Raw genomic sequence first — 57671 nt, forward strand, 5'->3', positions numbered from 1 at the left:
CGGTGAGATCGTATTGGCGGGCCACCTCAGCTGCTGTGGTCTTGCCCTTGAAGATGTCCATGACCACGGAGGCCTTGCGCTTCGCGGTCCATCGCTTGATGGGGTTGTCGTCAGTCATTTTGTCCTCCTGATGGCTGCACTATAGCCTGTGCAGTTCGGGAGGGGGTCACTTCAGATGCGTTCACGAAGTGTTGAAATCAACTTTTTTGGGGCCCACATCCAAGTTGCAAGGGCAATGATGATGTAAAGCAGCCATGACGGCAGCATCACAAGAGTCTTTGCAATTAAGGCCGCAAGATCACCCTTATAGGCCAACTTAGGTACACGACTTGTTATTTTTACAAACTTAATGGGACCCGTCGTGTCGAGAATTTTCAGCCCCGTTTGGCCGAAGGTAGCAGCAAGTAGAATAGTTTTCTTTCCTAATGTTCCGGCTCTTTGCGCAATGTCGATAGCAGTGTTACCGCCAATTCTATAAAGTGTGGCGCTGTCCCGACCAAATATCTCTGTGAATCTCGCTGCTCGGTGTAGGTCATTAGCGTCCTTGGTTTTACTTAGTAGGTTCAACCCACCTCGCGTTCTGGCGAGGCTGTTAATATTTTCAAGCATACCGCCAAGCTGGCCGAGGCTTCTCGATTGCCGTGCACTAACTGCAGCCTTTATGATTTCATCGCCTAACCAAGAAGGCAGTTTTCCAAGCCTTCGAGCGGCCTTAAGAGTTAGTATGCTACTCTTAGCAACGGTAGTTCCTGCGAGTGCGGGGACCCCGGCGCCTACGGTCGCAGCGGCTCCCAATCCGCTTACAATTTGTGCAGATGAAGCTAAAATGCCTAAGGAGGCCAGAGCCACCATTATCTCATCCACATCTTCGCCCTGTGCGTAATTAACACCTTGATTGACCAGGTCACGAGCGTCTCCAATCACTATAAAGTCGGATGCAACACTGACAGCTTGACCAATGGTTTCGTCACTTGTTCCTTGAAAGAGTCCCTCACTAACTTTGCTCAACTGGTAGCGCCAGTGACTGCGGTGTTCGTTGATTGCCTGGTAGAGTAACTGAGCGTCAGGGTTCTCGCTAACATAGTCATACTGCATAAAAAAACTCAGATATTCGCCGGCTTCCGCATAACGCTCGTCCATGACCATGTTACGGGTTTCTGGAAGAGGATCTATTCGTTGAAGTGCGATAACAGAAAGAGTTTTCTGTTGCCAGATAGTGCTAGCCGACACCAGCGCAAGTAGAAGAAATATTATTTTCAAACTAACTCTCACCATGGACCGATCAACCCTTATATAACAAGCAAACTTCAACATTCATTTCAAATCAAAAAAGTCATCATATAGCAGGAGGACGCCTCATTCTTTAAGTCCTTTTCTGCGTTACTTTTATTCAGCCGAACACATATTAAGTATTATTCAAATCATCCAGCCTCTTCACCAAATCCTCCGCCCTAAGATGCGTATACCACCGGAGCATCTGCATGGATTTGTGGCCGCTGATCGCAGCGACCTCCTGATCGGATAGCCCTGCTTCTACTAATCGACTGACAGCTTCATATCTTAAGTCATGAAAGCGAAAATCATCGAGCCTGGCCTGCTTCTTGGTCTGGTTCCAGAGCTGGGTGTAGGCGTAGGGGCCGCGCTTTCCGTCTCGGCCAGGCTCACCGAAGAACACCAGATCGCAACCGAGTGGGCGCACCGGGTTATTCAGCGCCTGCTTGAACACCTCGGTGGCGACCTGGGTTAGCGGTACCAGGCGAGCTTCGTTGTTCTTGGTGTCGGTGAGGCGCACCACACGGCGTTTCACGTCGACCTGGGAGCGCGTGAGGGTCAGGATTTCCGACGAGCGCATGCCCGTCTCCAAGGCAATTCTGGCAATCCAGGCCAGAATAGGGTTGCTGTGCTGCCGTAGTACGGCGAACAGGCGTCGCATTTTACAAGAACTTTGTCGTCAGGGCTCAGGCGCCACTTCTATCTCGCTGACGCTTAGCTCTCGACCTTACCAGAAGATCTCGTAGGTCAGGCCGAAGTCACGTTCCTGGATGACCACTGTGTAGAGATGGCCTGGCTCTCCAAAAGGCCAAGCAAGCTCCAAGCGCAAGATATTGGCGCTGATAGGCTGGCCACGATGACCAAGGCTGTTCAGGCGGGTGTCACAGAAGTTGGCAATCAGCTCCGGCGTTAGGGCCGCGAGGGAGTACTTGCCCCAGTGCTCGATGAGCGTACTGGCCTTGTGGCGCTCGCTCTTCTGAGCTTTTCACAAGAGCTAAGTGGCTTCTTGGGGGGAGAACATCGGCTAGGACGCTGATCTGAATGGTGGGCCCAGTAGGACTTGAACCTACGACCAAGGGATTATGAGTTCTCTTTTAAAACAATAAGTTACTGACAAAAAAGGAAAAGCAACCGTAATCAAGCGAAAGGTACAGTTCTTTGGAATCAGTAAGTTAGCGAAGATTAAGGATAGCACACGAAGCTGGAGTGTGTACCTCTGCTGTACCTTTTCAGGGCTGGTGCGAGTGGATGCATGGCACACCATCTGTGCTATCCTGTGATCACCATGTAACACATGAGGATGGTGTCATGAGCGATGCTACCTTCACCTTTCGGGTCGATGAAGGCCTGAAAGCAGAATTTGCCAGTGCAGCCAAGGCCCACGACCGCACTGGAGCACAGCTTCTGCGCGACTTTATGCGTAACTATGTGGCGCAGCAGCAGGAGGCGCAGGGTTATGACGCTTGGCTGATTGCCAAGGTGGAGCAATCACGGGCTTCTGCCAATGCAGGCAACATGATCCCTGCCGCCGATGTTGAAGCCAGGTTTGCTGCCCGCCGTGCGGCTACCCGTGCTCGTCTGGCGAAATCTAAATGATGGAGCTGGCCTGGACGCCTGAGGCGATGCAGGATCGTGACGACATTTACGAGTACATAGAGCCAGAGAATCCGCTGGCAGCCTTGACGCTGGATGAACTGTTTTCAGAGAAGGCGGCACAGCTGGTAGGCCACCCTGACAGTGGACGGCCTGGCCGTGCTCCTGGATCCCGAGAGCTGGTTGTTCACCCCAGCTATATGTTGGTCTATGACGTTGTGGGGATTCAGGTGCGGGTACTGAGTGTGGTGCACACAGCTCGCCAGTGGCCGCCTTCTCTGGGATAAAAACTAACAGAGAACCATGCTGGGCTCATGGGTTTCTCTCCTTATAACAACGAATGGGAACGACAGGGAGCCGTCAATGCATCGCGTTAGCTGCATTCATATTGAGAATTTCAGAGCTTGCCGAAATGTCACCTTGCCGCTGGACAGCTATACCCCGCTGGTAGGGCAGAACAATGCCGGGAAGTCCACGATACTGGAAGCCATTCGCTGGGTGTTGAAGCCAAGCAATCTAAAGTCCTCCGATTTTTATGACGAGGATAAACCTGTCTCCGTTGCAGCCTGTATTGATGGTATTGATTCCGAAGTACTGGATCGGATTCCCCATGACAGGCATCGTCAGGCAATTGAGCCTTACTGCAGGGATGGAAGGCTCTGGATTCGGGTCACCGCAGCCAACACTAGGTCTAAGGACCAGGAAGTCTGGAGTGTGGATGAATGCCCACAAGATGGCGTTCCCGAGCACTGGCAGGCCTACCCTACCGGACTCCCTCAAGCCGTCTCCGCCTTGTTACCTGAGCCGCTTCATGTGTTGGCCATGCATGATATTGGTGAAGATCTAGGCAAGGCCAAAACCGGAACAACGATCAAAGGGCTGCTGGATGAGATCATGAAGCCTTTGTTGGCGGCCCATGATGAGTTGAGCACCGCGCTCGACACCATTCGCAACGTACTGACCACAGATGGTGATCAGCGCTCCGATCACTTGCAGCAATTCGACACCAGTGCCACCGATGCGCTGGAAAATTTCTTCCCTGGTCTGGCGTTGGATCTGGATTTGCAGGTGGTAGACATTAAGGAGTTCTTCAAGGCGGGAGACTTGCACGTCACCGATACGGTCAGCGGTGACCGGCGCCGTTTTGATCAGATGGGTACTGGTGCCCAGCGTGCCATACAAATGGCCTTGATTCGCTATTTGGCGGATGTGCGTCGCGCTGAGGATGATCAGCTTTCCCGCCGACTGCTGCTGATTGATGAGCCAGAACTGTACTTGCATCCTCAAGGTGTGCGGCGGCTGCGCGAGGCCTTGAAGACGCTTTCAAGCGCAGGTTTTCAGGTGGTGTTTTCCACCCACTCCCCGCTTATGTTGAGCCGTGACAATGCGCCCAATACCGTGATTGTGGGTAATACGGTAGATGATGGTGTCACCGCTCGCAAGCCACTGAGTCAAGCTGTCCAGGACGCCATTGAAGACGCTGAGAGCCAGTCTCAAACCCTGTTTGAGCTGGGAAACCTGGTGGACATCTATTTTGCCGACCGGGTAGTTCTCTGCGAAGGGAAAACGGATCGAAGGCTGTTGCCACTGGCCTACGAGCGGCTTTACCAGCGTTCCCCCGACCTAGATCACATTGCGTTTGTTTCCGTTGGTGGTTGCAACAGCTTTGCCAAGGCGTTGTTCGTGCTGAGTGCGATGGATATTCGTGCTTGTGCCATAGCTGATCTGGACTTTGCCTATACCCACGCCAGACGAAGCGACCTACTGGAGCGTGATGGGGCTGATTTAACCGCCGCAAAGGCAGCCCTCAATCGGCTGCAACCCGAGCATGGTTTTACCCTGAATGGCAACGGGCTACCACAAAAGTGCAACCAGTGGAGCGCAGCGGATATTTGGGCCTGCTTTGCATTGGATGAGGAAGGCCAAGGCATTGCCCAAGGCAGCCATGAAGCGCTGAAAGCATCTCGGGTTTGGGCCTGGCCGCAAGGCTGCATCGAGCAGGTAACCGGCGCGGACGACAAAGGCGAAGACGCCATTATGGAACAGGAACAGCAGTTGCGTGTCATGAGCGCCGCAGAAATAGAACAGCAGATGCCCGCTTTCAAGGCGTGCTTCGATTGGATCAGGAGTCTTTAATGCCCACACTAGAATTTAAGGGTAAGCAGTTTGTCTATTCCCACCACCTTGGCGTGCCATTCCGTGAATTACAGGTGGTGCCGAACAAGTCCCTGCCCGCCGAAGGCAAAAAGCCTTCGCTGGATGACAACCTGATCATTCATGGCGATAACCTGGAAGCGCTCAAGGCGCTATTGCCCACCCATGCGGGCAAGGTGGATTGCATCTTTATCGACCCGCCCTACAACACCGGCAACGAAGGCTGGTGCTACAACGACAATGTACGCTCGCCGCTGATGAAGGAGTGGCTGAAGAAGTCGGCAAATCCGGTGGATAAGGAAGACTTGGAGCGGCATGACAAGTGGTTGTGTATGATGTGGCCGCGTATCAATCTTCTCCGAGAGTTACTATCGGATGATGGTAGTATTTGGATGACATTGGATGATAACGAGATCCACAGGGCTCGCGTATTGTTTGATGAGATCTTCGGAGAAGATAACTTTATATGTTGTGCTGCGTGGGAAAAGACTTATACACCCAAAAGTAACGGGCGTGTAATAAGCACGGACCATGATCATGTGCTCGCGTATTGCAAATCTGATAAGTTTATCGATCATGGCTGGAACTATCTGGACCGTAATGAAGAGCAACAAGGACGGTTCAAGAATCCTGATAATGATCCTAACGGGCCGTGGCGGACGTACCCACTAGATGTTCGAACAGAGAACAATGAGCGCCGTGAAAAGTATCGCTATCCAGTAACGCTTCCATCAGGACGAGTTGTTCGACCTGCTAAGGGTAGGCATTGGTCTCTTCCAGAGAAAGCTTTTGAAAAGCAGCGGGAAGATGGAGAGATATACTTTGGTAAAAATGGCGATGCCATGCCCACTAAGAAAGTGTATCTTGACAAGGATGAAGATAAAGGGGTGATAGCTCGCACTTGGTGGCCATACCAAGATGTTAAGGGAAACCAAGACGCGAAGAAACAGCTTCTGGCAATAATGGGAGACGGGAGCGATTTCATAACGCCAAAGCCATACCAGCTTATTCATAGAGTGCTAGAAATCTCGTCTGATCGTGATTCTATAGTTTTAGATTCCTTTGCAGGTTCAGGAACAACCGCTCATGCAGTACTTGAAGCAAATAAGAAAGACAGTGGCAACCGCCGCTTTATCTTAGTCGAGTGTGAAGATTACGCAGATACCCTCACCGCAGAGCGCGTACGCCGGGTAATCAAGGGCTACCCCTATACCGGCACCCAACGTGAGGAACTACACAGGGAAAATATCACCTGGAGTACCTTCGAGAAAAAGCAATCCAAGGTGCTAGATCATATTGCCTCCATCGAAAACCTGCATGGTCACGAGTACGACAAGATCAAAAAACAGATCAAGGATGGAGTACTCACCGTGACAGGCGAGCGCCGGGTGGAGAAGGCCGCGCCTGGGCTGAGTGGCAGCTTTACCTACTGCACCCTGGGCGAGCCCATTGATATTGAAAGCCTGTTGACCGGCAAGGATATGCCTGGTTTCGAGGCGCTGGCCCGCTATGTGTTCTACACCGCCACCGGGCAGTCACTGGAGAAAGTCGGCCAACCCGCGCCCGATGGTTTGATTGGCGAGACCAAGCTGTTCCGGGTGCACCTGTTCTACCAGCCTGACAAGGAGTGGCTGCGCTCCAATGAGTCGGCATTGAATGCCGAACGGGTGGTGGCTATTGAGCAAGGCAACAAGGGTGGCAAGCGTGCCATTGTCTTTGCGGTGGCCAAGTTCATGAGCCAAAAGGAGCTCACCTCCCGGCGCATCGAGTTCTGCCAGTTGCCCTATGCCGTTCACCGGATTCTGGGGGACTGAGCATGGAGCTGAAGGAATACCAGCAAGGCGTACTCGGCAAGCTGGATCGCTACCTCACGGTGCTGGCCGAGCAGCGCGAAGAGGCGGAAGACTTCGTCGAGTTCCAGAAGAGTAAGGGTAAGGCCGCTACGTTGGGTGATTACTGCCGAGAGACTTGGGATCAACTCAATACCGAGCGGTTGTTACCCTACCTCTACCAGAATGACAATCCGGTGGTGGCTCCCTACTTGTCGCGCCATGACGGGCTGGGTGGCTCGATTCCCAATATCTGCCTAAAGGTGCCCACGGGCGGCGGCAAGACGCTGCTGGCCACGGCGGCGCTTGAACGGGTGCAGACCGATTATTTCAAACGCCAGACGGGGCTGGTGCTGTGGGTAGTGCCATCGGAGGCGATTTATCGGCAAACCTGGAAGCAGTTAGCCAACCGGGAGCACCCTTACCGGCAGATGCTGGAACGTGCTTCCGGCGGGCGGGTGAAGCTATTGGAAAAGGGCGACGCTTTTACTCTCAAGGATGTGGAGGGCCAGTTATGTGTCATGCTGCTGATGCTGCCCTCGGCAGCCCGCAAGTCCAAGGAAACACTGCGGCTGTTCCGCGACAGCGGCCGCTTCACCTCTTTCTTCCCGCTGGAAGACGACAATGAAGCTATCGAGGCCCTGCTGCAACAGGTGCCCAACCTGGATCAGAATGACCTAGCTGATCTGGGATACGGTGACGGCGTTGTGCCGGGTTCCGTCTCAGTCAAGCAAAGTCTGGGCAATGTCTTGCGGCTGGTGCGCCCGGTGGTGGTTATTGACGAAGGTCACAAGGCCTATTCCGATACTGCCCGCGATACCCTGGCGGGCTTTAACCCGCGCTTTATCCTGGAACTCTCCGCAACGCCTAATACCAACGGTAAGCATCAATCCAATGTGCTAGTGAATGTGCCGGGAGCTGACCTCAAAGACGAGGAAATGATCAAGCTGCCGATCAATGTGATCAACGAGGGCAAGGGCGGCTGGAAGCACACGCTGTCTCTGGCTCATACCAAACAGCAGGAACTGGAACAGGCAGGGCTGGCGTTCCAGAACGAATCTGGCCGCTATATTCGCCCCATCGTGCTGGTTCGTGTGGAGCGTACCGGCAAGGAGCAGCGTGACGCCGGGTTTGTGCACGCCGAGGATGCCCGCGAATACCTACGTGACCAACTCGGAGTGAAGGACGGGCATATCCGCCTCAAGACCTCCAGCGATGATGAGCTAGCAGATGAAGACCTGCTTTCACCCACCTCGCCGGTACGCTTCATTATCACCAAAGACGCGCTGCGGGAAGGTTGGGACTGCCCCTTTGCTTATGTGTTGGCGGTCTTGTCCCGTACCACTGCCACCACGGCACTGACCCAGATGATCGGGCGCGTATTGCGTCAGCCTCATGCTCGGGCAACTGGGGTAGAAGTACTGGACGAGTGTTACGTCTTCACCTTCGATCAGGATGTGACAGAAGCCGTCAATGGTGTGCGCAAGGGGCTGGAAGATGAAGGCATGGCTGACCTGGCTTCCAGCGTCAAGGCCGTTGATCCAAACAGTGGGCAGGCCCGCAATATGCGCCGGGAGACCATCAACCGGAATAGTAAATTTTCCGGGCTGCCACCGATCTTCTTGCCACGTGTTTTGCATCAGGACGTCAGTATCCCAGACAGCTATCGCCCCCTGGATTATGAGAGAGATGTGCTAGGTGCCCTGGATTGGGAGGCCTTGCAGTTTCTGGCCGCTGACAAGGCCGCTATGGATAGCGACAAGCTGCAACGCACGGTAGCCCGTGTCACCCTCGACCGGAAAGCGAAAGATGCCGGGCAAACGGTGTTTGATCTGGAACAGGAAGAGATTGACGTAATACCAGAGGAAGGACTGGATGCTCCCTATCTAGTACGCCAGTTGTTGGATGTAGTACCTAATCCCTGGCAGGGCATGCGTTTGCTGGATGAAACCCTGGCCGCCTTGCGTGCCAAGGGTGTCACCGATGAACAGATATATGTCAATCGGCTCGATCTGGTGCAGTCCATGAAGGCAGATTTACGTGAGCAGGTAAACGCGATGGCGGAATCCTTGTTCCGCGCGAAGCTGGAAAGCGGCGAGATTGCCTTGCGGCTGGTATCGTCCAACGACCCGGCATTGAACTGGCAAATTGCCGAGACGTTGGAAATCGATGTATCCGATGTTGACCCACTGCTATACCGAAAAAATGGCGAACCACTGGAAAAGAGCCTGTTCGAGAAGGTCTATCAAAAGGAATTCAATGACCTGGAAAAGAACACAGCTTGGTATCTAGATGAAAACCAGTGCGTACACTGGTGGCACCGTATTGCCGTGAACCAGCGCTCCTATGGCTTGCAGGGCTGGCAGCGTCACCGGGTCTACCCAGACTTACTGGCCTGTGTGCATGGCACCGAAAATGGCAAATTCCGTTTCTCTGTGCTGGAAACCAAGGGCGACCACCTGAAAGGCAATGATGATACCGAGTACAAGCACAAGCTGTTTGAGCTGCTGACCCGTTATGCCGATGTAACCGCAGAGGTGGGCCAGCTTGAGCTTGAAGATCAGGGGGAGCCAGTTCGATTCCAGATGGTGATGGAAGGGGACTGGAAACAGACGGTCTCCGAGGCTTTAGGGTGATTCAGGAGTTTCGTCGGCTAAAATTCCATCGGCTCGGGTCGGTAGCCTGTCGCTGTGAATCTTAGCCGCTAAAACCATACCTCAATCGCCGGTTGCGGCGGGGCTTGGTGCATGAAGACGCTGGTTATGAAGCGGTGGAGAGAACTGCTCGTTGCGTTGTACAGACAACTTGCCTGCCAGTCCTCATCTACTATCGTTCGTCTTGATGATCCTGCGCCCTGCCCTCCTCTCTCCCCTGGCGCGTTTGGGCACGACGTTGTAACCGCGCCACGACCTTCTCCTGGAGCTCGTGGCGCTTGGTCTTCATCGACGGCATGGAACCCACAAAAGCCACGATGCGCTTGGCTAGCTTCTGATCCTCCGGGTCGTGGCTCTGGTTGAGGTCCTTCGCCGCCATCAGCCAGGCCTTGCGGACATAGGTCTGGCGCTCCTTGATACGATCCTCCCAGGGCCGCGGCTTCAGTGCTTTTCCGGCCCGCTGGTCGCGGAAGTCCTCGAGAACCTCCCGGACCTTCGCCTGGTCCACCTCTGGCGTCTGGCCTTTCTCGCGAATGTGGTGCACTGCTTGGCTGCCCCCCCTCTTGATCACGCCACGAGTGGCGCGTGGCGTCGCCTCGGCCTCCACCCCTCGGCGCTCCAGCTCGGCCGCGAAGGCCTCCCGCCACTTCTGCGGGTCGCCCTTCTTCACATTCAGCCGGCGCCCGTCATAGCCCAGACTCTTCACCGTCAGGTGGACGTGGGGGCTGTCCGTGTCGGTGTGCAGCGCCATGACATACTGATGATTCTGGCCAAACTGTCGTTTGGCGAACGCTCGAACGGCTTTCTTCACGTCACGCGGCTCAGTGCCGGCCGGCATGGACATGATGATGTTGGTGGTATCGCGGGTGTTCTTCCGGCGCTTGCCCTTATCCTGCGACCAGTCCTTGGCCAGGGCCCGTACCTCGTCTTTCCCATGGATCACGTCGCCGCGCTCGTCCTCGAGCTCCAGATTGCCGTTGCGGCTGATATAGTCCAGGTGGGACTGGACATGATCGGCTCCCTTGGCATTACCGGTGATCTTCACCATGACCTCAGGCGCATAGTTCACCACTCGCCGGGCACGCGCACGGTTGCCGGATCGTCCACCCTTGCTCTTGAGCGGGCCTTCCAGCAGGTCAGCAATCGTGTCGTCAGCCAGACTACCCATCTTTCCTCCTTCGGGTGGCCTTTAATGTGGCTTTCGCTTCCACCCCGCACCGTTCCAGCTCGGCCGCGAAGTCCTCCCGCCACTTCTGCGGGTCGCCCTTCGCCACATGCAACCGACGCCCATCATTGCCAAGATTCCGTACCGTGAGTTGGACATGCGGATTGTCGTTGTCCGTGTGCAGTGCCATGGCATACTGATAATTCTGACCAAACTGCCGCTTGGCGAACGCCTGGGAGGCCCTTTTTAGAGCCTGCGGCTCGGTTCCGGCCGGCATCGACAGAACGATATTGGTGGTATAACGAGAGTTCTTGCGCTGCCGACCTTGAAACCTCGACCAGTCTTTAGCCAAATCACGTACCATATCTTCCGTGAAAGAGAACTGGCCGCTTTCGTCCTCAAGCTCCACGGCTCCGTTCTTACTGATGCGAAGCAAATCGCTCTCAACTTGGTCCGCATCGTATGCATTACTGACTATCCGCACGATGACTTCCGGCTTATCCATCATCCCTCCATCGATTCATGTTCCTGGACAGCAGACTGGCCACCTGGTCCTTGTGCTGCTCAATTCTCTCGGCCAGCGCCTCGATGGCCTCCCGCTTAAGCTTGTCGCTCTCACGAAATTCGATGTTCAAAACCTTGACGACCTGGTTCAGATTTTTACCAATGGCACGCAATTCCCTGTTTGACTCCCGCAAGACGGCCACCTCGGCGTCCGTCAGCACGGGCTCTTGATACAGTTCAGCCATAACCATCGCCGTGATCCAACTGGTCCGGGTGGGATAGCCCTCCTCTTGAGCACGTTGTGCTAGCCAGCGTTCCTGAGTGGGCGATAGGCGGATGGTGAGCTTTCTCGATCTAGCTTCGTCCTCCTGATCGTCTGCCATTACAGTCGCAGCTCTACCGGCAACGCGCTGAATCATTCGCCGTAACATGTCCGCCTCTCGCAGGCCGTTAGCTTTGCAGAACTGCGTCCAGGTTTTCTTCTCAATTTCTGTCAGGCGTGCTTCGACTCTCGGCATAGTCCAGTTCTCTCCACCGCTGAGAGGCGGGCTAGGCAAGTTTGCCGGCATATGCCAGCACTTGCCGAATCCTGCCCTAGCCCTAAACCCATACTTTCTTTTCGTACGTAAGAAAAATGGCGGCTCCTCGGGCGAGGCTAGCAACTACAGGGATACGCGTTAGGCTTCGCCATTAGTAATACGCACGGACCCTTGAACACCTTTGGAACATTCAGAAATTTCGTGCGCACGAAAAGCTGCATGTGCTATTGGCTGCGTTGCCATCCTCAATCCCAAGGGCTTCGCCATTAGTAATACGCACGGACCTGTCTCAAACCTGCTCGTCGCTCAGGGCTGAGCCAGAGGCTTCGCCATTAGACATAGGGGAGGGACTTTGAACACTTTCGGTTGATCCGGCTCCCGGTGGTGAAGCTTCGGTTTCAGCACGCTCGCGCCGACGCCTAGCCATTTCAGCTTTCATCCAATGGCCGGCGTCACGCATCTCGGCCCGCAGGTCCTCGATCTCTTCGGGTGTCAAACGGTGATAGCTCATGATTGTCTCTCCCATGACGCATCTCGCCGCAACTGTGGATAGATCGCCGTGCGCCATCGCCATTGAAGGACGCACACGGCAATTCCCGCCGTGCAGACAAGCAGTGTTTTGATCGCATGAATATCACCAGCCAATGCATTCGAGACCACTCCAGGGAGTGCGGGTATCAAGGCCACAACCAGCAAGGCACCAATGAGTAACAGCACGCCAGATAGTCCCAGCTCTCCTAGACGTTTGATGCGCATCCAACGCGCACGCCAGGTGGCAAACCATTGTGATGGCATGTTCATCCTCCGGTTATCACATTGCCGGCACCAAAGCGCTTCTGATACGCCCGATAAGCCGATTTGGCGCCACGATACGGTGCTGCTGCAGCATTACCTGCGATACGCGTATCACGCTGGACACCACGGTATTGACGCCTGATCGCCGAGGGACGCATCGCGGACATAGCGGAACCTAGAGCGCCCTGAGTTGCCAATGCCACGCCACCGCCCAATGCAGAAGCAATGGCCGGCACCTGCTTCAGCACCAGGATGCCAAGGGCAAAAAAAGCAATCAGATACGCACTTGTGGTCATACTGGCCATGCTGCCTGCCGAGGACTCCACGATGTTCATAAACGCTTCGCTGACATCGATGACCATGCGTCCAATGGCTGAGCCCAAAACCAGCAGCATGCCGAAATTGATCACCATGCCCAGCCAGCTCTCGAAAAAGCGTTGGGTGCTGTTAAACAGCAGGCCGATGATGAAGAGTGGGCCGATCGCCAGCAGCACCGTCGTCGCCACCTTGCTGGCCAGCAGGAGAAACGCCACTACGATGGCAACACCACCACCAAACACCATGATCAGAATCGCCACCAGATACATGCCGAAATCACCACTCATCACCCCCGCTTTATCCCAGGCCTGATCAGCTACGGCGAGAACTCGGGAGAACAGGCTATCCAAAATGGCCGCTGCACCTCCATTGGAACCCGTTATGACTGCTGCTACCTTTTCCGGGCCATGAGCCAGCACGTCCACCACGACGCCCATATAGGTGCCGACCGTCAGCCCCAGCGTCATGATGAAGCCGATGCGAAGGATGCGAAAAACGCCCTCCTGCAAGGGCTCACTGACCTTGCCAAACATCATCAAATAGCCCCAGATAGCAATCCAGACGATCAACATGCTGGTAAACATTGGAGTGATGTAAGCGATGAGGTCGGTAGCCGTGTTGATGATGTACTGGTCCAGTGCCTGATCAACGACAGAGAGCATGCCTTCAAACAGGTTCATGAGTCCTCCTTGCTCTTGAGGCTAGACAGGTCGAGCTCGAAGGACTCACCGCTAGACAATGCCCGTTCCGCCTGGAGAGCATTAATGCAATTCGGCGTATCCTGGAGTTCGCCAGGGTTGTTGCCGCACGTCTCCAGAGTCACCTTGCGCTCGTCGTCATGCGCTTTGTACCAGTCCACGGTCTGCACCGGGCCAGTATCCGGGGCGTCATCCAAGCACCCGGCCTGCGCAACGCTGACTAGAACCACAACGGCAATATTTCGTGCGCACGAAATTTTCCTGGTATTCATAAAGCCTCCTCACCAATCAAGCTCGAGAGGTTCCCCTGATGACGCGACACGCATCTGCTGAACCCGTTGAGCATGAAGCGCCTGGCTGGCCTCGGCCTGAGAGCGGAGCATGGTCAGCTTGACCATTTCGTTCTCCAGCATGACTTCCTCGGCGCCGATACGGGCCTGGAGGTCCAGAATGTCTTTCTGGTCCGGGCTGTTGTTGACCTCAGCCACCAAGCCGGTCAGCTCGCTGAAACGCTCCTGAGCCTGTTCCAGGGACTTTTCGGATTGACCCAGCCAGGTCGCCGTGCTCTGGTTGCCACTGTCGTACAGATCCGCCACGTCACCGGACAGGCCGTGTTCGTTCGCGCTCCTGATGCCGGCGGCGCTCAGTACCTGGTTAGGATCGACGTTCACGGCGGTGTCATAGGCCGAGTCGATGACGTTGCCCAGGCCTCGAACCCCGCTCATGCTGTCCAGCTCCTTGTTGGCTGTTTCGAGCTGGCTTTTCAGTTGCTCGATTTGGGTAAGCATGTGCTGAACCTGTAAAATCTGCTGGGTCAGGCTCGACACGTCGATAACGGGAATCCCGCCTGCCATGGCTGGCTGCGATAGGCCGATGGTGGCCGCGAGGGCAACACCAGCGATTTTTCGTGCGCACGAAATTTTATTGCTCATGATCAGACCTCCTTTTGGCGATTCTGGCGGGTCGCCTTAGCCTCCAAACGCCGTTTTGTTCTCTGAAGCGCGATCGTCTGTTTCTCAAAGTCCAGACTTCTCAAATCAATGGATTCCATCACTTCCTTCATCTCCTCAATGCAGGCGAAAAAGTCTTCTGGTAGGGCCTTCAACTCTTCGGTTAGAAAATCACAAGCGTAACTGGCAATAATCATTAGAGTTTGAATTTCACTCTGGATAGTATGCTGCTCTACTGCGTGTACCCGGCATAGCCGAGATATGCCGTTCTCGATAACAGAGGTTGTGATATACTGGTCATTGGCCATAGTTGTTACCCGTGCTGGTCAGTTGTGGTTAGGCGTGGCCGGGGCCATCACCCCCGTCCCACGCCGTTTCACGAGTAGTGTAAGCGCAAAAGCTTCTTCGTATTTCATCAAACGCATCTTTCCCAGTCTTGTAGCTGCCATAATGCCTAGCATTGAAATCCGCCTTTTGCTGACCTCGCCGCTCAGCTTCAGCCCGTCTTTTTTGCATCTCACGCAAGTCAATCTTTTCGGATTCAGAAATTCGGCTATTATTTTTTGCTGTATTCTTAGATGTAGTCTCTGTAATAGATTTTCCCTTTTGGCGATTCAGCGGTGCAGCTTTTGGCTTGCCAGAATGGCCATAAGGCAAGCCAGTATCTCCCAAAGGGGTAAACTGGCTAATACCGCTTTCTGCCAAAGGCTTATCTGCAATTTTTTCTACCAGCAGCTTCAATAAATTCTCGCAATTTATGCGATACCATACCTTGGCTGGAACGTCTTTCCTTTCTTCTTCTAAAATTCCAAGCTCGACCAAAAACTTTCTAGCGTTGGCTTGTTGTTTTGGTGACAACCCTGTCTCATATTCCCAACTATCTTCTCCACGCTGCTTTTTATAAAACCATCCTTCCCGCTCCTTTGCCTTATCATTATCAGCCCAATAAAACGCTTGACTCAGAAAAACCGCGCCAGTTACAGACAACCCCGTAAGCAACGTAAAATCTGGATAATAAGCAATCAGCCTGCCCAATATGCTATTAATATCCAAAGGACTTACCTCATCTTCACTATCACTTGGCCCCTTATATTTCTGGAGCTCTTGCAAACGCTCACAATTAACGCGATACCATACTTTAGCAGGCAAATCTCTTCTTTTTTCTTCTAGAACCCCTAGCCCTACCAGCGCCTTCCTCGCGCTCACCTGCTGCTTTAGCGACAGCCCAGTTTCAGCTTCCCAGCTATCATAGCCACGCTGTTTTTTATAAAACCAGCCTTCTCGGCTTTCAGACTTTGGATTATTGCCCCAATAAAATGCTTGGCTAAGGAACACAGCGCCAGGGACTGACACACCTGGCAGAAAGGCATAAGAAGTGTTGTATGCTATTACCCTACCTAAGACCTTTTTAACATCTGACGGAGTAACACGTGCCATATGAAGACCTGAATAAGAAAGCTAATATCAGTATTGACAAGCTTTTCTAGAAATTAGTGAGCAATCACCCTGAATAACCAATAGGCGCATCTTCGATATGATCTAAATGCAGCACTTCTTTCACCTGCAACGTACGAAAATAAACTCGACGACCTACTTTAACCATTGTCGGCTTCAGCTTTCTCGACACCTCGGTATCGCTATACAGGGAGACACGCACACCATCTGGAGAGCGACCTAGAAGGTCCGCTAGGTCAGATATGCTCATCAAAAGGCCGAATCGACCAACAAGGTAATCATCTACAGTCATAGCTAGCACCCATCAATCGTACATCGGTGAAAGTGATACTAACCAATTCAAAAAATAGCTCAAGCCAGCAAGTTACAATTATAAGTCGATATACTACACCTTGATTTTCAAGGTATAGAACTTTGATTAATCCGGGTGCGAATAAATTTGACAAAAAATATACGAATCAAGTAGTTAACAAAAAAACACAGTCCGATGCAAACTTCTCAAGGCCGGATCCCAGGCTTCCGAAAGCCTGCATAATAAGAATAATAATATGATTATTATTCTTATTACTTCGCACCCTTCTCGGATCATATTCTGGTTTGGCTCGCAACCGGATTATCCTTGAGCCTTCGGCTACTCATTTTATATTCCATATTCTGTACAATACGAAATACGATACAAAATACAGTACAGAATACGTTATTAAGCTTTTTATCATTCCTTCCCGTGCAAGAATGAGCTTAGAGCTGTCCCTGGGCAGAGCAGGAAGTGATTGACAGGAGAGATATCGCTACTAAGCAGCCAAGATATTTGGCGCTTATCTTCAAATTCTGTCTAGCTTTGCAACCAAGTCCTCCGCCCTCAGGTGCGTATATCGCCTCAGCATCTGCATCGACTTGTGACCACTGATCGCAGCGACCTCCTGGTCAGACAGCCCGGCCTCTACCAGCCGGCTGACGGCTTCATGGCGTAGATCGTGAAAGCGGAAGTCATCAAGCCCAGCCTGCTTCTTCGCCTGGTTCCAGAGCTTGGTGTAGGCGTAAGGACCGCGTTTCCCGTCTCGGCCAGGCTCACCGAAGAACACCAGGTGACAGTCGAGCGGCCGCACCGGGTTGTTCAGCGCTTGCTTGAACACTTCTGTGGCGGCCTGAGTCAGCGGTACCAGGCGGGCTTCGTTGTTCTTGGTGTCGGTGAGTCGCACCACGCGGCGTTTCACATCGACCTGGGAGCGTGTGAGGGTCAGGATCTCCGACGAGCGCATGCCCGTCTCCAGAGCGATTCTGGCGATCCAGGCCAACATGGGATTGCTGTGCTGCCGAAGCACGGCGAACAGGCGCTTTTCCTCGTCGGCGCTCAAGCGCCGGTCGCGCCCTTCTCCAGGACTGGGTTTGCGGATGTTTTGGACGGGGTTGTAGGTCAGGCCGAGGCCCCATTCCTGGATGGCCACGGTGTAGAGATGGCCGAGCAAGGCGAGCTCCAGGCGCACGGTATTGGCGCTGATCGGTTGGCCACGATGACCAATGCTGTTCAGGCGGGTGTCACGGAAGTTGGCAATCAACTCCGGCGTCAGGGCCGCGAGAGAGTACTTGCCCAGGTGCTCAATCAGCGTGTTGGCCTTGTGGCGTTCGCTCTTTTGGGTGCTGGGCTTCTTGGTAGGGGTGACGTCGGCAAGGTAGCGCCTGAGCGCAGCTTCGAGGGTCATGCGCTCCGAGGCGCTGCGCTGGATAAAGACGCCACGCACCATTTCGTCTTCGGTGCGGCGTGCCCAATCTTGAGCGTCACGCTTGGTGCGGAAGGTCTTGGCGGTGGCAGGCCAGCCGGTCTTGCGGATGACGGCTTTCCAACTACCGGCTGGGGTCTTGACGATGGTGGCCATGAAAGTCTCCAGGGGACTGAAGGATCGGCACTGTACCGAAACTGTACCCTTGGGCTATGGGACTCACCAGAGAGAAATCGTAAGTTGCTGATTTTGATGGTGGGCCCAGTAGGACTTGAACCTACGACCAAGGGATTATGAGTCCCCTGCTCTAACCAACTGAGCTATAGGCCCTTATCAGCGCGGACGTATGATAGCGAATGCGGCGGCCGTAGGCCAGCGGGTTTCAGGTGGACGCTTGCCACTGGTCAGTATGGCGGTCTCCGAGGCGTTTCGGCTGCGCCCTTCCTCACATCACAGCCCTTGTCGCATCATCGCTTGGGCGCCTCAAGAACCGGTTTGGCGACTGGCTGTACCGCTGGCGTACCCGCGGCGCCCTTCTCCTTTCACCGATTTCCCCGCGCCCTTTCTTCCCGCGCCCATTCTGACGCGCCTTTTTCCCACACATCTACTCACGCGGTATTGCTCTTCGCCCTCTATCGCTGAGTGACGCTCTCCAGGGCTGTCCAGCCGTCGCCTCTGTGTCCCGCTCTGCTTCTGTGCGATGTGGCGCTGTGCGGTGCCTGGATGGCTTCGCATCTACTGCACCAGCCCAAGGATGGTGTAGGGGGCCTCGCAGCAGCGGCGTTCGTCGCGTTCGCTGACACTGTGCAGGTCGTAGTTGCGGTCGTTGTCGTAGGCGACGAACAGGCGTTCGTGGTCAAGCACGGCGAGGCCTTCGGCCTTGTGTTCGAACTCGAGCACCTTGTCGTTCTCGTCGCGCACCAGGGTGGGTGTCCTGCCCTGGCGGAAGTCGTGCAGCGACATCACCCACAAATAGCCGCCGATGACCTCGTCGTCGCCCTCTTCGGTCTCGAAGCTGGTCAGCAGGTAGAGCTGGCCGTGGTAGGGATCGTACTCAAGGCTAGACAGGCCACAGACGTGGTCCACGCCGTCGTACTCGCCGGGGTCGAAGCTGAAGACGTCATGCAGGGCATCGACGAATTCCAGGTTGTCATCGTCGTTGATGATGTAGTGGGCACCGATGACCCGGCGCACATAGTCGAAGTCATCGTGGGCCTTGCCCTGCTCGCGGATGCCGAACAACAGCAGGCCATCGCCACGCTCGCCGGGAATCGCGGCCAGACCCTCGATCTTGTAGTAGGGCTCGCCTACGGCTGCGTCCATCTTGCGCCGAAACTCGAGTGATCCTTCCACGCCGTCGCGGGGGTCGGGGTCCACCACCTGGACCCGGTCAGGCTCGTGAAGGGGCCAGATCAGCAGGTGGTTATAGGCGTTGAGATCGTGGGTCTCGTCGTCGATGCGATCAAAGCCGGTGGTGGCGATCATATGGCGCCCATCGGTGGTCAGGGCGAAGTCTTCATACTTCACCGCTTCCTTGATGGTCTGCTGGGTCAGGTAGTCGATGCGGTTTTCGTCGGGACCATCGGCGGTCAACGGCAGGCTGAAAGCGGCGGAACGCTCGTGACCGGGGATCGGCTTGTCGCTGGCCATCAGCAGTCGCTCGCCATCGTAGGCCACCGCAGAAATCTCGGCGTTGACCAGCTCGCCCTGGTCGTCACGCAGCCCGGGAGGAAAGCAGTGGATCGTGCCCTGCTTGAGGATCTTTACCCGTGTCATCAAGCCTCCTGATCTTCGTGTAGTGGAGGCATCCAGCCTACGCCTTGTGCCCCCTGGTCGGCGAGGGGGGGAGTTTGACTTGCACGAACCACAATCTTTAATACGAACGCTTCGCATTATTTCCACAATTCGCTATATTGCTTGCGCCAGCAGCGACAGCTGCCCCTTCGATGCCTGCTGGCCGGTTGCGATGAAGCCCGAAGAGGCTTTCACGCGTTGTTTCGCCGACACGCCTAATGGCGGCGGTGTTTCTTATTCAGCGATCCTTTCATGCACTCCAGACACCCTCTTTCCCACGCCATTCGCTTCCCCCTCGCCTGCGACTCAGCATCACCGCGCACGCCCTGCCGCTCCGGCTACGCAGCGCTGCTGCTAAGCCTGGCAACACCTGCTACGGCCCTGGCACAAAACGACACTTCCGTTGCCGCGACCACTACGCAAGCGGAGGTTACCGCCGACACCATGGTGGTGGTCGGCTCGCGAACGCCCAAATCGATCAGTGAGATTCCCGGTGCCGTCTGGGTCGTTGACCAGCAACAGCTGAACACCCAGATCGCCACTGGCGCGGACCTGAAAACGGCCCTTGGTCGTCTGGTGCCCGGTCTGGACCTGGCCCCTCAGGGGCGCACCAACTACGGCCAGAACATGCGTGGCCGTAGCGTTCAGGTGCTGATCGACGGGGTCTCGCTGAACAGCTCTCGTGGTCTCTCGCGCCAGTTCGATGCGATTGACCCCTTCAACATAGAGCGCGTAGAGGTGCTGTCCGGCGCCAGCAGCCTGTATGGCGGAGGTGCCACCGGCGGCATCATCAACATCGTCACCAAGAAGGGGGAAGGTCCCGGGCGCCACTTTTCCACCGCCACCAGCGTGACCAGCGGCTTCAATGACAGCGACGATGCCGATTTTCGTCTCGCCCAGGACATCAGCGGCGGCAACGAGCAGATTCAAGGTCGTCTGGCGGTGGCGTATCAGGACAACGGCCGTTTCTACGACGGTCGCGGTGACGAGATCTTCCCGGATATCGCCCAGACCGACCTGCAGGACAATCGCTCCATCGACATCATGGGCAGCGTTGATGTCAGGCTGGCGCCACAACAGACGCTGACGCTAGGGGCTCAGCTCTACCGCTCCGCCTATGAAGGGGGTCGTGGCCTGTATTTCCCCAACCTGACCCTGGGCAACCTGGACGGTGCCGAGATCCGTGACGGCTACTCATCGGACCGGGACCCGGCGACCGACCGTCGCATGGTCAACCTGCAGTATCATCACGCTGACCTGCTGGGCCAGGACTTCTACCTGCAGGCCTTCTATCGGGAGGAGGAAGCCAGCTTCAACGCCTTCCCCTACGCGACATCTGAGGGCATCGAGTTTCGTACCTCCAAGCAGAACACCGACCTTGGCGGCATCAAGGCGTTATTTGACGCCGACCTGAGCGACAGCGTGTCACTGACCTATGGGGTCGACATGGACCGGGAGTCCTTCGACGCCAACCAGATGCTCTTTGATATCGCTGCGTCCAACGCCAGTGGCGGGCTGACTCAGCAGCGCAGTGACGTGGTCCCCCGCTACCCCAGCTATGAGGTGGATGGCTATGCAGGCTTCGCCCAGGGGGATTGGCGGGTAACCGAGGGGCTGACCCTGTCTGCGGGGGTTCGTCAGCAGCACATGGATGTCGAGGTCGACGACTTCAATGGCATCCCCGGCGGCGAGAATGACTACGACGCGACGCTGCTCAATGCCAGCGCGCTGTACGACTATGGCAATGGTCACCAGAACTGGATTCAGTTCAGTCAAGGCTTCGAGCTGCCCGATCCTGCCAAGTATTACGGCAAGAGCGCTGACGTCAGCGTCGACGACAACCCGCTGGATGCCATCAAGACGGATCAGGTAGAGCTGGGATGGCGCTTCAACAACGCCGACTGGAGCACCCAGGCAGCGCTTTACTATGCGTGGTCTGACAAGGCGGTGGAAAACGCCGAAGACCTGTCCGTCAGCGTGGTTGAGGAAAACAAGCGTGACTACGGTCTTGAGGCTGCAGTCACTCGCTACCTGGACGGGGGCTTCGAAGTCGGCGGCACCCTGCACCTGGTCCGCTCGGAACAGGAAGACGACGACGGACAGTGGAACAAGCGTGACGCCCGCTACGCCTCGCTGTCATCGGCGACGGCCTTCGTTGGATGGAACGATATGGCCGCGGGTCGCAGCGCGCGCCTGCAGGCCAACCATGCCCACAACCTGGAAGATGACAACGACCGTCAAATCGATGGCTATACCACGGTGGACCTGGCCCTGGCTCAGGACATCGACATCGGCCGCCTGACCCTTGGCATCGACAACCTTCTCGACGAAGAATACTCCACGGTCTGGGGTCAGCGCGCCGCGATGTTCTACTCTCCCTACTATGGTCCAGAGTACCTGTATGACTACCAGGGTCGGGGACGCACCTTTACCCTGGGTTGGACGATGGATTTCTAAGACCTACCATCGGGCCGTGTCCTGACACCCATCCAGATTACCTGCGCCAGGCCTTTGGGTCTGGCGCCTTTGTTTGCCCAACAGAGTGCGGCGCCCCCGGTTGCTGACGGCAACGCCTTATTTGATAATGAATTGCATTTGCCTTTGCGACATGGCATGATCATCGCCCCTCGATGCTCACGCTTTATCACTACGGTGAGACGCTTCATGTCCACGCTTCGCCCCTCGGCACCGTCTTCTTCTCGCTCGCCCACCGCGCTGTCCTCTCGCGCTGGCACAGCTGACGAGAACCAGGATGCCCTGGGTGATGACGCGTCACCGCCGCGGGCCACTGGCGACGATACCGTAAAGGTCACGCCAGGAGGTGCCTGGGTACTGGCCAGCGTGCTGCTGGGCACCTTTACCGTGAGCCTCAACAACAGTGCGCTCAACCTCGCGGTAGCAGAGCTGATGGTGACCTTCGAGGCCAGCGCCAGCCAGGTGAACTGGGTCATCACGCTGTTCATGATCAGCATGGCCATGAGCATGCCCCTCACCGGCTACCTGGCCGACCGCTTCGGCCGCCGCACGATCTACTTGCTGGGGCTGTCGGGATTTCTGGCGGGGTCCCTGCTCGGAGCCATGGCCGACAGCCTGTCGGGCATCATCATGGCGCGCGCCCTTCAGGGCACCGCTGCCGGCCTGATGATCCCGCTGTCCCTGGCGTTGATCTTTGCCGCCTACCCGCCTGAGCAGCGGGGCCGAATCAGCGGTATATGGGGCTTTGCCGTCATGATTGCGCCTGCCATCGGTCCCACGGTGGGTGGTCTTTTGCTGGAGCTGACCCACTGGCGTGCGTTGTTTCTGATGAACCTTCCCTTTGCACTGCTCGGCCTGGCTTTGGGCTGGCGCTGCCTGCGGCGTGAAGCGCCCAATCGTCAGCGTCGCTTCGACTTGCCGGGCTTCGTACTGATCACCTTGGGCATGGGCGCGGTGCTTGCTGCTCTGGGACGGGTCGAGACCCTTGAAGACCTGCTGTCCATTGGTGTGGCGGTGCCGCTGACCGCGGGAATCGCCTGCCTGGTGGCCTTTGTCCTGGTGGAGCAACGTACCACGGCACCTTTGCTGGCACTGTCGTTATTTCGCCACTCGGCCTACCGCTTGAGCGTGGTGCTGGCCTGCCTGCAATCGATCATTCTGTTTGGCTGCGTCCTGCTGACGCCACTGTGGATGCAGCAGGTGCTAGGTGCCAGTCCTTTCGTCACCGGACTGGTGTTTCTGGCCACCGCCCTTACCGCCTCACTGTGCTCGCCCCAGGCCGGCCGCATGATCGACCGTTACCCGCCGCAATGGTGTCTGCTGGTGGGGCTCGGCGTGACCGCGATCAGCCTGATGGGACTCGCCCTGATGTCACCGGCTGCGCCGGTGTGGCTGGTCGGGGCCTGGATGGGACTTCGCGGAATCGGCCTTGCCTGCGGCTACCTGCCTGCCACGACTGTCGGCGTACGCGCGCTACCTGACGCCGAGATGACCCAGGCCTCCGCCATGAATAATATGGCCCGACGCCTGGTCGCATCGCTGGGGCTGGTGGCGCTGTCGCTTTACTACGATGCCCGAGTCGACCAGCTCGCCGGCAGTGACGCCAGTGTTGGCGCCAGTGCCCAGGCCCTGAGTGAAGCCTTCACCGCGCTCGCCCTGATCGCCCTGCTGTGCCTGCCGCTAGCCTGGCGGCTGGGCCGGGCAACACGCCATCACACTGCCCACATGCTTACGTGACGGATCCACCCCATGATGCCCTCTCCCACGTTACGCCCATCATCGCACCCGCCAGCGCCATCGCCCCCAAGGCCCTTGCGCCCGAAGTCCTTGCGCCCCCGCGCAGCGCCTTCGGCGCTGCGCGAGCTGCTAAAGCTGCTGGCGTTGCTGTCGGGCGCTCTGCTGTTTGCCACCATCTCACTGCTGGCCGGCATGCTGCTGTTTGCTGAAACGGCTCGTGGGGACACGGCGCCACCTCCAGCCACATCTCCGCGTCTGGTCACGCTCTACCAGGGCGCGACCGACAGTGCCGTGGCACTAGGCCTGACCCCGATTGGAGTGGTCGACGCCTGGATGGAGAAGCCCACCTACCGCTATCTGCGACCGGCGCTGAATGGGGTGGAGCATGTGGGCCTGGAAACCCAGCCCAATCTCGAGAAGATCGCCTGGCTCGACCCTGACGTCATTATTGGCACGCGTTTTCGCCACGAGCGGGTTCGCCCGCTGCTGGAACGTATCGCCCCAACCCGCTTCGCGGCCAACGTCTATGACTTCAGGTATTCCCTTGACGAGGTAGCACAAGCCACCGGCCGCGAGGCCGAGGCCCGCGAGCTGATGACCTGCTGGAATGCCCGCATCGCCGACCTGCGTCAGCGGCTGGCGCAGCGCCTGGGCGATGATTGGCCGCAGAAGGCGGCCGTGGTCCGCTTCAAGAGTGATCATCTGCGCCTGTATTCCACCGGCTTTGCCGGAAGCATTCTCGGCGAGATCGGCTTCGAGCAGCCCGATGCGGCCAGCGACCAGGGCTGGGGCATCAAGCTGACCAGCGAAGAGAATATCCCGACGCTGGATGCCGATGTCATCTTCGTGCTGCTGGAAGACGACCCGGCCATCCTGGCCACCTACCGTCACTGGACCGCGCATCCCCTGTGGCAGCGCCTGAAGGCAGCACAGGCGGGACGGGTGTATGAGGTCAATACGGTCAACTGGATCATGGGTGGCGGTATTCTGGCGGCCAACGCCATGCTCGATGACCTGTACCGTCACTATTTTCCCCAGCTTGCATCGTCTGAGTCCGCCGCTTCCGCATCCCGCTCACTGCCGCTGGCCGCTGACTCGACGCCGCTGGCGGCTCGCATGTCCCAACAGGCGCCTGTCGGCCCCAACGACTGCCAGCTGGCCTTCGCATCTGACGCCAGAGCCGCTGCCAAAACCCACAGCTCCACTCGCGCTACTGACGACCAGCAGGATTCTTGATGCTTGACCGCACCACCACCCGTTCGGCAGGACTCGTGCTCGGCATCCTGTTGTGGCTTGCGGCCTTCGCCGCGAGCGTGACGCTGGGCACCACCGACATCACCCTGAGCGATGTCTGGCAGGCGCTGAGCGCTTACGACGGAGGCCGAATCGACCACATCATCATCGTCTCCGAGCGTCTGCCACGGGCCGTCATTGCGACCCTGACCGGCTCAAGCCTGGCCATCGCCGGGGTGCTGATGCAGACCATGACCCGCAACCCGTTGGCCTCGCCTGGCATCCTTGGCATCAATGCCGGCGCCATGTTCTTCGTGGTCGTGGCGGTATCGCTGCTGCCGCTGCATGCCCCAGGGCAGTATGTCTGGGCGGCGCTGCTGGGGGCGCTGGTAGCCGCCTTGCTGGTGCTGGCGCTCAGCCGAGGACGCCGCGGTGAACTGTCTCCGCTGCGGGTGGTGCTGGCCGGGGTTGCCGTCAGCGCCATGTTTCTATCCTTCAGCCAGGGCCTGCTGATCCTCGACCAGCAGAGCTTCGAGAGCGTGCTGTACTGGTTGGCGGGGTCCGTCTCGGGTCGCGAGCTCGATCTGGTGGTGCCCCTGCTGCCCCTGTTCATTTTGGCGCTGGCCATCACCGCGGTTCTGTCACGTCATGCCAATGCGCTGCTGCTGGGCGACGAGATGGTCACCGGCCTCGGCATGCGCGTGGGTACGCTAAAGCTGCTGCTCGGCCTTTGCGTGATCCTGCTGGCGGGAAGCTCCGTCGCCCTGGCCGGCATGATCGGCTTCGTCGGGCTGATCGTGCCGCACATGGCTCGCGGTCTGATTGGCATCGACCATCGCTGGCTGTTGCCCGCCTGTGGCGTGCTGGGTGCGACCCTGCTGCTGGCCGCCGATATCGCCTCGCGGTTTCTGATGCCACCCCAGGAGGTGCCGGTCGGGGTGATGACGGCACTGCTCGGCACGCCTTTCTTCATCTATCTGGCGCGCAGACGGCAGGTGGCGACATGACCCAGGGACACAACACCTTGTCGACACCCGCCGCCAATCACCGCGCGAACGCCAGCGTCAACAGCAGCAGTTCCCTGACCTCACCGGGCGGCTCTTCGCCACGGGAGCGCACAGCACGATATCGCTTCCTGTGGGTGGTCACCCTACTCGGGCTGGCGCTGCTCGCCAGCATGGGGATGTCGTTGTCTCTGGGCAGTTTCCCCACGTCGCCGCCCAAGGTGCTCGGCGCCCTGGTGGCACCGGCAGACAGCGACGTCGGCTTTATCATCTGGGAGCTTCGGCTGCCACGCATCCTGCTGGCGGTGCTGGCGGGCGCCGCGCTGGCCTGCGCCGGCGCGATCCTCCAGGGCATCGTCAGAAACCCCTTGGCCTCACCGGACGTGATCGGCATAACCAGCGGCGCAGCGCTGGCGGCCGTGATCTTCCTGGCAGGCCTTCTCGGTTCGCTGAGCATCAATCTGCTGCCGCTGGCGGCACTCACAGGGGCCGTGTTGGCCACCCTGCTGGTGGTGTCCCTGGCCTGGCGAGCGGGGCTTGAACCTTCTCGCGTCGTGCTGGTGGGCATCGGCCTTTCAGCGGCCATGGGCGCTGCCACTACGCTGTTGATCGTGATCAGCGACGATGCCTCGGCGCTGCACGCCTACGTCTGGCTGACCGGCAGCCTGTACGCCGCCCAATGGCAGGACGTGCTGTCGCTGCTGCCGTGGCTGTTGATCGCCCTACCGGCCAGTCTCGCGTTGGCTCGACATATGGATGCCCTGGCGCTGGGTGACAGCGTCGCCCTGGGGCTTGGGGTCAACGTGCAACAGAGCCGCCTGATCCTGCTGGCGCTGAGCGTGGCCCTGGCCGGTGCCGCGGTCGCCTTCGTCGGCGGACTCAGCTTTGTCGGGCTGGTCGCCCCACACCTGGCGGCTCGCCTGGTAGGACGCAGCCTGGCGCGCCTGGTACCAACGGCCGCGCTGTGTGGCGCCCTGATCGTGCTACATGCCGACCTGCTGGGACGGGTGGCCTTTCTGCCCAAGGACCTGCCGGCCGGTATCTTCGTTTCTGCCGTCGGCGCCCCGTTCTTCGTCTATCTGCTCTATCGCCACCGGCAGTAGCCTGAGGTGCTGCTTGAAGTGCTGATCAAGCCCAGCGGGACTGCCGGGTCGAGGCGTAATCACGTCAGCACTGGTGTCTTGCTGATACCGTCTTGTTCAAACAGCCTCGTCTTTCAATAAGGAGACCAGCATGTTTTACATCGCGCCGCGACAGCAGCGCTTCAGTGACGAACAGATCGAACGCCTGGGCAGCCTGTCGACCTCCACCCTGGGCCACTTCAGCGACCTCGGCGCTATCGCGTCGCTGCAGCCGATTCAACGTCCCATTCGCCTGTTAGGCACGGCGCTGACGGTCAAGATCCCGCATATCGATGGCAGCATCATCCGCGAAGCATTGATCCAGGCAGAGCCCGGCGACGTGCTGGTGATCGACGTGGGCAGCGACCACCAGCGCGCCTGCTGGGGGGAGTTTCGCGCCTATGCGGCGCTCAAGAAGGGACTTGCCGGGGTCGTCACCAATGGCGCCATTACCGACTGGGACGCCCTCTCCCGCCTATCGCTGCCGGTCTACGCCAGGGGGACCAGCCCGCTGACCACCCGCTCGCTGTCGTTGGAGGGTGAGATCAACACCACCGTCGCCATTGACGGCGTCACCATCGAACCCGGCGACCTGATTCTCGGCGATGACGACGGCCTGTTCGTGCTGCCGCCCCATCGCGCCGACGCACTGGCGGAGCGCGCCCTGGCCAAGCAAGCCGAAGAAGCCAGCCGCCGCGAGGCGATGTTGCGCGAGCACCCCGACTGGCTGCGCTGAATATCCCCTGTCACAGCCCCTGTCCCTGTCATAGCCCCTGTCATAGTCCCTGTCTTGCGCACAAAAAACGGCGGCATCGGTATTCACCGATGCCGCCGCGTACTTTCTTACGCTAGATCAGGCTTGCTGCAGCGTCCTCTGGTGGTCGGCTTCGGCAGCGGTACTGACACCCTGTTCGACACTGGCGTTGGCCTCGGCTGTCTGATGCGTCGGCTCCCCCTGGCAGGCGCGTAGCGGGTTGACGGTCTCGCTGACGCCGAAGGGCATGCTGCCGGGGCCGCCGGCCCGCTCGATGATCGGTGCGATCAGGCGCTTGTAGGGCCAGCTTTCGCGCTCGAACAGCACCGCCTTCAATCGACGACGCTCACCGTCTTCGAAGGGAACGGCGTCGAGCACGCCGTCCAGCACCGCGCAGAGATCCTGCCACAGGGCCCGACTCGACAGGCCGAAATGCCCCGCCACGGTGTCGATGATGGCGCGCAGGTTCACCTGGACGGCCAGGGTCTGAAGCCAGAACACCAGGGCCTCCTGAGTGTCGTGGTAGAGGGTATTGGCGTGTCCCTTCTTGATCCGGTAGCACGGGTCCTGCATGCCGTGACGCTCGAGCTGACCGACGTGGATGCGCAGCGAGTCATGGTCCCTGAGCAGCAGCCCTTCGACCTGGCCATCACGCACCACCAGCACGGCATTCTGACCATGGACCTCCGCCAGCATCCCGAGACGCAACATGCGCAGGTTGATCTCGAAGAAGCGCGAACACAGCTCGCCAAACAGGACTCTGGCGCTTTCGGTCCCGTGTTCCATGCCTCGCTGGTCCATCCAGTCGCTGAACAGGTGGTGGGCGCTTGCCGAGTTCTCGCTCGGCAGTGGCGTCCCCAGGGTCGCCATGGGCACCAGCTGCACATCACGCTGGGCCAGCAGCTCCCGCGGATAGCTGCGCACCATGGCGCTGAGATGACGCGGGGCTTCCTCAAACAGGCTGGCATCTTCGGGCATGTAGGCCCACCACTTGCCCTCGTCACACAGGTGCAGGGCACTCGCCAGCACCGGGTCACGCTGCCTGGCCTGGGCCAGCAGCCTGGCGCTGAGATCACCATTGATCATCTTCACGGCGGGCAGGTAGCGCGAGGCGCCCAGGGAATGAATGGCCATAGGCAGCTTCAGGCTGTGCTCGGAGCAGCGGGTGGACAGCAGCGAGCGCAGTGATGACGTCGGCCACCAGCCCCCGGTAACCGTCTCAAGGGTCACGCAATGCCCCTCCTCAAGGTCCGTGGCTAACCACGTCGGCAGCGCATGCTCGTGCTGCCATGGATGCACCGGCAAGGCCACGTGGGTCTGGTCGATACCCTTGTTTCTCAGCTCATCCTGAAGCGTCTGGCGCTCATCATGGGCCAGCACCCAGTCGGCGGGCACGCTGTCCACGTCACCGCCGTCTGCCGCCTCGAGGCCGGCGCCGGTGCATAGCCGATGGCGCGCCACGGCGACCCAGACGAGCCCCACCGGACGAGCGAACTCCGCCATGTAGGCCTGGTACTCATCGGCACTCATGCCCTGCTTGGCCTTGGCCGTCGGATGGTAGGGGCGATCCAGCAGCGATGCCCATTGCTCCATCCGCACAAAGTGGGCGTGGGTATCCAGCGCCTCAAGGTCATCGGTGCGCACGCCGTGATGCATCGACGCCTCGGCTTGCCACAGGCTGTCCTCCAGCGCACGCAGAAACACCTGCTGGCCCTTGGTCAAGCCGCTGTGGGGCTGGTCACCGTTGGCCTCGGCTGGCTCTGGCTCCGGCTCCCCCTTCGCCTGGCATAAAAGGCGCATCAGCGCTGGTGCATCCAGCTCGATGGCGCTGGCATCAGCGTCCGGCACGACCAGCACAGGGGTCGCCGGCACCTTCTGCCAGGCCTGAACAATGCCTGGCTCCAGCAGCATGACCAGGCGCTCGCCCTGGGGTGTCTGCCAGTCCCACAGACGGGTCTGGCCCTGCACCGCTGCCGCGCCAAACCAGGCGGTGGCCTGACGCCGCGCAGCATCGTCGTCTTCACGCAGCTTGGCGCTGTCCAGCAGCCCCTCGACCAGCAGGCCGTCTACGAGAAACGCCAGAATCTGCTCGCCGGCGCCAGGTGTTTCGACAAACGAACCCGCGCCAGCCGAATCAGTGACAGCCGAGTCAGTAACAGACACATCAGTGCCGCGAAAGGATGAGGAACCGTCGATGGACGCCATACTTGGGGCCTCCTGTTGGATAGTTGGGCGATCAGGGGTGGGTGATGACGCCAGGCCTTCAACGTCTGGGGATGGCCGGGTCATGACGCGGCCTCCTGCAATGCCTGGCTGAGGGCGCGAAAGGCAATACCGCGTTCATCGCCCAGCATGAAGGTATGCACGCCGCGTTCGCGCCACCCGGCCTTGGCACCGGCGTGACGCAGGAAGGCGGCGTATGGGATGCCGTGCTCGGCGGCGCTACGCTGTACCCTGGCCAGGGCATCGGTCACCTCGGGATGAGCGGTCTGCCAGGTGACACCCAGAGATTGCGACAGGTCGGCGGCGCCCTCGAGGATCAGGTCTACCCCAGGAACCGCACACAGCGCGTCGATGCGCTCCACGCCGGTGCGACTCTCGATCATCGCCACCACCAGAGTCTCGTCGTTGGCCTTGTGCACGTATTCGGCCAGGGAGTGCTTGCCGAAGGAACCCGGCCTTCCGGCGTTCAGGCTGCGGGTGCCCTGGGGGGCATAGCGGCACGCCTGGGCCGCCATTGCCAGGCGCTCGGGATCTTCGACACTGGGCAACACGATGCCTTGGGCGCCGCCATCCAGCAGGCGCAGCAGAGTCTTGGGATCGTCATCGGCGACCCGCACCAGCGGCGTCAGCGCGTAGCTTTCTGCGGTGCGAATCATGTGCTCGATGGTTTCCGGGTTGATCAGCACGTGTTCGCAGTCGATCACCACGAAGTCAAAGCCAGCCTCGGCGATCAGCTCGATCGACGCCGCCGTAGGCAGCGACGCCAGCACGCCATACACCTCGCGCCCTTGCGCCAAGGCGAGCTTGAGTTGATTGGTTCTCAGCATGGCATCGGCTCCCCGCCCTGGTGCTGGCGCGGCGTTGCACCGCCCGGTGCGTGCTCAGCCAGGGGATTGGGCACGCGCTTGACCTGGGGAATGTCATCGCCAAACAGCCGCCGGCGGGTGAGCGCTTCCACTTCCCATTCGGGGACGAAGACGTCGAAGCTGCGGTAGCGCTCGGCATGCTCCGGGTGGGCTTCTTGGTAGGCCACGATGACGTCGGCGACCATCGCCCAGAAGGTCTTCTCCTCCAGGCCAAAATGACGCTTCAGGAAGATCGCCATCTCGGCCAGGGCAATGAAGAAGAAGGCATCACAGGAGTAATCCCGCACCGCATCCAGGTCATCGGTGACGATGAAGGAGTTGCGGTTGCGAGCGGCATGAGCCGCGGGCAGTGGCTCCAGCCTGGGGGCCAGCTCCGGGCGGGCCAGGGCGGCCTCGCTGTAGCGCACGCCATCGTGGAAGTCCTTGAGCGCGATTCTCACCGGCCAGCCATCGCGGTGGATCACCACGATGTTCTGGCCGTGAGACTCAAGCCCGACGCCTTCGGCAAACAGCAGGTGGATGATCGGCAAGGTCGCCACCATCACCAGCTGACGCGTCCAGGCGTCGCGGCCGTGGCGCTCGATCCAGTCGGCGATGAAAGGTGCGTCGGGTTCGCCGTCGGGCTGGCGAGTGAACTGACTGAGCCCATTGAAGGGCACCGCCTGCTCTCCGGGCGCCAGGAACTCGTCGATGTGCTCTCGCCACAGCGCGCCTACCTGGCCATACACCTGGTCATGGCGCAGCCCGGGGAAGGCGCGCTCGTCCAGGGCAACGCCCGCCACCTCACCGAGGATGACCATGCCCGATGCCTTGGCCGTCGGATGACTGTCCACCAGGGTCTTGAGCCAAGCGGTGATGATGGGCCCATTGGTGATGGTGTGACGGGCCAGGATGCGGGTGCTGGACGTATTGGTGATACCTAGCGCCAGCTTGAGGTAGGGGCGCGGCGCATCGCGCTCGGCGTTCCCCACCGGCGACAAGGTGCGGATCGACTGCTGGGGCCGGTAGCTCAGCTGTCCTTCCCCCAGCAGAGCGATCTCGCCGCGGGCAAGTTCCGGGTACAGCGCCGCGACCAGCACGTTGTCCCACTGCCAGGGATGGACCGGCATCAGTACCACCTGATCGCGCGTCAAATCCTGCTGCTGCAGCCACCCAGACAGCGCCGACTCGACCTCGGCGCCCGCCTCGGCCTCGACCATGGCCGCTACCCGGTAGCCGCAGGAAGCCCCTTGATGGGCCAGCCGCCGGGGTACGCCAAGCCACAGCACGCGCAGGTCCTGGCCGAACTCCGGGCCATAGCGGCGGTTGTCATCGAGGCTGAACCCCAGGCGTGACTTGTAGCTGGGGTGATAGCTGTGGGCATCGGTGAAGGCCTGCTCCAGGGCATCGGCATCCAGCTGGCGCGGATCAACACCGTTACCCGGGCTTGCGACGGTGGACGACTGCAGGTCCTTGATCAGGGTTTCGGTCAGCTCACGAATAAAGCCCGCACCGAGTTTTCCATCGCCACCAAGGGCATGGTCGAGGTCATCCAGCACCTCGAACAGGGTCGGCGATACATCGCCATCTGCGGCTTCCTTCACCAGGCTCGAATGATCCAGGCGCACCAGCGCAAAGCTGTGACAGCGAAACCCTTCGACCCGGTAGCGACCCGGCCCCACCTTCAACCGGAACAGCGATCTGTCGGCGGCATCGGGGGACGCCGACGAGGCCTCCAGGCGGGTTTCGCTGATGGGTTCGAGCACGTCTTCGTACAGCAATGTCTGCAGCAGCTGGCCAATGACGCGGCGTTCGATGCGTTGGCGATGCTGCCAGTCGGCAGCCACGGCAAAGGGCCGCGTGGCGGCTGCCGCGGAGGTAAGTAATGTCATGGGATTCCTCGACGTCAATAGATAGCCACGCGGCCGGGCGCGCTGATAAAGCACTGCTCGGGCCTTGGATGACACAGAAAGTCGGCGTGGGAAATGTTGTAGCCATAGGCCCCGGCCAGGGGCAGCACCAGCAGATCCCCTGGCTCCGGGTCGTTGAGCCAGGCGGCGCGTGTCATTACATCCTTGGGCGTGCACAGCTGGCCGACCACGCTCCAGCGTTTTATGGCAGCGGGCTTGGCATCTGCCTGCGCGCCAGAGCGGCCCTCGGCCGGTGATGGGCACAGCGCAACCACCGGGTGGTCATGGCCCTGGGCGGCGGGAAGGCGAAATTGGTGGGTGCCGCCACGGCAGATCACGAAGTTCTCGCCGTGGCTCGACTTGGTGTCGATCACTTCCATGACGTAATAGCCGCAGAAGGCTGAGACGAAGCGTCCAATCTCGAAGCGCAGGCGTGGCGCATCGTCCATGTGCTCAAGGCGCTGTCCCAGATGAGCGCACAGCGCCGGCCAGTCGAACTGCTCGCCCGGGGCAGATGGCGCTTGGTAGTCAACGCCGATGCCGCCCCCCACATTGAGCTGGGTGACCGACGCCGGATGTTCGGCCAGTGCTCGCCAACGCGGCCAGCGATCCAGATAGCTATCGAGCAGTGTCTTGTGCTTGTGCACGCTGCGCTGGTGGGACATGGCGTGCACGTGAAAGCCTACCAGCCTGAGGTGGGACGCTGCCTCCACCGCCGCGACCGCCGCGCCGAGTTCCGCCTCGTCGATGCCGAACGGTGTGGCGGTGCCCGCCATGCGCAAGCGACTGGACAGCGACTCGGGCAGACTCGGATTGATACGCAGCAGCACGCTCTGCGGCTCACCTCGCGCTGCCGCCAGGCGCTCAAGACGCGCAATTTCACCGAGACTCTCCACATGGAAGGCCTCGATACCCTCGTCCATGGCGCGCTGCATCTCGCTATCCAGCTTGCCGGGGCCAGACAGCACCCAGGGCAACGCCTGGGTCGCCTGGCGCATCCGCGCTATCTCACCGCCGGAGGACAGCTCGAAACCATCCACCAGCGGCGCCAGGGTCTTGAGCATCGGGGCCTCGCTGTTGGCCTTGATGGCATAGAACAGCTCGACGCCCTTGGGCAACGCCGACATCATCCAGCGCGCCCGCTCTGCCAGTGCCTCCAGGTCGTAGAAGAAGGCCGCGACCGGGTCCTGGGCGTCTGCCTGATGGGCCAATATGGCCTGGCGCACCGCCTCGGGGATGGCGTGAGCGGAACCAGGGGCTACTGCTGCAGAACGCTCCGCCACCACTGGCGTATCAGCGGCGTCGCCCCTCGGCACAGCGTCAGCCAACGGGCGGTTCAGGGTGACATCAACCATGGGCCACCTCCCGGCGCGGGCTCGACACCGCGCGCCAGGGGCTCGGCAAGCGCACGTATTCTGCATGCCGATCCGCCTGGGCCATCAGCCTGAGCTTGAGGTTGGTCTTGCATGGCAGCGCGTCACCGGCAAGCAGCGCATCAAGCTCGGGGGTAGCCCTCCCGGGAGATGCCTGTGACATCTCGCTCAAGCGGTCCCTTACTCGCGCCAGCTCGTCGGCGGTGGCGTCCCACAGGTCATCGGCAAGGGCAGGACGCTGCCAGCTCAATGCCAGGATGGCCTCCGCCAGATGATTCAGCAGCAGGCAGTAGGCGATGCGATGCCAGCCTTTCTCTCGGCTGTAGACCATCGACTGGCGGACACGGGGATCCAGCGTCTCGCCGGCCAGCCAGTCCACGCCCAGGTCAGCGGTCAACTTGGTGCCTTCGAAGTCGCGCAGCAGCATCCGCTGCGGGCGTCCTTGCTGATGCACCAGCACACAATTCTGCAGATGGGGCTCGACCACGATGCCGTGCCGGAAGTACAGCGCGAGCACCGGCTCTACCAGGGTCTTCAAGTAGGCACGGAACCAGTCGAGTCGCTGTTCGTCGCTGCTGTCCGCGGGGCCGACGCCATAGCTGCGCCCGACCAGATCGAGCACCATCGGCGTCAGTTGGGTATCCCGGGCAAACACCGTGGCGGACAACAGGCAGCGCTCGGCACCAAAGCGACGGCAGAAGTTGTCGCGCAGGATGATGCCGGTCTGTTCACAGAACCAGCGGCGCACCTCGGGATCCTGGCCATCGGCGTCATCGTCGCTCGGCGTCCAGTGCAGCGTGGCGGGCTCGCGGGCGACCTCCAGTCGCTTAAGCGCGGGATCCCCCGCCTCGACCAGTTGCGCCATGATGCGGTCGATCACCAGCGTGCTGGCCAATTCGTACCAGGCGTTCTTGCGCACGCAGTTGGTGATGCGCACGTTCAACGAGCCCTTGATGAACCAAGGGTGATCCTCCAGGTACCAGGTACGCATGGACGCCGTGGGCACCGCCTCGAAGCCGCTGGCGCCAAGATCGCGAATCCGCCCGTCGGCCAGATAGGGGGCGACCTGGGGCGAGCGCCGGAACAGCTCGGCCTGGATCGGGTGCATGGCCAGTACCACGCGGTCGTCGGCGCTGTCGGCTACCTGATCCGCTGCCTGCTGCAGCAGCTCCTGCGGCGACGGGCCATTGCTGTTGATGCGCAGGCCCTCTGCCGGGAACGAGAACTGGTGCAAACGTGTTGCGATACCCGACTCCGGCGAACAGGCAACGCCGGCATCGGGAAGATCCTCAGGCCATTGCCGCGCCTTGGGGGTCGGGTGGTTGGGATGTCCGAACCATAGCCCCTGTTCGCTGGACGCATAGTCGCCAAGGGGGTGCCGCTCAGGACGCTCGCTGCGACGATCAGATTGGTCGGCGCGTGACAGGATATCTTCCATCACGCGCTGACTCAGCAGAACCTGGTCGCGGAATTCCGGATTGGGGAAGGCGTCACGCCAGGGCCCGTCCTCCAGCAATGCCGCTACCAGCTCAGCCGTCTGCGCCGGGCGCCAACGCGGGTCCGTAGGACGCCGCAGGTACAGCTCCGATACATAGGCATGAACGCCCAATGCCGAATGCCGGTCGACCAGCACAAACAAGCTAAGCGTCGGTGACCACGCAATCTGCAGCGGCCATCCTTTATCGGTGTGGGGCAGGCCCTGCCGATGGGCAGGCCAGTGGTGGCTCAGCAAGTCCTGGGGAATACCCACTTCCTTGATGATGCCGTTGAGCAGGGCATGCTGCGAGGCATGCCGAGCAATCTCGCCAGGGGTGCGAGTCTGTAAGGGGAATTGCATATGCAACCTCCGCAAGGATTCCATCCTTTGTTGCTCTCTCTGGCTACGGCGCACGACCGCAGGCCTGAGAAAGTCGCGCTTTCCTGGCTAGTCACTGGGCGAAGGGGTGTTGTTATGGAAACACTGGATAAATTACTGCGCTCGATATCTCGGCTTCTGGCGGTACTCAAGATCCTCATTTAACCGCATGTAAACTCCGGTCTCTCCGTTCCGGCAGCAGCCGACCTATCATCGCTCGCTACATTTATTCAGCGTTTCCTTATGTTTCTTGGTTATCGTGTGTCTTGTTACTTGATACGTCTGCTTCTGGATGATCCGGTCCCGCTGAAGTGGCGGTAATGGTGATGGGGTGCTGTGCTGCGTCAGCGAGATATTGGCCAGGGCCGCTCAAGTGGCCCGCCGCCGTCCTGACGGCGGGCCTTGATCAAGCGCTCCTGAACGTTCGCGCCTAGAACTCCACGCTATAGCCCAGGGTCAGGGTGCGGCCACGGCCAGCAAAGTAGCGGTCGTCGTTGACCAGCGCACTCTGGGAGTAGTAGGTGATGTAGTCCTCGTCGAGCAGGTTGGAAACACCGACGTTGATCTTGCCGGTCGGCAGGCGATAGCCCACCGCGGCATCGACCAGCAGGTAGCCATCGAACTCACGCTCTTCTTCATCGTAGGACTCGTCGAAGGCGTAGTTGGCCTGCAGGAAGGTGGACAGCTTGTCGGTCCAGTTGGCGGACCAGCTGCCGACCAGACGGTCCGGCGACACATCCAGGCCGGACAGCTCGGCGTCGAGATCACCATCGTTGTCGCTGTCGTACAGCCCCGTCATATGGGAGTAGGCCAGGCGACCGGAGTGGCGTTCGGTAAAGGCATAGTCCACCGAGGCCTCGATGCCGGTGATCTGGGTTTCCTGACGGTTCATGATGAAGACACCGTCCTGCTCGGTCAGACGACTGCCGAAGTCGGACGTGGACTCGTAGTAGCTCAACTCAGCCGCCAGCCGATCGTTCTCGTAGCGCACACCGGTCTCGATGTTTTCGGTGACGATGGGGCGCAGGTTGTCGATGCTGTCGACCGACTGTCCCGGCGTATCGATCCCTCGCAGCGCTCGTCCCACATCGGGAATGGAGAAGCCTTCTGAGTAGTTGGTGAACAGGCTTACACCCTGCACCGGCTTCCATACGGCGCCCACGTTGTAGAGCGTTTCATCGAAGTCGGGGTTGCCGCCTTCCACGTCCACACCGTTGTTGGCCCATACCGTCTGGTAGTCATCGATATCCAGCTCAGCGTACTCGTAGCGCACACCGGCGGACAGCAGCAGGGAATCGACAGGGGCGAACTCGGCCTGGAAGAACGGTGACAGGTCGGTGTAGTCTGTGGGCGGCACGTAGGTGCGGCCGCTGCCGTACAGGTACTGCTCGGTCTCGTCGAACAGGGTATCGAAGCCACCGGTCAGCTTCAGTCGGTCATCCCACAGGTCGTCCTTGGTCAGCGAGACCTTGGTACCGAACTTCTCGGTCTTGGCAGAGCTCTGGTCGTAGTAGGTGCCCACCGGCGCCAGCGACGGGTCCTGGAAGGTACCGGAATCGGTGGCTCCGAACAGTGCCTCGTAATCCTGATAGTACGCCTGGGCGCTCAGCTGCATGCCAGCCAGGTCGTAGTTGTCATAGCTCAGGCCCGTCGTCCACACCTCGTTGTAGGGCGCATCGCCCTCGGGCGTGCCACGCTCGGAGGTGGTCGGGATGCCCGCATCGCGGTCGCCGGTCACGCTGACGTAGTCATTGTGGCCTTCGATGTCGTAGTGGTTCAGGGTGAACTGCACGCGCTGGTTGTCGTCGATCCAGTAGGCCAGCTTGCCCAGCAGGTCATAGCTGCGCGAATCCATCAGATCGCCCTGGGTGTTATCGACCCCGACAGGATCGCCCTTGCCATCCAGATAGAGCCCCTGGTCCTCATAGCTGAGGCCAAACACGTAGTCCACGGCACCCTCATTGCCGCTGAAGCCGTAGTCGGTCTTGTAGCTCAGAGTGTCGCCGTCCAGTTCACTGGTGGGCGTGGTCAGCTGCGCGCTGAAGTGCTGGTTGAAGCTACCCGGCTCCGGTCGCTTGGTGATGATGTTGATCACCCCGCCAGCAGCCCCCACACCGTTGGTCGCGTTGGCCCCTTGAATGACCTCGATCTGCTCGACCTGGGAAAAGTCGATGGTGTGCGATTCACGGCCGGTGGGACGCAGCGGATTCGACTGGGGAATACCGTCGATCAGAAACAGCGGCGTGCGGCCCCTCAGGGTCTCGCCACTGCCGGTCATTTTCTGGCGGTTGGGGGAGTAGGACGGCAGCAGGTTGCTCAGGATCTGCGACGAGTCCGTGGTCACATCGAGCTGCTGAGCGATCTCTTCCTCGGTGATGATGCGCACCGTCTGGGGCGAGTCTTCCTTGGTGGTATTGGTCCGCGAGGCGGTCACCACCATGGTCGGCCCTTGATCTGCACGGGCTGCATCGGAGGAAGACGAGGAAGCGCTGGTCTGCGCCGCGGCGTGCTGAGCAATGGCGAGGCTCAGTAGTGAGACGGTGGGCCATAGAGCATGACGATTCATGTCGTGCGTTATTCCTTGTGGAGCTATCGTTCGAATGATCTGCGCAGCGACTGATTCAGGCCTGTCGCCCCCTTCGCCCGTGGCGGAGGCGGTGACTCCAGCGCGAGAGACGACATCGGCCGACATGACGGTCAAGCCTTCCCTGTTCCCAATGGGTCTCCGCAAGCGGAGGTCCTGCTGCACGCCTCTCATCTGATATCGTGCTGCGTCGTTGTTACTACCGCATCTCTAAATGAGAACGATTATCCTAATTAATCAAATTTGCGCTGTCCATGATGTTCGAACGAACCGTTCGTCATAACCTCACAAGATTTTGTGCTTAAACGACTAGTCAAAAGCGCACGAACAGTGCTGCAAGCTGTTTCGCCAGATTGAAAATGAGAATGTTTTGTCATACCGTCGACAGCCATTTCGCCCTCAGCAGAGACGCGCCCCATGTCGTCGTCCCCCTCTTTTCCGCCAAAGCCTTCGCGCCCGGCCCCTCGCCAGGCAGCGTCACATCGACTTCAGGGGACAGCCCTGACAGTGGGATACGAAGACCGGGTGGTGCTGGATGGCGTCGACATCACCATCGCACCGGGCAAGTTGACGGTACTGCTTGGGCCCAACGGCAGTGGCAAGTCGACGCTGCTCAAGACATTGGCGAGAACGCTTAGCCCGCAGTCGGGACAAGTGCTGCTGGATGGCCAGGCGATCCACCATCAGTCGACCCGTGAGGTGGCCAAACGGCTGGGGTTGCTGCCCCAGGGACCGACCGCCCCGGAAGGCCTCAGCGTGCGCCAACTGGTGGCCATGGGGCGCTTCCCGCACCAGCGACTATGGCAGCGTGACGCTCGTCGTGACGCCGAGGTCATCGCCGAAGCCATGGCCTACACCCACGTGACCGAGTTCGCCGATCGTCACGTGGACGCCCTCTCCGGAGGTCAGCGCCAGCGCTGCTGGATCGCCATGGTCCTGGCCCAGCAGACCGATTTGATTCTGCTCGATGAGCCCACGACGTTTCTCGACCTCAAGGTTCAGGTCGATCTGCTCGAGCTGTTGACCGGCCTTGCCCACGACCAGGGTCGCACCCTGCTGCTGGTGCTCCACGACTTGAACCTGGCGGCCGCCTACGCCGACGAACTGGTAATGTTGCGGGACGGCCGCATCATCACCAGCGGCACGCCGGCTGAGGTGTTTACCCGCGCCAACCTCAAGCAGGTCTTCGACCTGGACGCCCAGGTGATTCACGACCCGGCCAGCGGCAGGCCGCTGTGCGTGCCGCTCAAGCGACGCTCGGACAGGGCCGGCAGCCCACTGCTGGAAGACCGCGACCAAGCCGCCGCCTGCACGCGGCCCGTGCCCCACGCACCGTGAGATCCCGCCTCGTGAAAACCCGCCTCGTGAAAACCAGTATCGTGACAGCAATTCCCGTGCCGATATGAACAGCGCCAGCCACACCACCATCAATACCGCCGTGATCAACAAGACCTTCTGCACCGACCTCAGCCGCCAGCTGGACGATCCCTTGCCCGGCAGCGGCGCCCACGCCGAGCGCAACCTGCTGATCAGCTGGCCCCGGGCCAAATGGCAGCGCAACCTGCGCCACGCCAGCGACATGCCACAGCGCCTGAAAGACAGCCTGGATGGGTTGGCCGCAAGCGGTCGCCGGGTCAACCTGATTCACCGGCGCGACCAGCCAGACGGCCTCCACGAGGTCATGCTGATGCCAGAGCGCCAGCGCCTGCGTCTGGATCTCGATGCCCTGCTGGCGTTCGCCGAGGCGCTGGCCTCGGGTTCCGACCTGTCCGCCTGGCCATCGCTCCCCCAACGCGACGATGTGGTGCTGTGCTGTACCCATGGCAAGAAGGACAAGTGCTGCGCTCGCTATGGCTTTCGCAGTTACAAGGCCCTGGCGCACGCGGTCGAGCAGCAGCGCTTGCCGTTTGACGTGTGGGAAAGCAGCCACCTTGGTGGCTGCCGCTTCGCCGCCAGCATCATCGTGCTGTCTCCGGTGCGCAAGTACGGCCGTATCGATCCCGAGCACGCGCTGCCCATGCTGCAGGCCGAAGCTCAGGGCAGGCGCTATCTACCCGGCTACCGTGGCGCGTCCGCGCTGACACCGGTACAGCAGTGTGCCGAGGTCGCCCTGCTCGGCTGGCTCGATGAGCACGACGCCACCAGCGCCGCCGGTGGCGTGCAGCTGACACTGGTCGAGGACGTGGCTGGCGCCGACGCTGGAACCACCGCCGATGCCGATAGCGCCAGCATTCACTGGCACTGGAAATCGACTGACCATGAAGGCGTCGTCCATGAGGGCCATGCGCAAGTGCTATGTCGCTCGATGACCCTTGATCGCGTGGACATGTGCTCGGATCTGGCAGAAGGGCCGAGCGCAAGCCAGGTGTGGCGAGCCATCAAGGTGATGCCAGCTAGGGCTTTTACGAAAAGTGCCTGCGCTCGGTGATACGGCGTTAAAAATCGCCTCAAAATGCTCATTTACACCACGTAAACTGCGCTTTCTCACCGATTTTTGCCTTGTCTAACCTTCGCTCGTCGACGTTTCGGACAAAGCCTAACGAGAATCACTTCCCTTGATAACAATTCGCATTTAATCTACTGTAGTCGCCGTTGGTCTTTCGACCTCAAGCCTCCGGCCTGCAGGACGCCCCATGACATCAGCGCTTTCCCGTCTGTATTGCGGTCCCCTGGAACACCTCACGGTGCCTACTGTGGCAGCGACCTTGCCCGACGACGCCATGCCAGCAGAGACACTGCTCGAGCCTGGCGTGCTGGACGAGCTGATCGAGCGTTACACCACGCAGTTCAAGGGAGAGGATCTCAAGGCCGTTGCCTCACTGTGGTCGAAATGGCACTTCAGCCAGCTTGCCGCCCACACACTGGCGTCCAACCTGCTGCTGGAGCGGGACCTGCCGGTGGCACTGGACGAAATGGGGATCTATCTCAACGAATCAGGCTGCACCCACGGCATTGCCTTACGCCATGAGGGCACCCCGCTGCCATCACTGGATGCTTTCGAGCGCTTCGAGCGCTTGCTGCAAGGCCATATTGCTCCTTTGATCGACATGCTGGGTTGCGTTTCCGGCGCCTCGCCCAAGGTATTCTGGAGCAACTTCGGCGGCTACTTCGACTACTTTGCCCGTGGGGCTCACACACACCCCATGGGCTCACCCGACGCCGCCGAGCAAGCGCTGCGGCTGCTCGATCACCGGGTGTATCCCGATGGCCGGCGCAACCCTCTGTTCATGCCGGTTCGCTACCTCCAGGACGATCAAGGCGAGACCCAGCGCATTCGCCGCGTATGCTGCCTACGCTACCGCCTGGATGACCTGGCCTACTGCGGCACCTGCCCGCTGGATGACAATGCCCTGGCAGCCCGCGCCGCGGCTAAGCGCCAGAACCAGCGCCAGAACCAGAACCAGAACCAGCGCCAGTCTGGCGACACCAACAGCGTGGTGCAGTCCTTCCCTGCGGCCAAGGACGATGGCGAGCGCCAAGCGCGTCGGCCCTCCTTGCGCAACGCCACGTCTCGCGTTGCCGCCGGCTGACCATGCCCCCAGCCCGATCCCGCCCTCTCGTCGGCGCGCCTGCCGAAGGCATCCAGCCACGCCTCATTCGCGCCGGTGACTTTCTGGGCTTTGCGCAACGCCACGGCATCGACTATCGCTTCGCCGGCATGCGCTCGCCCCAGGTGGCCCGCGACCTGGCCGTGCTCAGGGGGCGTGTGATCGAGGAGCAGGTACGCCCTGGCTGGCATCTGACGTTTTCCGACGTCGAGGTGCTGACGCCGTATGACTCCTGCTCCACCATGGCCTCCCCCCTGTTCGTCTGCGTCGTCCTGGAGGGCGCCATTCAGGTAGATCAGGGCGGGCGTCGCCAGCGCCTTTCCGCCGGCAGCGCGCTCAGCGCCAGGCTCGCCGACCAGGTGGCCCTGCGTGTGCACCAGGACGCCGGCCAGCGCCTGCGCACGCTGAACCTGTCCCTCGATGAAGCGGCCATCCACGCGCTTAGCCAACGTCCTGAGATCACCGAACTACTCGACTCGCCGCGCCCTCACCTGCATGTCTGGCCGCTGCCCGGCTATCTGGCACCGATGCTTGAGCAGGCGGTCACGCCGCAACCCTCGCCAGGACAGCGCCAGCTGCTGCTGGAGGCGATCGGACTGCAGCTGCTGGCCCATGGCCTGCGTCATCCCGGAGCGCACCAAAGCGGTCTGCAGCTGGCAGAACGCCAGCGCCTGGAGCGGGTACGCCAGACCCTGCACGATGCCCCTGCTCACCCTTACAGCCTCGAGCAACTCGCCGAGCTCGCCTCCATGAGCCAATCCGGTCTACGCGCAAAGTTCCAGCGCCTGTTCGGTGTCTCGGTCTTCGACTACCTGCGCGAACGCCGCCTGATGCTGGCCTATGAGCTGCTGTCTCGGGGCGCCAGCGTACAGCAGGCCGCCTTCGACAGCGGCTACGGCCATGCTTCCAATTTTTCCACCGCCTTCCGCCGTCGCTTCGGGGTATCCCCCCGGGATATCGGCTAGGCGGTGGCTCACGCATAGCCGCAGCACTCCCACCAGCTTGGCACGGCAATCGTTCAACAGCCTGTCACCGCGCATAAGGATCTTGGCGATACGCATAGGAAGATGGCGCCATTAAAATGGAATAATTCGCATTACCGAAAAACACGCTTCCAACGCCATCTCCTGGCTCGACTCATACGGTAAGCCCTTCCATGAACACAATGACCTCCCCCGGCCTGCGCCGCCAATGGGCGTCGACGCCACTCGCGACCGCCATCTCTCGTGCATCGCTGGCGATGCTTGGCCTGTCGTCGCTGATGCTCTCTGCTAACGCCCTGGCACAAGCCGCCGACAACAGCGCGGCCGACAGCGCAGAACTCAGCACCATGACGGTCACCGGTGAAGCCGCCACCAAGACCGACACGCCGTTTCTGGAGACCCCCCAGGCCACCTCCAGCGTCAGCGCCGAGGACATCGAGCGACGCGGTGCCCAGTCCGTGCAGCGGGCTCTGGATTACACCCCAGGGGTCTATACCAATCAGATCGGTGCATCCAACCGCTACGACTACATCGTTCTGCGCGGCTTCTCTGACGGCAGCGTGAGCAATACCTTCCTCGACGGCCTGAAACTGATGGGCGACAGCAACAGCTACAGCTCACTGAAGATTGACCCGTGGATGCTGGAAAGTGTCGAGGTGGTCAAGGGCCCGGCCTCGGTGCTCTACGGTCGAGCCTCCCCCGGTGGGCTGGTGGCCTTGACCAGCAAGCGGCCGACCTTCACCGATACCCCCACCGGAGAGGTCCAGGTCGGCTTTGGCAACAACGACCAGCGCCGTGCGGCCTTCGATATCACCGGTAGCGTCGACGAAGGACAGCGCGCCGCCTTCCGCCTGACCGGCGTCGCCCGCGCCGCCGATACCCAGTTCGACCCGGTGGAGGAAGAAAGCTATGCCATCGCACCGTCACTGACCTGGGACATCACCGACGCGACCACCCTGAACCTCAACGCCTACCTGTCTCGTGAACCCGAAGGTGGCTATCACGCGGGCTTGCCCTACGAGGGCACCGTGACCAGCCACGCCGGCCAGCACATCGACAACACCTTCTTCGAAGGCGAAGACGACTACGACAACTTCGAGCGTGACCAGAACCTCTTCGGCTATGAGCTGGAGCATCGCTTCGGCAACGGGCTTATCGCTCGCCAGAAGCTCAGGTACCTGGAGTCGGATGTCACCATGGACCAGGTCTATGCCTATGGCTGGGCCAACGACACTGAGCTCTATCGCTACTATTCAGGCGCCGATGAGGACCTGGAAGCCTGGACGGTAGACAACCAGCTCGAGGCCAGCTTCACCACCGGCGGGCTCAACCACCGCGTGCTGACGGGGGTCGACTATCAGACACGGGAAAACGAGGTGACCTGGTCCAGTGGCACCTTCCCGCAGATCAATGCCTTCAACCCCAGCTACGGTGCAGGCCCCGTCGGCGACATCGCGGTGACCACTCGCGAGACCCACGAGCTCGAGCAGACCGGCGTCTACCTGCAGGACCAGATCAGCTGGGACCGCTGGCATCTGACCCTGGGTGGCCGCTACGACTGGGTCGACATCGAGAATACCAACCGCGATAGCGGTGACAGCTCCGAACTGGATGAAACTCAGTTCAGTGGACGGGCCGGCCTTCTCTACGCCTTCGATAACGGCGTCTCACCCTATGTCAGCTACTCCACGGCGTTCACTCCGACCAGCTTCGTCGATGCATCAGGGGATCTGCTTGAGCCCATGGAAGGCGAGCAGGTGGAAACCGGCCTGAAATATCAGCCGCTGGGCACCCAGGACCAATACTCCATCGCCCTGTTCCACATCACTCAAGACAACGTGGCGACCAAGGAGCAGCCCACGGATCCTTACCGCGCCATTGGTGAGATCGAGTCCCAAGGCATTGAGCTTGAAGCCCGCACCCAATTCACCGACGAGTTGAGCATGCAGGCGAGCTACGCCTACACCGACATTACCTACGAGGAGAGCGATGTCCCCGGTGAAGAGGGCAACGACGCCATCTACTCACCCAAGCATATCGCTTCAGTGTGGGGCTACTACGATGTCGCCCGCGGACCTTTGGCCGGCCTGAACACCGGCCTGGGGGTGCGTTACCACGCCGATATCCAGGCAGATCGCGCCAACACCAAGTCGGTTCCGGACTACACCCTGGTCGATGCCACCCTTGGCTACGACTTCAGCCGCGTCGGACTTGAGGGCGTGAGCGCTCGACTCAACGTCAACAACCTGCTGGACGAAGACTACGTCGCGTCCTGCAACTCCCTCGAGTTCTGCTACTTCGGCGCCGAGCGCAGCGTCAGTGCTACCGTGAGCTATCAGTTCTGAGTCGCTCACCCATATGGCAAGGGGTGGCGTTTTCTTGAAACGTCACCAACTTGTGAAGATTTCGTGAACTGGATGGGATATCCGCCTCCTAAGGTGAGTCTGCAACCGCTATCGTCCATGAGGATCGATCCATGCAGACCACCGGTAACAGCAGTGCCCAGAGCCGCTTGGCGCCCGCCGCCAGGCAACGGCTACCGACACAGGAAGTGGACGCCGACTATCACGACGCCCTGCTCGGTCTAGGCGCACTCGACCGCACCCTGTTTCGACAGTTTTCCTTCGGCCCCCGTCAGGCGTTGCCCTATCGTTGCCTGCATCACGCCTTCGAGGCCCAGGTCGCGCGGTACCCTGACACGCCGGCCATTCGCCATGGCCGGCGCCACATTACCTATGCCCAGCTGAACGCGGCCGCCGACGGCCTGGCCACCTACCTCCAGCGTCTGGGCGTGCGACCTGGCGACTCGGTCGGACTGTTCGTGCGTCGCTCCATCGAGATGGTCACCGGCATGCTGGCGGTGCTCAAGTGTGGAGCAGCCTACGTCCCCCAGGATGTCGGCATCGCCCCAAGCCACCAGCTCGAACATGTTGTCGCCAAGGCCGGCATTCAGGTCGTACTGACGCAACACTACCACCACGACAAGATCGCCTCTCTGCTCGAGGCAAGCACCCCGCTCGTGCTCGTGGATGTCGATCCTTTCGTCTCGGGCTCAAGCCAAGCGCCCTGCGACCAGCCCCCAGCAAGACCAGCGATCCAGCCTGACGATCGCTGCTTTGTGCTGTTCACCTCAGGGACGACCGGGACACCCAACGGCGTTTGCGTCAGCCATCGCAACGTCTGCAACATCCTGCATCTGTCTCCGGGCCATCTGGGCATTGCGCCAGGCATGGTGGTAGCGCAGATCCTGTGTATCGCCTTCGACATGGCCGCCTGGGAGGTCTTTGGTGCCTTATCCCACGGTGCGACGCTGCTGATTCGCGAGGACGCCATTGTGGATGCCGTGCGCCAGGCCGACGTTATCATTGCGACCCCCAGCATCCTGGCGAGCGTGCGCGCCACTGACTGTCCCCGGGCCAGGGTGGTGGCGGTGGCCGGCGAGCCGTGCCCGCGTCCGCTCGCCGATGAATGGGCCAGCCACTGCCGCTTTATCAATGCCTGTGGCCCCACCGAGACCACCATCGTCAACACCCTTCACGAACACCACCCCGAGCTACCGGCCCTGACCATTGGCGCCCCGACCCCCAACAACGCCGTCTACGTACTGGATGAACAGTTGCGGCCACTGCCCATCGGTGAGGTCGGCGAGATGTGGGCAGGCGGGCTATGCGTCACCGAAGGCTACCTCGACAACCCTGGGCTCAACGCCGAACGCTACCGTCCCGACCCCTTCGTGGCGCCGGGCCCGCATGGCCCGGCGATGATGTTTCGTAGCCGCGACCTGGGCCGCTGGACGTCCCAGGGCCAACTCGAGCATCTGGGGCGCACCGATGATCAGGTCAAGATCAAGGGCTTCCGCGTCGAGCTGGACTGTGTCTCGCGAGTCATCGAGCGCCACCCTGGCTGCCGCCAGGCGGTGACCCTCAAACACCAGGACCAGCTGGTGGCCTTCGTCTCCCCAGCCACGGTGAATGTGACCGCGATACGCCGGCTACTGGCGGAGCACCTGCCCTACTACTGCCACCCCGAGGACATCATCGCCGTCGACCAACTACCTCGCACCTCTCGCGGCAAGATCGACAAGCGTGCGCTGCTCGACCAGCGCGACGGTGTATGAGCACCTGACCCGCCAAGGAGCCACGCAGACCATGAATCAACCGACCCAGGTCGCCAAGTTGGCCGACGCATCCCCTACCCTTTCGCCACAGCACCGGCACACCAGCACGCCGGCGTGCGACGACGCCTTGCCACGCCAGCACCCTTGGCACCGAGTGGCCCGCCACGCCTGGATAAAGCCCTATCATCGTCTGATCGTGCTGGTGCTGGCGATCAACGCCTGGTGGATGTGGCCCGAGCTCCAGGCCCTGTGGCTTGGCCAGTGGCCGCCGCTCATGCTGCTCTCCGACGCCGCCCTGGTGAACTTCACCGTCGCCATCCTGATCCGCCAGCAGCACGTCATCAATCTGCTGTTCAAGGTGGCCACCTCCTTGCCGCTCGGGGCGCCCCTGTGGCTGCGCTGGGCAGCAGGCAAGGTCTATCACTTCGGCGGCATCCACGTCGGCGCCGCGCTGGCCGGCTCGGTCTGGTTTGCCCTGTTCGCCGGCGCCACCGCCATGGCCATCGCAGGCCACGGCATGTCCCCGCTGTCCCCGCTCTCCACCTTTCTGGTCATGGCCATCTGCGCCCTGCTGGCGCTGATGCTGGCCACCGCCATGCCCTGGTGGCGCCAGCGAATCCACGACGTGTTCGAGCGTTGTCATCGCCTGGCCGGCTGGGCCCTGCTCGCCCTGTTCTGGGTGCTCAGCGTGTCACTGATGCTCGAGCGAGGTCTGGCCCCCGCTGTGGACCACCTCACGCTGACGTCAGCCGATACGCTGCTGGCGATCGCCTGGCAGGTGACCTCCCAGAGCTGGCAGCTCGCATGCCTGGCGCTGGTGACTCTTGGCGTGGTGCTGCCCTGGTGCCACCTCAGGCGCGTACCGGTCCGCTTCGAGCGGCCTTCCCGTCATGTGGCGATTGCCTACTTCGACTACGGCGTGACACCGCTGGTCGGCTCCTCGACCACGCTGAGTCGACGGCCGCTACTTGAGTGGCACGCCTTCGCCAATATTCCCCACCCGACCACCAGCGGCTATCGCCTGGCGATTTCCCGGGCCGGGGACTGGACCGGTGCCTTGATCGATGACCTTCCCGACCGACTGTGGGTGAAGGGCATTCCCACCGCCGGCGTCGGCAATGTCGATCAGCTCTTTCGCAAGGTGCTATGGGTTGCGACCGGCAGCGGTATCGGCCCGGTGCTCCCCCATATCCTCAGTGGCAAGGTGCCCTCCAACACGCTGTGGTCGACCCGCTCCCCCCGCGTTACCTATGGCGATGCACTGGTCGACGAGATCCTTACCGCACAGCCTGACTGCGTGATCTGGGATACCGACACCCAGGGACGCCCCGACCTGGTGACGCTGACCGCCAGGGCCTGGCGCGAGAGTGGTGCCGAAGCGGTCATCGTCATCGCCAACAAGACACTCACCGACAGGGTGGTGTACGCCATGGAAAGCCGAGGCATTCCCGCCTTCGGCGCCATCTGGGACTCCTGAACCCGCCTGGAGAACACAAGATGAACAATATCGATAGCACCAGCGTGATCAGCGAAGTGCGCAATCGAGTGCTGTACCTGGCGCTGAATCGCCCGTCCAAGCTGAACGCCCTCAACCGTGCCGTGTTCGACCGGCTGATGGAGATCATCGAACCCCTGGAACGCCACCAGGCCATCGGCTGCATCGTGCTGGGCTCGACCAGCGATCATTTCTGTGCCGGTGCTGACATCTCGATGCTGGCCAGCAGGAATGCCGAGGCCTTGAGATGCGACGACATGTTCGCTGAATGGCAGGCCTTTGCCGACCTGAAGGTCCCCAAGATCGCCGCGGTCAAGGGCTGTGCCCTGGGTGGCGGCTGCGAGCTGGCGATGATGTGCGACATCATCTATGCCCGCGAAGAAGCCGTGTTCGGTCAACCGGAAGTCAAGCTGGGGCTGATTCCCGGGATGGGCGGGACCCAGCGCCTGACCCGCCGGGTAGGCCGCGCCAAGGCCATGGAGCTGATTCTCACCGGTCGCACCATCAGCGCGCACCAGGCCTGCGACATGGGACTGGTGTCCCGGGTCTTCACAGCTGACTTCGATGATCAGGTGCGTGCCCAGGCCGAACTCATCGCCAGCTACGGGGGCGTAGCGACCCGGGCGGCGGTGGAAGCAATCGGCCGCGCCGAGCAAACGTCACTGGCAGAGGGGTTGCTGTTCGAGCGTCGGGTGTATCATGGCCTGTGGAATACCGATGACTGCCAGGAAGGGCTCCAGGCCTTCATCGACAAGCGTCCTGCCAAGGTGGTGAACCGCTGATCCATGCTGAACAACCGAATACTGATCGTCGAGGACGAAGTGGACATCGCGCGGCTGCTCAAGTCCCACCTGGACGATCTGGGCGCCGACGTAGCGTTAGCCCACGACGCGGGGACCGGCATGCGTCTGGCCCTTGAGTGTACCTGGGACCTGGCACTGCTCGACATCCAGCTCCCCGGGGTTCACAACGGCCTGGGTATCTGCGAAGCGCTGCGTCACAAGTCGCCGATGACGGTGATCATGATGCTCACCGCGCGCTCCTCCGAGCTCAATCGACTCACCGGCTTCGAGCACGGTGCTGATGACTATGTCGTGAAGCCCTTTTCGATCATCGAACTGGTGGCGCGGATCAAGTCCCAGCTGCGCCGGCTCGACATGCTCAAGTCCCTGGAGGCAAGCCACGCGGGCACGCCACCTCCGGTCCAGCTACCCATCGAGGTCGGGCAGCTCAGGATACATCCCGACTACCGACGCGCCGCCATCAAGGAGCAAAATATCGAGCTGACGAGCAAGGAATTCGATCTACTCCTGTTCTTTGCAAGCGCCCCTAATCGCGTATTCAGCCGAGCCGAATTGCTCGACAAGGTCTGGGGCTACGGTCATGCCGGCTACGAGCACACCGTCAACTCCCATATCAATCGCCTGCGCAGCAAGATAGAAGCCGATACCAACGCGCCTAGGCGCATCATCACGGTCTGGGGTGTCGGCTACAAACTGGATCCGGACGGCTTCGCCGAGCACTGATGGCAGGCTGTCCTTCGTCGAAGAGACAGGCGCATGCTCAAGACCCTGTATTCCAAGATCGCGGTACTGATCACGGTGGTGACCACCCTGATGGGCCTTGCCATCGCCGTGTCTGGCTACGCTCTGATGCGACAGTATCACGAGGAGGTGACCCAGAAACTCAATGCGCCCATCGCCGACTATATCGCCCGCCAATACCAGTTCAGCCAGGTCGAGGATCTACAGGCCACCCTCGACGCCCTGGCCGCCCTCGCCATGACCGTCAATCCCAGCGTGGAGATCTACCTGCTGGACGCCAGCGGAAGGATTCTGTCCCATGTCGCCAACGACAACCCAATCAGGCGCCAGCAGGTGGCGCTGGCGCCGGTGGAACACTTCATCGCCCGGGATGCTCGCCAGGCTACCTTGGGAAGGCAACCGCCCCTCTACGGCACCGATCCGCGCAGCATCGACGGCGACAAGACCTTTTCGGCCACCCGCATCACTCTACCCAACGGGGCTCCCGGCTACCTCTATGCGATCCTCGGCGGCAAGACCTATGACACCATCGCCAGCGACCTTCTCTCCAGCTACATCGCCAAGATCGCGCTGCTGCTTCTCGTCAGCATCCTCTTGACCTCACTGTTGATCAGCCTGCTCAGCGTGCGCTTCATCACCCAACGTATCGGTCGATTGCTGGCGACCATGCAGGGCTTTACGCGCAATGACTTCGTGGCCGAGCCTGCTGATCCAAATGCCTTTCTACCCGACGACGAGATCTATCGGCTGTATCTTGAATACGACGCCATGGCGAGTCGTATCTCGGCCCAGTTCGAAAGCCTCAAGAACATGGACAGGCTACGCAAAGAACTGATTTCCAACGTCTCTCACGATCTGCGCACCCCAGTGGCCACGATCCAAGCCTATACCGAGACGGTACAGGCCAAGCGCCGGACCCTCGATGACGGACAGCTGGCCAGTCATCTCAGCACCATCGAAAATAGCTGCCTGCGCCTGTCTCGGCTGATCGACGACCTGTTCGAACTGTCTCGGCTCGAAACCGGTCATATCGAGCCCCGGCGGGAGGTATTCTCGATCCTCGAACTGGTCTACGACATCGTTCAGGAGTTTTCGCTGTGCGCGCGGGACAAGGGCGTCACCCTGTACACCCCGGCTACCCATCGCAATATCCAGGTGTTCGCCGATGTGCAGATGATTCAGCGGGTGCTGCAGAATCTGATTCGCAACGCCCTGTGTCACTGCCCTTCAGGCGGCAAGATCAGCATCACCCTGGAAGAGGACCACCACCACGTCTACGTCTGTGTCAGCGATACCGGCTGCGGCATCGATGACAAGGACCTGCCCTACATCTTCAACCGCTACTACCAGTCCGACGACACCCCCCACAAGGACCGCACCACCAGCGGCCTGGGACTGAGCATCGTGCGCGGCATCCTGGAGCTGCACCAGAGCCGTATCGGGGTACGCAGCCAGGTTGACCAGGGCAGCGACTTCTTCTTCCACCTGCCGGCGGTTCCCTGACCCCCTTCGGGATACAGAGAGCTCCCGCCGTCACTCCCAGCAGGCCAACTGGTTGAGGTGCTCGCGGCGGGCGCACTCCGGCGACACCGCCTTGAAGCGGACCCGTGTCCCGGGCAGGCACTGGGCCAAGCGCGCGCAGGCAAGCGGAGTCAGCGCACCCAGACGCGGGTAGCCGCCGATGGTCTGACGATCGTTCATCAGGATGATCGGCTGGCCGTCGGGGGGCACCTGCACCGCACCCAGCGGAATACCCTCCGACACCATGCCCTTCATGCGGCCTTCAAGGCGCGCCCCGGTCAGGCGAATGCCCATGCGGTCGGCACGCTGATCGATGGTCCAGTGCTGGTTGAAGGCACGGTAAAGGCTGTGTCCGTCGAAGCTTGCGAGCTGAGCGCCCGCTACCAGCGCCAGCTCGAGCGGCTCCGACGAGGCAGCCAGCGTTGCCACGCTTGGGGCCAGCGCTCGTGCGTTCACACGCTGGTGTGGCGCTTTCGCCTCCACGCGGTCACCCGCCACCAGGGGACGTCCCAGGCCATCCAGACCGCCCAGGCCCTCCCGCACGGTGCTCGAAAGACTTCCCATCACCGCTTCTCCGGCCACGCCCCCCGGGAGCGCCAGATAGGCGCGCAGGCCCTTGCTGGGACGCTCGAAGACCAGTCGCTGTCCTTGCTTCAGCGTCAGTGCCTGACCGGGAGCGATGGCCTCGCCGTCACGTCGCGCAGCGAGATCCGCCCCCGCCAGCGCCACGCAGATATCGGCCTCGGCGACCAGCTCAAGCCCCCCCACCATGACTTCGAGACCAGCGGCTTCCGGAGCATTGCCGAGCAGCCAGTTGGCCCATCCCAGCGCCACCCAGTCCATGGCGCCGCCCTGGGTCACGCCAAGATGACGCACCCCACCACGTCCACCATCGACCACCAGTGCCATGGGTCCCGCACGTTCCACCTTGAGACTCATGCGCCGCTCTCCTCGGCCGGGGGTTGGGGGGTGGTGTCGCCGCCCTGCGCCTCGAAGGTAGCGCGGTCGATGGCCACAAAGCGCACGCGATCACCAGGCTTGAACAAGGTGTAGCCCTCGCGCTCGCGATCAAACAGCTTCACCGCGGTTCGCCCGATCAGGTTCCAGCCACCGGGAGAAGGCGCCGGGTAAACCGCCGTCTGGCGATCCGCGATACCGACACTGCCAGCGGCCACTTTTTGCCGTGGGGTCTCCAGACGCGGCGTCGCCAGGGCCTCCTCCACCAGCCCCATGAAGCCGTAGCCAGGCGCAAAGCCCAATGCGAAGACGCTGTAGTCACGCGCACAGTGACGGCGGACGACCTCCTCGACCGTCATCCCGGAGCGGCGCGCCATCAGCGTTAGCTCAGGACCGACGGAGGGGTCGTACCAGACAGGAATCTCATGCAGGGTGCCTTGTTCCGCCGCCTGGGGTGACAGTCCATCAAGTGCCGCCATGAGGCGTGTCCGGGCCTCCGCCAACGACAGTCGCTGGATATCGATCTGGACCAGTACCGTGGTGTAGGACGGCACCACCTCCAGGGCAGCGTCGCCAAGGCGCTGGCGAATCGCGTTGGTGGCCGCCAGCACCCAGGGCATATGCGCTTCGTCGATGGCATCAAACAGCCTGACGATCAGGCTATCGAAGGCGACTGTCTCCAGTCGTGGGCGTGGCGTCATGCCTCCTCCAGTCGGTCGAAGGCCTCACGAATGGCCCGGACGGCGGCTACGGAGCTTTCGTTGTCACCGTGCACGCACAACGTATCCGCAGGCAGTTGCAGCGGGGTCCCGTCTCGGGCCGCCAGAGGCTCCCCCTTGGCCAGCGTGACCGCCTGGGCGACGATGGTCGACTCATCGTGATGCACCGCTCCCGGTTCACGCCGAGACACCAGCCGCCCCTGCTGGTCGTAGGCTCGATCGGCGAACACTTCGAACCACAGGGAAACGCCCTCCTCCGCCGCCAACGCCCGGACGTCATCGGTATCGGCGGTGGACATCACCAGCAGCGGCAGGCTGGCATCGTAGGCACGCACGGCGCGCATGGTCGCGCGCAGCAGGTCCTGGCCCGCCGGGCTGTTCACCGCCATATCGTTGTACAGGGCACCATGGGGCTTGATATAGCGGACTCGAGAGCCTTCCGCTCGACACACACCATCCAGCGCGCCGATCTGATACAGCAACAGGTTCTCCGCTTCGGACGGCGATACCGCCAGGCTGCGCCGTCCAAACCCGACCAGGTCCGGGTAGCCGGGGTGCGCACCGATGGCCACGTTGTTGGCCACCGCCAGGCCGACGGTGCGACGCATCACGTCGGGATCGCCCGCATGGAAGCCGCAGGCAATATTGGCGCAGTCGATATACGCCATCACGTCGGTATCGCGGCCTATCTTCCAGGCGCCGAAACTCTCGCCGACATCGCAGTTGAGGAGGGGGATCGGCATAGGGCCACCTTATTGTTGTCGATGAAGTGTCATTGAATGATGTCGCTGTCTGAATTCTCGATCAAGCCGCCGGGCAGCGTACCGGCATCGCCCCGAGACTCGCGTCATCGCTGCGCAGCAACAAATTCAGCGTCAAGATTGACGACAGCAGCTCACCCGGCCAAGAATCACTGACACTACCCTGTCAATAACGCCCTATCCAACCGGAGACTTCCCATGGCTGTCAGCGATCCTTTCCATCTGGCGATCCAGGTCCGCGATATCGACGAAGCCCGCGAATTCTATGGCAACTTTCTCGGCTGCCCCGAAGGCCGCAGCTCCGAGTCCTGGGTCGACTTCGACCTCTACGGCCATCAGTTCGTCTGCCATCTGAATCCAGCGCTCAAGGATGCCGCCAGCGCTGCCCACAAGAATCCGGTCGACGGTCACGGCGTGCCGGTACCGCACTTCGGCGTGGTCCTCGAGATGCCAGCCTGGGAAGCCCTGGCCGACAAGCTCAAGTCCCACGGCGTGGAGTTCGAGATCGAACCCTATATTCGCTTCAAGGGCGAGCCGGGCGAGCAGGCGACCATGTTCTTCAAGGACCCTTCCGGCAACGCGCTAGAATTCAAGGCGTTCAAGGATCGCGACAGCCAGCTGTTCAAGAAGGCCTGACCACCGGGCCGGGCTGCGTCAGTGGTGTCGGTTGATCTTCAACGCCGCCTTCACTGACGCTGACGCAAGCATCGCCTCATCACTAGGTTCGACAACAGACTCAACGACTCACTCGACGACAAACTCAACAACACACTCAACAACAACAAGGTTCGCCATCATGCCCTGTCTCCGCTCTCTTCGTCTGGCGGTTGCCGTTGCCTCACTGACGGGCCTGGCATCCGCCGCCCAGGCCGCCGATTGGAACCTGGCCACGCCCTACGGCGACGCCAGCTTTCACACCGTCAACACCAAACAGTTCGCTGACGATGTCCGCGAGGCCACCGACGGTGAGCTGGATATTACCGTGCACTCGGGTGGCTCGCTGATCAGCCATGGCGAGATCAAGCCATCGGTCAGGCGTGGCACCGTCCAGGCCGGCGAGATCTTCCTGTCGATTCTGTCCAACGAATCCCCCGTCTTTGAACTCGACACCCTGCCGGGCCTCGCCGGCAGCTACGACGAGGCATGGGCGCTGTGGCAGGCAAGCAAGCCCGTCATTGAAGAATTGTTCGCTGAACAGGGCATGAAACCGCTGTACGCGGTGCCCTGGCCCTCCCAAGGCATCTACACCGACATCGCGCTCGACGATCCAGCCCAGTTTGAAGGGCTCAGGGTGCGTGCTCCCAACATCAATACCCAGCGCCTGACCGAGAATCTCGGCGGCCTACCCACCGAAACCGAGGAGTCGGATATTCCGACGGCCTTCTCCACGGGACGCGTCGACGCCATGATCACCTCAGTGTCGACCGGTGAGTCCATGGCCGCGTGGGACTACGTGTCCCACTTCACCGATGCCAACCTGTGGATCCCGAAGAACATCATCTTCGTCAATCAGAAGGCCTTCGACCGTCTCGACCAGGCCTCTCAGGACGCACTGCTGGAGGCCGCCGCCCAGGCCGAACAGCGTGGCTGGGAAGCCAGCAAGGCCGACATGGAAGGCAGCGCCCAGGCCCTTGAGGAGAATGGCATCACCATATCCGAGCCCGTTGATGCGGTGGCCGAAGCCCTTTCCGAGGCTGGCGACACGCTGTTCCAGGACTGGGAGAGCCGCGCGGATGATCGCGCCAAGGCGCTGATCGAGGAGTACCGCAGCAACATCGAGTGAGCCAAGGCAGCGCGGATTGCCGATCGAGGCCATCCGCGCTGATTGATCCTGTCCGCCCTCCGGTGGGAGCATACTCATGACATTTCGCCTGATGCCCATCTACCGCCTGGGCGGATGGGGAGCGGCCGCCTCGATGGTCGCCATCTGCACGCTGATTACCCTGCAGGTACTGTTTCGTCTATTGGACGCCGTGCTGGTCATGGCCGGCAGCTCGCGCCTGGGCCTAGAAATCACCGGGGTATCGGAGCTGGCCTCCTTCCTGCTGGTGGGCGCGACCTTCCTCGGCATGGCCTACACCTTCACCCATCATGCCCATATCCGCATGTCGCTGGTGATTCAGCGTCTTCCTGCGGCGGTGCGGGCCTTTACCGAACTTGCCTGTCTGCTGATCGCCTCGGCGCTCAATGCGCTGTTGTGCGTGTCGCTGTGGCAGCTGATGCAGGAGAGCCTTGAATACGACGACGTCTCGTCGGGGCTGCTGGCCATCCCCCTGTGGATTCCGCAGCTGGTGCTGCTGATCGGCATGGTCATGATGAGCCTCGCTCTGGCCGAGGCCTTGATCGATACCGCACGCCAGGCGCTGCAGGCACCACAACGCTTCCAGGCCCCGGATGATGAGGCTGGCCATGACTGACATCCCCTGCCCTGTCGCACGGCCCCCTTGCTACCCCTGCGTGGAGAGCCCGTCGCTATGCTGATCATCAGTCTGGTTACCCTGCTGGCCCTGGCACTGCTGCTGGGCAGCGGCGTATGGATCGCCTACGCCCTGCTTGGCACCGGTTTTATCGTGCTGACGCTGTTCTTTCCCCTGGCGCCCGGACCTATCCTGGCGTCCGACTTCTGGGGCGCGAGCTACGGTTGGGACCTGACCGCCCTGCCGATGTTCGTGTGGATGGGCGAAATCCTGTTCCGTTCTGGGCTTGCCAATAACATGTTCCAGGCGCTGTCGCCCTGGCTCGGCCGACTTCCTGGACGCCTTCTGCACTCCAACATCATCGGCAGTGGGCTGTTCGCGGCAGTGTGCGGTTCTTCTGCGGCGACCTGCGCCACCGTCGGCAAGATGACGCTGCCTGAGCTCAAGAGCCGAGGATATGACGACGATCTGGCCATCGGCACCCTGGCCAGCGCCTCGACCCTGGGCCTGTTGATTCCGCCATCGATCATGATGATCGTCTATGGCGTCGTCACCGAGCAGTCGATCTCGCGACTGTTCATCGCAGGCGTTGGACCCGGCTTGCTGTTGCTGGGGCTGTTCATGGCCTATGTCATCGGCTGGTCGCTGCTGGTAGGCAATCGGCGGGGCGCGGTGGGACGTCGTGATAGCGCAATACCGCTGCGCCAGAAGCTCACCGGCAGCCTGCAGCTGCTACCGTTGCTGGCACTGATCGGCGGTATTCTTGGCAGCATCTACGGCGGGCTCGCCTCGCCCACCGAGGCCGCTGCGTCCGGCGTCGTACTATCCATGCTGATCGCCAGGGCCAACGGCCACTTCAATGCCGCCATCTTCAAGGAGGCGCTGTTTGCCGCGGTGCGGACCTCCTGCATGATCGCCTTCATCATTGCCGGGGCCTCCTTCCTGGCATCCGCCATGAGCTTTACCCAGCTGCCGATGGACCTGGCCGAGAAGATCGGCGCCATGGGCCTGTCACCGGCCTGGTTACTGGTGGTGCTGACCCTGTTCCTGCTGGTGC

Annotated in this window: 50 protein-coding genes and 1 tRNA gene (1 of these 51 running past the window's edge); 25 read left to right on the forward strand and 26 right to left on the reverse strand. The window is 60.7% G+C overall.

Going from position 1 to position 57671, the window contains the following annotated elements; all coding sequences use genetic code 11:
• The 3 genes from JF545_RS20200 to JF545_RS19910 form a co-directional block, all read right to left on the reverse strand.
• A partial coding sequence (locus JF545_RS20200; protein WP_206940777.1) for a DUF1153 domain-containing protein occupies positions 1–118 on the reverse strand: 118 nt, incomplete at its 3' end.
• Positions 119–171: 53 nt separating this feature from the next.
• The gene (locus tag JF545_RS04160; protein ID WP_206939488.1) at positions 172–1275 is read right to left on the reverse strand and encodes a hypothetical protein; all 1104 of its coding nucleotides are present in this window, start codon (positions 1273–1275) and stop codon (positions 172–174) included.
• 130 nt (positions 1276–1405) lie between these two features.
• Entirely contained in the window at positions 1406–1933 is a 528-nt protein-coding gene (locus tag JF545_RS19910) for a site-specific integrase (RefSeq protein ID WP_242520689.1), read from the reverse strand.
• Between the two features lie 647 nt (positions 1934–2580).
• On the opposite strand from JF545_RS19910, the gene JF545_RS04170 reads away from it, so the two are divergent.
• From JF545_RS04170 to JF545_RS04190, 5 genes are all read left to right on the forward strand, one after another.
• A complete protein-coding gene (locus tag JF545_RS04170) occupies positions 2581–2868 on the forward strand; it encodes a CopG family ribbon-helix-helix protein (RefSeq protein WP_206939490.1) in 288 nt (95 codons plus the stop codon).
• Entirely contained in the window at positions 2865–3152 is a 288-nt protein-coding gene (locus tag JF545_RS04175) for a type II toxin-antitoxin system RelE/ParE family toxin (RefSeq protein WP_206939492.1), read from the forward strand. The genes JF545_RS04170 and JF545_RS04175 overlap by 4 nt, the downstream gene beginning before the upstream one ends.
• A gap of 76 nt (positions 3153–3228) precedes the next feature.
• Positions 3229–5001 carry an ATP-dependent nuclease gene (locus JF545_RS04180; RefSeq protein ID WP_206939494.1) on the forward strand — a complete coding sequence of 591 codons (1773 nt, stop codon included), beginning with the start codon at positions 3229–3231 and terminating at the stop codon, positions 4999–5001.
• A complete protein-coding gene (locus tag JF545_RS04185; protein ID WP_206939496.1) occupies positions 5001–6833 on the forward strand; it encodes a site-specific DNA-methyltransferase in 1833 nt (610 codons plus the stop codon). Before JF545_RS04180 ends, JF545_RS04185 begins: the two co-directional genes overlap by 1 nt.
• A gap of 2 nt (positions 6834–6835) precedes the next feature.
• Positions 6836–9484 (forward strand): DEAD/DEAH box helicase, encoded by a 2649-nt coding sequence (locus JF545_RS04190; protein ID WP_206939499.1) that lies wholly within the window; start codon positions 6836–6838, stop codon positions 9482–9484.
• A 190-nt stretch (positions 9485–9674) separates the two neighbouring features.
• On the opposite strand, the gene JF545_RS04195 is transcribed toward JF545_RS04190, so the two are convergent.
• The 14 genes from JF545_RS04195 to JF545_RS04260 all read right to left on the reverse strand — a co-directional run bounded on the left by JF545_RS04195 (position 9675) and on the right by JF545_RS04260 (position 19420).
• Positions 9675–10670 carry a relaxase/mobilization nuclease domain-containing protein gene (locus JF545_RS04195; RefSeq protein WP_206939508.1) on the reverse strand — a complete coding sequence of 332 codons (996 nt, stop codon included), beginning with the start codon at positions 10668–10670 and terminating at the stop codon, positions 9675–9677.
• Complete coding sequence (locus JF545_RS04200) at positions 10663–11172, reverse strand: relaxase/mobilization nuclease domain-containing protein (protein ID WP_206939510.1); 510 nt, start codon at positions 11170–11172, stop codon at positions 10663–10665. The genes JF545_RS04195 and JF545_RS04200 overlap by 8 nt, the downstream gene beginning before the upstream one ends.
• A complete protein-coding gene (gene mobC, locus JF545_RS04205) occupies positions 11165–11689 on the reverse strand; it encodes a plasmid mobilization relaxosome protein MobC (RefSeq protein WP_206939512.1) in 525 nt (174 codons plus the stop codon). The genes JF545_RS04200 and mobC overlap by 8 nt, the downstream gene beginning before the upstream one ends.
• A gap of 310 nt (positions 11690–11999) precedes the next feature.
• A complete protein-coding gene (locus tag JF545_RS04210) occupies positions 12000–12221 on the reverse strand; it encodes a hypothetical protein (RefSeq protein WP_206939521.1) in 222 nt (73 codons plus the stop codon).
• Positions 12218–12505, reverse strand: coding sequence for a hypothetical protein (locus tag JF545_RS04215; RefSeq protein ID WP_206939523.1), 288 nt, complete (start codon positions 12503–12505; stop codon positions 12218–12220). Before JF545_RS04215 ends, JF545_RS04210 begins: the two co-directional genes overlap by 4 nt.
• A 2-nt stretch (positions 12506–12507) precedes the next feature.
• Positions 12508–13503: a type IV secretion system protein gene (locus JF545_RS04220; protein WP_206939524.1), complete on the reverse strand. Its 996-nt coding sequence runs from the start codon at positions 13501–13503 to the stop codon at positions 12508–12510.
• Positions 13500–13793 carry an EexN family lipoprotein gene (locus tag JF545_RS04225; RefSeq protein ID WP_206939526.1) on the reverse strand — a complete coding sequence of 98 codons (294 nt, stop codon included), beginning with the start codon at positions 13791–13793 and terminating at the stop codon, positions 13500–13502. Before JF545_RS04225 ends, JF545_RS04220 begins: the two co-directional genes overlap by 4 nt.
• Before the next feature lie 9 nt (positions 13794–13802).
• Positions 13803–14453, reverse strand: coding sequence for a type IV secretion system protein (locus JF545_RS04230; RefSeq protein ID WP_206939527.1), 651 nt, complete (start codon positions 14451–14453; stop codon positions 13803–13805).
• 2 nt (positions 14454–14455) lie between these two features.
• A complete protein-coding gene (locus tag JF545_RS04235) occupies positions 14456–14779 on the reverse strand; it encodes a hypothetical protein (RefSeq protein WP_206939530.1) in 324 nt (107 codons plus the stop codon).
• Between the two features lie 28 nt (positions 14780–14807).
• The gene (locus JF545_RS04240) at positions 14808–15908 is read right to left on the reverse strand and encodes a hypothetical protein (RefSeq protein WP_206939532.1); all 1101 of its coding nucleotides are present in this window, start codon (positions 15906–15908) and stop codon (positions 14808–14810) included.
• Between the two features lie 64 nt (positions 15909–15972).
• Positions 15973–16218, reverse strand: a complete 246-nt coding sequence (locus tag JF545_RS04245) for a plasmid-related protein (protein ID WP_206939534.1) — start codon at positions 16216–16218, stop codon at positions 15973–15975.
• Between the two features lie 529 nt (positions 16219–16747).
• A complete protein-coding gene (locus JF545_RS04250; protein ID WP_206939536.1) occupies positions 16748–17800 on the reverse strand; it encodes a tyrosine-type recombinase/integrase in 1053 nt (350 codons plus the stop codon).
• 97 nt (positions 17801–17897) lie between these two features.
• A tRNA-Ile gene (locus tag JF545_RS04255) sits at positions 17898–17974 on the reverse strand.
• Positions 17975–18379: 405 nt separating this feature from the next.
• Positions 18380–19420 (reverse strand): hypothetical protein, encoded by a 1041-nt coding sequence (locus JF545_RS04260; RefSeq protein ID WP_206939538.1) that lies wholly within the window; start codon positions 19418–19420, stop codon positions 18380–18382.
• A gap of 270 nt (positions 19421–19690) precedes the next feature.
• On the opposite strand from JF545_RS04260, the gene JF545_RS04265 reads away from it, so the two are divergent.
• From JF545_RS04265 to JF545_RS04290, 6 genes are all read left to right on the forward strand, one after another.
• Positions 19691–21895 carry a TonB-dependent receptor gene (locus JF545_RS04265; RefSeq protein WP_206939540.1) on the forward strand — a complete coding sequence of 735 codons (2205 nt, stop codon included), beginning with the start codon at positions 19691–19693 and terminating at the stop codon, positions 21893–21895.
• A 207-nt stretch (positions 21896–22102) separates the two neighbouring features.
• On the forward strand, positions 22103–23650 hold the full coding sequence (locus JF545_RS04270; RefSeq protein ID WP_206939552.1) for a DHA2 family efflux MFS transporter permease subunit: 1548 nt from the start codon (positions 22103–22105) through the stop codon (positions 23648–23650).
• A 12-nt stretch (positions 23651–23662) separates the two neighbouring features.
• Positions 23663–24886 (forward strand): ABC transporter substrate-binding protein, encoded by a 1224-nt coding sequence (locus JF545_RS04275; protein WP_242520690.1) that lies wholly within the window; start codon positions 23663–23665, stop codon positions 24884–24886.
• Positions 24886–25890, forward strand: a complete 1005-nt coding sequence (locus JF545_RS04280) for a FecCD family ABC transporter permease (protein WP_206939554.1) — start codon at positions 24886–24888, stop codon at positions 25888–25890. The genes JF545_RS04275 and JF545_RS04280 overlap by 1 nt, the downstream gene beginning before the upstream one ends.
• Positions 25887–26990 carry an iron ABC transporter permease gene (locus JF545_RS04285; protein WP_206939556.1) on the forward strand — a complete coding sequence of 368 codons (1104 nt, stop codon included), beginning with the start codon at positions 25887–25889 and terminating at the stop codon, positions 26988–26990. Before JF545_RS04280 ends, JF545_RS04285 begins: the two co-directional genes overlap by 4 nt.
• A gap of 130 nt (positions 26991–27120) precedes the next feature.
• Positions 27121–27744 (forward strand): RraA family protein, encoded by a 624-nt coding sequence (locus JF545_RS04290; RefSeq protein ID WP_206939558.1) that lies wholly within the window; start codon positions 27121–27123, stop codon positions 27742–27744.
• Between the two features lie 117 nt (positions 27745–27861).
• Here the strand turns inward: JF545_RS04290 and JF545_RS04295 are convergent, their stop codons facing one another.
• The 6 genes from JF545_RS04295 to JF545_RS04320 form a co-directional block, all read right to left on the reverse strand.
• Complete coding sequence (locus JF545_RS04295) at positions 27862–29967, reverse strand: IucA/IucC family protein (RefSeq protein ID WP_206939560.1); 2106 nt, start codon at positions 29965–29967, stop codon at positions 27862–27864.
• Positions 29968–30047: 80 nt separating this feature from the next.
• Positions 30048–30812, reverse strand: a complete 765-nt coding sequence (locus JF545_RS04300) for an HpcH/HpaI aldolase family protein (RefSeq protein WP_206939562.1) — start codon at positions 30810–30812, stop codon at positions 30048–30050.
• Positions 30806–32722 (reverse strand): IucA/IucC family protein, encoded by a 1917-nt coding sequence (locus tag JF545_RS04305; protein WP_206939564.1) that lies wholly within the window; start codon positions 32720–32722, stop codon positions 30806–30808. The genes JF545_RS04300 and JF545_RS04305 overlap by 7 nt, the downstream gene beginning before the upstream one ends.
• 14 nt (positions 32723–32736) lie before the next feature.
• Positions 32737–34095 (reverse strand): type III PLP-dependent enzyme, encoded by a 1359-nt coding sequence (locus JF545_RS04310; RefSeq protein WP_206939566.1) that lies wholly within the window; start codon positions 34093–34095, stop codon positions 32737–32739.
• Positions 34088–35950 (reverse strand): IucA/IucC family protein, encoded by a 1863-nt coding sequence (locus JF545_RS04315; RefSeq protein WP_206939568.1) that lies wholly within the window; start codon positions 35948–35950, stop codon positions 34088–34090. Before JF545_RS04315 ends, JF545_RS04310 begins: the two co-directional genes overlap by 8 nt.
• A 448-nt stretch (positions 35951–36398) precedes the next feature.
• Positions 36399–38534: a TonB-dependent receptor gene (locus JF545_RS04320; protein WP_206939570.1), complete on the reverse strand. Its 2136-nt coding sequence runs from the start codon at positions 38532–38534 to the stop codon at positions 36399–36401.
• 525 nt (positions 38535–39059) lie between these two features.
• Between JF545_RS04320 and JF545_RS04325 the strand changes: the two genes are divergently transcribed.
• From JF545_RS04325 to JF545_RS04370, 10 genes are all read left to right on the forward strand, one after another.
• Positions 39060–39890 (forward strand): ABC transporter ATP-binding protein, encoded by an 831-nt coding sequence (locus JF545_RS04325; RefSeq protein WP_315900564.1) that lies wholly within the window; start codon positions 39060–39062, stop codon positions 39888–39890.
• Positions 39891–39954: 64 nt separating this feature from the next.
• Entirely contained in the window at positions 39955–40980 is a 1026-nt protein-coding gene (locus JF545_RS04330; RefSeq protein WP_242520691.1) for a sucrase ferredoxin, read from the forward strand.
• Positions 40981–41185: 205 nt separating this feature from the next.
• On the forward strand, positions 41186–42082 hold the full coding sequence (gene fhuF, locus JF545_RS04335) for a siderophore-iron reductase FhuF (RefSeq protein ID WP_206939574.1): 897 nt from the start codon (positions 41186–41188) through the stop codon (positions 42080–42082).
• Positions 42083–42084: 2 nt separating this feature from the next.
• Entirely contained in the window at positions 42085–43065 is a 981-nt protein-coding gene (locus tag JF545_RS04340; protein ID WP_206939576.1) for a helix-turn-helix transcriptional regulator, read from the forward strand.
• 200 nt (positions 43066–43265) lie between these two features.
• Positions 43266–45428 carry a TonB-dependent siderophore receptor gene (locus JF545_RS04345; RefSeq protein ID WP_431606257.1) on the forward strand — a complete coding sequence of 721 codons (2163 nt, stop codon included), beginning with the start codon at positions 43266–43268 and terminating at the stop codon, positions 45426–45428.
• A 131-nt stretch (positions 45429–45559) separates the two neighbouring features.
• The gene (locus tag JF545_RS04350) at positions 45560–47200 is read left to right on the forward strand and encodes an amino acid adenylation domain-containing protein (RefSeq protein ID WP_206939578.1); all 1641 of its coding nucleotides are present in this window, start codon (positions 45560–45562) and stop codon (positions 47198–47200) included.
• 31 nt (positions 47201–47231) lie between these two features.
• Positions 47232–48677, forward strand: coding sequence for a hypothetical protein (locus JF545_RS04355; protein WP_206939580.1), 1446 nt, complete (start codon positions 47232–47234; stop codon positions 48675–48677).
• Between the two features lie 20 nt (positions 48678–48697).
• On the forward strand, positions 48698–49477 hold the full coding sequence (locus tag JF545_RS04360; RefSeq protein ID WP_206939582.1) for an enoyl-CoA hydratase-related protein: 780 nt from the start codon (positions 48698–48700) through the stop codon (positions 49475–49477).
• Between the two features lie 3 nt (positions 49478–49480).
• Positions 49481–50221, forward strand: coding sequence for a response regulator transcription factor (locus JF545_RS04365; protein ID WP_206939584.1), 741 nt, complete (start codon positions 49481–49483; stop codon positions 50219–50221).
• Between the two features lie 33 nt (positions 50222–50254).
• Positions 50255–51742, forward strand: a complete 1488-nt coding sequence (locus JF545_RS04370; RefSeq protein WP_206939586.1) for a sensor histidine kinase — start codon at positions 50255–50257, stop codon at positions 51740–51742.
• Positions 51743–51772: 30 nt separating this feature from the next.
• On the opposite strand, the gene JF545_RS04375 is transcribed toward JF545_RS04370, so the two are convergent.
• From JF545_RS04375 to JF545_RS04385, 3 genes are read right to left on the reverse strand one after another with little or no spacing between them, the layout of a single operon-like run.
• Positions 51773–52699, reverse strand: coding sequence for a biotin-dependent carboxyltransferase family protein (locus tag JF545_RS04375; RefSeq protein WP_206939587.1), 927 nt, complete (start codon positions 52697–52699; stop codon positions 51773–51775).
• Positions 52696–53418, reverse strand: coding sequence for a 5-oxoprolinase subunit PxpB (gene pxpB / locus JF545_RS04380; protein WP_206939596.1), 723 nt, complete (start codon positions 53416–53418; stop codon positions 52696–52698). Before pxpB ends, JF545_RS04375 begins: the two co-directional genes overlap by 4 nt.
• A complete protein-coding gene (locus JF545_RS04385) occupies positions 53415–54179 on the reverse strand; it encodes a 5-oxoprolinase subunit PxpA (RefSeq protein ID WP_206939598.1) in 765 nt (254 codons plus the stop codon). The genes pxpB and JF545_RS04385 overlap by 4 nt, the downstream gene beginning before the upstream one ends.
• 216 nt (positions 54180–54395) lie before the next feature.
• On the opposite strand from JF545_RS04385, the gene JF545_RS04390 reads away from it, so the two are divergent.
• The 4 genes from JF545_RS04390 to JF545_RS04405 all read left to right on the forward strand — a co-directional run.
• The gene (locus tag JF545_RS04390) at positions 54396–54833 is read left to right on the forward strand and encodes a VOC family protein (RefSeq protein ID WP_206939600.1); all 438 of its coding nucleotides are present in this window, start codon (positions 54396–54398) and stop codon (positions 54831–54833) included.
• Between the two features lie 160 nt (positions 54834–54993).
• Complete coding sequence (locus tag JF545_RS04395) at positions 54994–55980, forward strand: TRAP transporter substrate-binding protein (RefSeq protein WP_206939601.1); 987 nt, start codon at positions 54994–54996, stop codon at positions 55978–55980.
• 76 nt (positions 55981–56056) lie between these two features.
• Positions 56057–56614 carry a TRAP transporter small permease gene (locus JF545_RS04400; RefSeq protein ID WP_206939612.1) on the forward strand — a complete coding sequence of 186 codons (558 nt, stop codon included), beginning with the start codon at positions 56057–56059 and terminating at the stop codon, positions 56612–56614.
• A 57-nt stretch (positions 56615–56671) separates the two neighbouring features.
• Positions 56672–57671, forward strand: the 5' portion of a protein-coding gene (locus tag JF545_RS04405; protein WP_206939614.1) for a TRAP transporter large permease. 305 nt of this gene lie beyond the right edge of the window; only the first 1000 of its 1305 coding nucleotides appear in the window; the start codon lies at positions 56672–56674; its stop codon lies off the right edge, out of view.

The organism is Halomonas litopenaei, from assembly GCF_017303055.1.
Lineage (GTDB): Bacteria > Pseudomonadota > Gammaproteobacteria > Pseudomonadales > Halomonadaceae > Halomonas > Halomonas litopenaei_A.

Excerpts from the sequence above, each read along its gene's own strand:
- JF545_RS04320 (WP_206939570.1), bottom strand. The coding sequence starts at position 38,534 with ATGAATCGTCATGCTCTATGGCCCACCGTCTCACTACTGAGCCTCGCC.
- JF545_RS04225 (WP_206939526.1), bottom strand. The coding sequence starts at position 13,793 with ATGAATACCAGGAAAATTTCGTGCGCACGAAATATTGCCGTTGTGGTT.
- JF545_RS04160 (WP_206939488.1), bottom strand. The coding sequence starts at position 1,275 with ATGGTGAGAGTTAGTTTGAAAATAATATTTCTTCTACTTGCGCTGGTG.
- JF545_RS04285 (WP_206939556.1), top strand. The coding sequence starts at position 25,887 with ATGACCCAGGGACACAACACCTTGTCGACACCCGCCGCCAATCACCGC.
- JF545_RS04210 (WP_206939521.1), bottom strand. The coding sequence starts at position 12,221 with ATGAGCTATCACCGTTTGACACCCGAAGAGATCGAGGACCTGCGGGCC.
- JF545_RS04385 (WP_206939598.1), bottom strand. The coding sequence starts at position 54,179 with ATGCCGATCCCCCTCCTCAACTGCGATGTCGGCGAGAGTTTCGGCGCC.
- JF545_RS04305 (WP_206939564.1), bottom strand. The coding sequence starts at position 32,722 with ATGACATTACTTACCTCCGCGGCAGCCGCCACGCGGCCCTTTGCCGTG.
- JF545_RS04280 (WP_206939554.1), top strand. The coding sequence starts at position 24,886 with ATGCTTGACCGCACCACCACCCGTTCGGCAGGACTCGTGCTCGGCATC.
- JF545_RS04295 (WP_206939560.1), bottom strand. The coding sequence starts at position 29,967 with ATGGCGTCCATCGACGGTTCCTCATCCTTTCGCGGCACTGATGTGTCT.
- JF545_RS04375 (WP_206939587.1), bottom strand. The coding sequence starts at position 52,699 with ATGAGTCTCAAGGTGGAACGTGCGGGACCCATGGCACTGGTGGTCGAT.
- JF545_RS04260 (WP_206939538.1), bottom strand. The coding sequence starts at position 19,420 with ATGACACGGGTAAAGATCCTCAAGCAGGGCACGATCCACTGCTTTCCT.
- JF545_RS04330 (WP_242520691.1), top strand. The coding sequence starts at position 39,955 with ATGAACAGCGCCAGCCACACCACCATCAATACCGCCGTGATCAACAAG.
- JF545_RS04250 (WP_206939536.1), bottom strand. The coding sequence starts at position 17,800 with ATGGCCACCATCGTCAAGACCCCAGCCGGTAGTTGGAAAGCCGTCATC.
- mobC (WP_206939512.1), bottom strand. The coding sequence starts at position 11,689 with ATGCCGAGAGTCGAAGCACGCCTGACAGAAATTGAGAAGAAAACCTGG.
- JF545_RS04215 (WP_206939523.1), bottom strand. The coding sequence starts at position 12,505 with ATGCCATCACAATGGTTTGCCACCTGGCGTGCGCGTTGGATGCGCATC.
- pxpB (WP_206939596.1), bottom strand. The coding sequence starts at position 53,418 with ATGACGCCACGCCCACGACTGGAGACAGTCGCCTTCGATAGCCTGATC.
- JF545_RS04400 (WP_206939612.1), top strand. The coding sequence starts at position 56,057 with ATGACATTTCGCCTGATGCCCATCTACCGCCTGGGCGGATGGGGAGCG.
- JF545_RS04170 (WP_206939490.1), top strand. The coding sequence starts at position 2,581 with ATGAGCGATGCTACCTTCACCTTTCGGGTCGATGAAGGCCTGAAAGCA.
- JF545_RS04350 (WP_206939578.1), top strand. The coding sequence starts at position 45,560 with ATGCAGACCACCGGTAACAGCAGTGCCCAGAGCCGCTTGGCGCCCGCC.
- JF545_RS04340 (WP_206939576.1), top strand. The coding sequence starts at position 42,085 with ATGCCCCCAGCCCGATCCCGCCCTCTCGTCGGCGCGCCTGCCGAAGGC.
- JF545_RS04300 (WP_206939562.1), bottom strand. The coding sequence starts at position 30,812 with ATGCTGAGAACCAATCAACTCAAGCTCGCCTTGGCGCAAGGGCGCGAG.
- JF545_RS04235 (WP_206939530.1), bottom strand. The coding sequence starts at position 14,779 with ATGGCCAATGACCAGTATATCACAACCTCTGTTATCGAGAACGGCATA.
- JF545_RS04240 (WP_206939532.1), bottom strand. The coding sequence starts at position 15,908 with ATGGCACGTGTTACTCCGTCAGATGTTAAAAAGGTCTTAGGTAGGGTA.
- JF545_RS04275 (WP_242520690.1), top strand. The coding sequence starts at position 23,663 with ATGATGCCCTCTCCCACGTTACGCCCATCATCGCACCCGCCAGCGCCA.
- JF545_RS04395 (WP_206939601.1), top strand. The coding sequence starts at position 54,994 with ATGCCCTGTCTCCGCTCTCTTCGTCTGGCGGTTGCCGTTGCCTCACTG.
- JF545_RS04355 (WP_206939580.1), top strand. The coding sequence starts at position 47,232 with ATGAATCAACCGACCCAGGTCGCCAAGTTGGCCGACGCATCCCCTACC.
- JF545_RS04190 (WP_206939499.1), top strand. The coding sequence starts at position 6,836 with ATGGAGCTGAAGGAATACCAGCAAGGCGTACTCGGCAAGCTGGATCGC.
- JF545_RS04345 (WP_431606257.1), top strand. The coding sequence starts at position 43,266 with ATGACCTCCCCCGGCCTGCGCCGCCAATGGGCGTCGACGCCACTCGCG.
- JF545_RS04370 (WP_206939586.1), top strand. The coding sequence starts at position 50,255 with ATGCTCAAGACCCTGTATTCCAAGATCGCGGTACTGATCACGGTGGTG.
- JF545_RS04265 (WP_206939540.1), top strand. The coding sequence starts at position 19,691 with ATGCACTCCAGACACCCTCTTTCCCACGCCATTCGCTTCCCCCTCGCC.
- JF545_RS04230 (WP_206939527.1), bottom strand. The coding sequence starts at position 14,453 with ATGAGCAATAAAATTTCGTGCGCACGAAAAATCGCTGGTGTTGCCCTC.
- JF545_RS04290 (WP_206939558.1), top strand. The coding sequence starts at position 27,121 with ATGTTTTACATCGCGCCGCGACAGCAGCGCTTCAGTGACGAACAGATC.
- JF545_RS04365 (WP_206939584.1), top strand. The coding sequence starts at position 49,481 with ATGCTGAACAACCGAATACTGATCGTCGAGGACGAAGTGGACATCGCG.
- JF545_RS04310 (WP_206939566.1), bottom strand. The coding sequence starts at position 34,095 with ATGGTTGATGTCACCCTGAACCGCCCGTTGGCTGACGCTGTGCCGAGG.
- JF545_RS04220 (WP_206939524.1), bottom strand. The coding sequence starts at position 13,503 with ATGAACCTGTTTGAAGGCATGCTCTCTGTCGTTGATCAGGCACTGGAC.
- JF545_RS04270 (WP_206939552.1), top strand. The coding sequence starts at position 22,103 with ATGTCCACGCTTCGCCCCTCGGCACCGTCTTCTTCTCGCTCGCCCACC.
- JF545_RS04390 (WP_206939600.1), top strand. The coding sequence starts at position 54,396 with ATGGCTGTCAGCGATCCTTTCCATCTGGCGATCCAGGTCCGCGATATC.
- JF545_RS04360 (WP_206939582.1), top strand. The coding sequence starts at position 48,698 with ATGAACAATATCGATAGCACCAGCGTGATCAGCGAAGTGCGCAATCGA.
- fhuF (WP_206939574.1), top strand. The coding sequence starts at position 41,186 with ATGACATCAGCGCTTTCCCGTCTGTATTGCGGTCCCCTGGAACACCTC.
- JF545_RS04185 (WP_206939496.1), top strand. The coding sequence starts at position 5,001 with ATGCCCACACTAGAATTTAAGGGTAAGCAGTTTGTCTATTCCCACCAC.
- JF545_RS04315 (WP_206939568.1), bottom strand. The coding sequence starts at position 35,950 with ATGCAATTCCCCTTACAGACTCGCACCCCTGGCGAGATTGCTCGGCAT.
- JF545_RS04180 (WP_206939494.1), top strand. The coding sequence starts at position 3,229 with ATGCATCGCGTTAGCTGCATTCATATTGAGAATTTCAGAGCTTGCCGA.
- JF545_RS04200 (WP_206939510.1), bottom strand. The coding sequence starts at position 11,172 with ATGGATAAGCCGGAAGTCATCGTGCGGATAGTCAGTAATGCATACGAT.
- JF545_RS04195 (WP_206939508.1), bottom strand. The coding sequence starts at position 10,670 with ATGGGTAGTCTGGCTGACGACACGATTGCTGACCTGCTGGAAGGCCCG.
- JF545_RS04245 (WP_206939534.1), bottom strand. The coding sequence starts at position 16,218 with ATGACTGTAGATGATTACCTTGTTGGTCGATTCGGCCTTTTGATGAGC.
- JF545_RS19910 (WP_242520689.1), bottom strand. The coding sequence starts at position 1,933 with ATGCGACGCCTGTTCGCCGTACTACGGCAGCACAGCAACCCTATTCTG.
- JF545_RS04175 (WP_206939492.1), top strand. The coding sequence starts at position 2,865 with ATGATGGAGCTGGCCTGGACGCCTGAGGCGATGCAGGATCGTGACGAC.